39 protein-coding genes and 1 pseudogene (2 of these 40 only partly in view) are annotated in these 57671 nt (G+C 38.9%); 27 read left to right on the top strand and 13 right to left on the bottom strand.

Translation table 11 applies throughout. From position 1 onward, the window contains the following. The 6 genes and pseudogenes from ACIQXP_RS01705 to ACIQXP_RS01675 all read right to left on the bottom strand — a co-directional run. Nucleotides 1–454: the beginning of a TldD/PmbA family protein gene (locus ACIQXP_RS01705; RefSeq protein WP_293743347.1), read on the bottom strand. Its footprint begins 1181 nt before the window's first position; only the first 454 of its 1635 coding nucleotides appear in the window; the start codon lies at nucleotides 452–454; its stop codon lies beyond the left edge, outside the window. Nucleotides 455–630: 176 nt separating this feature from the next. Beyond that, nucleotides 631–2415, bottom strand: a complete 1785-nt coding sequence (locus ACIQXP_RS01700; RefSeq protein WP_293743348.1) for a hypothetical protein — start codon at nucleotides 2413–2415, stop codon at nucleotides 631–633. Nucleotides 2416–2417: 2 nt separating this feature from the next. Then, on the bottom strand, nucleotides 2418–4550 hold the full coding sequence (locus ACIQXP_RS01695; RefSeq protein WP_387504250.1) for a DUF4175 family protein: 2133 nt from the start codon (nucleotides 4548–4550) through the stop codon (nucleotides 2418–2420). Then, complete coding sequence (locus ACIQXP_RS01690) at nucleotides 4537–5907, bottom strand: BatA domain-containing protein (protein ID WP_387504251.1); 1371 nt, start codon at nucleotides 5905–5907, stop codon at nucleotides 4537–4539. Before ACIQXP_RS01690 ends, ACIQXP_RS01695 begins: the two co-directional genes overlap by 14 nt. 3 nt (nucleotides 5908–5910) lie before the next feature. After that, a pseudogene (locus tag ACIQXP_RS25175) lies at nucleotides 5911–6717 on the bottom strand (DUF58 domain-containing protein). Between the two features lie 80 nt (nucleotides 6718–6797). Further along, on the bottom strand, nucleotides 6798–7832 hold the full coding sequence (locus ACIQXP_RS01675; RefSeq protein ID WP_387504254.1) for an AAA family ATPase: 1035 nt from the start codon (nucleotides 7830–7832) through the stop codon (nucleotides 6798–6800). A gap of 114 nt (nucleotides 7833–7946) precedes the next feature. Here ACIQXP_RS01675 and ACIQXP_RS01670 point away from each other — a divergent pair, with 114 nt between their 5' ends. Beyond that, nucleotides 7947–8576 (top strand): DUF4159 domain-containing protein, encoded by a 630-nt coding sequence (locus ACIQXP_RS01670; RefSeq protein WP_293743358.1) that lies wholly within the window; start codon nucleotides 7947–7949, stop codon nucleotides 8574–8576. 317 nt (nucleotides 8577–8893) lie between these two features. On the opposite strand, the gene ACIQXP_RS01665 is transcribed toward ACIQXP_RS01670, so the two are convergent. Continuing rightward, nucleotides 8894–9361, bottom strand: a complete 468-nt coding sequence (locus ACIQXP_RS01665) for an Lrp/AsnC family transcriptional regulator (RefSeq protein ID WP_387504255.1) — start codon at nucleotides 9359–9361, stop codon at nucleotides 8894–8896. Between the two features lie 322 nt (nucleotides 9362–9683). On the opposite strand from ACIQXP_RS01665, the gene serC reads away from it, so the two are divergent. The 3 genes from serC (at nucleotide 9684) to ACIQXP_RS01650 (ending at nucleotide 13042) form a co-directional block, all read left to right on the top strand. Then, nucleotides 9684–10781 carry a 3-phosphoserine/phosphohydroxythreonine transaminase gene (serC, locus tag ACIQXP_RS01660; protein ID WP_387504256.1) on the top strand — a complete coding sequence of 366 codons (1098 nt, stop codon included), beginning with the start codon at nucleotides 9684–9686 and terminating at the stop codon, nucleotides 10779–10781. Nucleotides 10782–10791: 10 nt separating this feature from the next. Further along, complete coding sequence (locus ACIQXP_RS01655; protein WP_387504257.1) at nucleotides 10792–11931, top strand: DUF1015 family protein; 1140 nt, start codon at nucleotides 10792–10794, stop codon at nucleotides 11929–11931. A 319-nt stretch (nucleotides 11932–12250) separates the two neighbouring features. Next, a complete protein-coding gene (locus tag ACIQXP_RS01650; RefSeq protein ID WP_387504258.1) occupies nucleotides 12251–13042 on the top strand; it encodes a hypothetical protein in 792 nt (263 codons plus the stop codon). Here ACIQXP_RS01650 and ACIQXP_RS01645 read toward each other — a convergent pair whose 3' ends face one another. Further along, entirely contained in the window at nucleotides 13043–13606 is a 564-nt protein-coding gene (locus ACIQXP_RS01645; protein ID WP_387504259.1) for a DUF1543 domain-containing protein, read from the bottom strand. Between the two features lie 387 nt (nucleotides 13607–13993). Between ACIQXP_RS01645 and ACIQXP_RS01640 the strand changes: the two genes are divergently transcribed. Beyond that, the gene (locus ACIQXP_RS01640; RefSeq protein WP_387504260.1) at nucleotides 13994–15697 is read left to right on the top strand and encodes an FAD/NAD(P)-binding protein; all 1704 of its coding nucleotides are present in this window, start codon (nucleotides 13994–13996) and stop codon (nucleotides 15695–15697) included. 9 nt (nucleotides 15698–15706) lie between these two features. On the opposite strand, the gene ACIQXP_RS01635 is transcribed toward ACIQXP_RS01640, so the two are convergent. After that, complete coding sequence (locus ACIQXP_RS01635; RefSeq protein ID WP_387504261.1) at nucleotides 15707–16333, bottom strand: M23 family metallopeptidase; 627 nt, start codon at nucleotides 16331–16333, stop codon at nucleotides 15707–15709. Nucleotides 16334–16835: 502 nt separating this feature from the next. Continuing rightward, nucleotides 16836–18056, bottom strand: coding sequence for a metallophosphoesterase (locus ACIQXP_RS01630; protein ID WP_293743368.1), 1221 nt, complete (start codon nucleotides 18054–18056; stop codon nucleotides 16836–16838). A gap of 215 nt (nucleotides 18057–18271) precedes the next feature. Here ACIQXP_RS01630 and ACIQXP_RS01625 point away from each other — a divergent pair, with 215 nt between their 5' ends. The 14 genes from ACIQXP_RS01625 (at nucleotide 18272) to ACIQXP_RS01560 (ending at nucleotide 35169) form a co-directional block, all read left to right on the top strand. After that, nucleotides 18272–18718, top strand: a complete 447-nt coding sequence (locus ACIQXP_RS01625) for an RrF2 family transcriptional regulator (RefSeq protein ID WP_090499724.1) — start codon at nucleotides 18272–18274, stop codon at nucleotides 18716–18718. 1016 nt (nucleotides 18719–19734) lie between these two features. Continuing rightward, on the top strand, nucleotides 19735–21825 hold the full coding sequence (locus tag ACIQXP_RS01620; protein ID WP_387504263.1) for a HEPN domain-containing protein: 2091 nt from the start codon (nucleotides 19735–19737) through the stop codon (nucleotides 21823–21825). Nucleotides 21826–21927: 102 nt separating this feature from the next. Next, nucleotides 21928–22698, top strand: coding sequence for a uroporphyrinogen-III C-methyltransferase (cobA, locus tag ACIQXP_RS01615; protein ID WP_387504265.1), 771 nt, complete (start codon nucleotides 21928–21930; stop codon nucleotides 22696–22698). After that, nucleotides 22682–24193, top strand: a complete 1512-nt coding sequence (locus tag ACIQXP_RS01610) for a TSUP family transporter (protein WP_293743373.1) — start codon at nucleotides 22682–22684, stop codon at nucleotides 24191–24193. Before cobA (ACIQXP_RS01615) ends, ACIQXP_RS01610 begins: the two co-directional genes overlap by 17 nt. Before the next feature lie 2 nt (nucleotides 24194–24195). After that, on the top strand, nucleotides 24196–24897 hold the full coding sequence (locus tag ACIQXP_RS01605; protein ID WP_387504266.1) for a phosphoadenylyl-sulfate reductase: 702 nt from the start codon (nucleotides 24196–24198) through the stop codon (nucleotides 24895–24897). Between the two features lie 133 nt (nucleotides 24898–25030). Then, entirely contained in the window at nucleotides 25031–25936 is a 906-nt protein-coding gene (cysD, locus tag ACIQXP_RS01600; protein ID WP_387504514.1) for a sulfate adenylyltransferase subunit CysD, read from the top strand. A gap of 142 nt (nucleotides 25937–26078) precedes the next feature. Then, nucleotides 26079–27329 carry a sulfate adenylyltransferase subunit 1 gene (locus tag ACIQXP_RS01595; RefSeq protein WP_293743377.1) on the top strand — a complete coding sequence of 417 codons (1251 nt, stop codon included), beginning with the start codon at nucleotides 26079–26081 and terminating at the stop codon, nucleotides 27327–27329. A 415-nt stretch (nucleotides 27330–27744) separates the two neighbouring features. Then, the gene (locus ACIQXP_RS01590; protein ID WP_387504267.1) at nucleotides 27745–28209 is read left to right on the top strand and encodes a hypothetical protein; all 465 of its coding nucleotides are present in this window, start codon (nucleotides 27745–27747) and stop codon (nucleotides 28207–28209) included. 459 nt (nucleotides 28210–28668) lie between these two features. Next, nucleotides 28669–29463, top strand: a complete 795-nt coding sequence (gene cobA / locus ACIQXP_RS01585) for a uroporphyrinogen-III C-methyltransferase (protein WP_387504269.1) — start codon at nucleotides 28669–28671, stop codon at nucleotides 29461–29463. 244 nt (nucleotides 29464–29707) lie between these two features. Further along, nucleotides 29708–29881: a hypothetical protein gene (locus ACIQXP_RS01580; RefSeq protein ID WP_293743382.1), complete on the top strand. Its 174-nt coding sequence runs from the start codon at nucleotides 29708–29710 to the stop codon at nucleotides 29879–29881. Between the two features lie 227 nt (nucleotides 29882–30108). Next, nucleotides 30109–30282: a hypothetical protein gene (locus tag ACIQXP_RS01575; RefSeq protein ID WP_293743383.1), complete on the top strand. Its 174-nt coding sequence runs from the start codon at nucleotides 30109–30111 to the stop codon at nucleotides 30280–30282. A gap of 235 nt (nucleotides 30283–30517) precedes the next feature. Then, nucleotides 30518–31930 (top strand): glycogen synthase, encoded by a 1413-nt coding sequence (locus tag ACIQXP_RS01570; protein ID WP_293743385.1) that lies wholly within the window; start codon nucleotides 30518–30520, stop codon nucleotides 31928–31930. Nucleotides 31931–31938: 8 nt separating this feature from the next. Beyond that, nucleotides 31939–33207 (top strand): glucose-1-phosphate adenylyltransferase, encoded by a 1269-nt coding sequence (locus tag ACIQXP_RS01565; RefSeq protein WP_090982112.1) that lies wholly within the window; start codon nucleotides 31939–31941, stop codon nucleotides 33205–33207. 174 nt (nucleotides 33208–33381) lie between these two features. Next, nucleotides 33382–35169 (top strand): glycoside hydrolase family 15 protein, encoded by a 1788-nt coding sequence (locus ACIQXP_RS01560; RefSeq protein ID WP_293743388.1) that lies wholly within the window; start codon nucleotides 33382–33384, stop codon nucleotides 35167–35169. 341 nt (nucleotides 35170–35510) lie between these two features. On the opposite strand, the gene ACIQXP_RS01555 is transcribed toward ACIQXP_RS01560, so the two are convergent. From ACIQXP_RS01555 to ACIQXP_RS01545, 3 genes are all read right to left on the bottom strand, one after another. Continuing rightward, complete coding sequence (locus tag ACIQXP_RS01555) at nucleotides 35511–37700, bottom strand: bifunctional alpha,alpha-trehalose-phosphate synthase (UDP-forming)/trehalose-phosphatase (protein ID WP_387504270.1); 2190 nt, start codon at nucleotides 37698–37700, stop codon at nucleotides 35511–35513. An 84-nt stretch (nucleotides 37701–37784) separates the two neighbouring features. Next, the gene (locus ACIQXP_RS01550; RefSeq protein WP_293743392.1) at nucleotides 37785–39140 is read right to left on the bottom strand and encodes a sensor histidine kinase; all 1356 of its coding nucleotides are present in this window, start codon (nucleotides 39138–39140) and stop codon (nucleotides 37785–37787) included. A 90-nt stretch (nucleotides 39141–39230) separates the two neighbouring features. Then, nucleotides 39231–40601: a sigma-54-dependent transcriptional regulator gene (locus ACIQXP_RS01545; protein WP_293743393.1), complete on the bottom strand. Its 1371-nt coding sequence runs from the start codon at nucleotides 40599–40601 to the stop codon at nucleotides 39231–39233. 230 nt (nucleotides 40602–40831) lie between these two features. Here ACIQXP_RS01545 and ACIQXP_RS01540 point away from each other — a divergent pair, with 230 nt between their 5' ends. From ACIQXP_RS01540 to ACIQXP_RS01505, 8 genes are all read left to right on the top strand, one after another. Continuing rightward, complete coding sequence (locus ACIQXP_RS01540; protein WP_387504272.1) at nucleotides 40832–42076, top strand: efflux RND transporter periplasmic adaptor subunit; 1245 nt, start codon at nucleotides 40832–40834, stop codon at nucleotides 42074–42076. A gap of 142 nt (nucleotides 42077–42218) precedes the next feature. Next, a complete protein-coding gene (locus ACIQXP_RS01535; protein WP_293743395.1) occupies nucleotides 42219–42917 on the top strand; it encodes an ABC transporter ATP-binding protein in 699 nt (232 codons plus the stop codon). 234 nt (nucleotides 42918–43151) lie between these two features. Beyond that, a complete protein-coding gene (locus tag ACIQXP_RS01530; protein ID WP_293743396.1) occupies nucleotides 43152–45521 on the top strand; it encodes an ABC transporter permease in 2370 nt (789 codons plus the stop codon). A gap of 88 nt (nucleotides 45522–45609) precedes the next feature. Then, nucleotides 45610–47970: an ABC transporter permease gene (locus ACIQXP_RS01525; RefSeq protein ID WP_387504273.1), complete on the top strand. Its 2361-nt coding sequence runs from the start codon at nucleotides 45610–45612 to the stop codon at nucleotides 47968–47970. Nucleotides 47971–48059: 89 nt separating this feature from the next. Continuing rightward, nucleotides 48060–50447 carry an ABC transporter permease gene (locus ACIQXP_RS01520; protein WP_387504274.1) on the top strand — a complete coding sequence of 796 codons (2388 nt, stop codon included), beginning with the start codon at nucleotides 48060–48062 and terminating at the stop codon, nucleotides 50445–50447. A gap of 90 nt (nucleotides 50448–50537) precedes the next feature. Beyond that, nucleotides 50538–52916, top strand: a complete 2379-nt coding sequence (locus tag ACIQXP_RS01515) for an ABC transporter permease (RefSeq protein ID WP_387504275.1) — start codon at nucleotides 50538–50540, stop codon at nucleotides 52914–52916. A gap of 90 nt (nucleotides 52917–53006) precedes the next feature. Continuing rightward, nucleotides 53007–55388 (top strand): ABC transporter permease, encoded by a 2382-nt coding sequence (locus ACIQXP_RS01510; protein WP_387504276.1) that lies wholly within the window; start codon nucleotides 53007–53009, stop codon nucleotides 55386–55388. A gap of 77 nt (nucleotides 55389–55465) precedes the next feature. Beyond that, nucleotides 55466–57671, top strand: the 5' portion of a protein-coding gene (locus tag ACIQXP_RS01505) for an ABC transporter permease (protein WP_293743401.1). The gene runs 188 nt beyond the window's last position; only the first 2206 of its 2394 coding nucleotides appear in the window; it begins with the start codon at nucleotides 55466–55468; its stop codon lies off the right edge, out of view.

Below are 57671 nucleotides of genomic sequence, written 5' to 3'. Positions count from 1 at the left end.
TTTTCCAGCTTACCTCTCCATAACCTTTTTGGGGCGCTAACTGAACCGGTTCACCCTGTATTTTGGCATTGGCTTTTGCAACCGCAACTGCTTGTTCAGCTGCTTTGGCAATGGCATCTTTAGTTACATTGTTTGTAGCGGCAAAACCCCAGCAACCATTAACCAACACACGGATGCCCACGCCATACGATTCAGTATTGGCTACACCTTGAACCCGTTTTTCACGCGTGGCCACAAATTGGTTAAGATAACGCCCGATGCGGATATCAGCATAATTTGCACCCTTTGATTTTGCTGCATTTAGTGCAACATCTGCCAGCTCTTTTTTAATTTTTACATCTACTCCGTCTAAGGCCTGTAAAGGGTCTATCGGAGTTCCGAAAGCAGAAAGGTCGGGCAGAAGCAGCGCACCCATACCCATTCCGGATAAATAGAGGAAGTCTTTTCTTTTCAATTGGTCGAGTTTAGTTAGTTTACGATTTCAATATAGCCAATTGTGTGGCTAAAAATGGAAATTTGATTATAACATTTTAGTTTCAAAAGCATAATGCGGGGGAGATTGTATAGGGAAAGTGTTTTTAACCACAGATAGGACAGATCCTTCACTGCGTTTGGCGGCTGAACAAACTATTAACCAGCCAAAATTCTGGCCTCGTACCATAAAAAGGCAGCAGCCAGTAAAAAACCAATAAAAAACCACCAAATCGAAAGCTCTTCTTCTAAAACGACGTCTGCTACTTTGCTTTTAGTTTCTGTCATGTTCAGGTTTTTTATAAACAGATGTGTTTCATCCAGCTTTTGCTGGTTTTTGAGCGCTTGCCAATCGGTTTTTTTATAAATGTATATGGGCTCAACATTTCGATTTACTTCCAGATAAGTCCAGCCCGGTTTTTGAGGCCAGTAAAAAGCATCCCACTGGAAAGGAAGCACCATGTTTTGCCGTGGACTGAGTAAAATGCTATCGATTTTTAATGCTGGTACCTGGCCGGATGCTGCCAAATCTGCAATAATCTTCATCTTTTGATTAATTGCAGGGAATTGAGGAAAAATGTAGACGGTTAGCACATTATTTCTTTTTCTTGCCGCGCTGGCTAAAAGTGCTGACCAATAGGCGGCATAATCATTTTTCTTCCCTGAAAGTAACCAGTGGAAGGTAGACGAAAGTGTAGAGGCCAGTATTTTGCCATAACCGTCGATATTACTGTTTACCAGTGTTTTTCCACTGGCATCGACAATAAGAGGCTGATCTGTATATTCAGGCTTTAAAAATAATCCTTGTTCAATTGGTAATGCAGTAAGTTTAGAATAATCTTCAGTAAGTCTTAAATTGAGCATCTTCCCTTTCAGCGCGGGTGATTCAAATCTGCTAAACCTGCTGCCAAGTGTTGTTGACGCTTTTAAATTAGCCACCCTGATCAATAAACCCAGTCCGTTTTTAACCGCAAGCGCTATTGATGATCTTTCATCAGGGCTGATGGCTGCTAATTCTTCTTCATCAATAATCAGGATGTCGAATTTTTTTAAGGATGGGCTATTGACCCTTGTCAGGTTTAAACTATCAAGATTGAGAAAATTAAAGGCATATTTGTTTTTACTGATCTGACTTCTGAAAGCTACAGGATACTGATTTTGATAGAGCCAGTTTTTTAGAAATTTATACTCAAAATCTGGAAAAGAGGCCATGATCAATACTTTCATTGGTGTTTCATCACCAACTAGCATCGGAACCGGTTCTTTTGCCAGTGTATCGTTTTTCTGCAAACTAACCAGTTCATAAACAGCTTTTTCTGTGTGTTTTGGCGTAGTTTTAAAGGAAAAGGTTTTGCTCGATTTTGCACCGATTTCGATTGAATCTACTGTTTTGCCTAAGCCTTTGAGCAAAAGTTTAACTGGCTCCATTCCTGAGTTCTGGTAAGTACCCTGAACCTGCCATACTTCGGTTGTTTTCAATTTGCCAGGCCAGTTGGCAGCGATAATTCCGGTGGGCTTTGCAGCAGGATGGAAGCTGACCCGGTACCCTTTTAGCTGTGCTAATTCGGCTTTGTTTAACCCGTAGCCATAAAGTTTCAGTTTCCGGATATTTGGATTTGATTTTAGGAAATAAGGAAGATCTGGAATGGTTATAACATTTTTGTTTTTCAGGTTCGCGGCGGATAGTGCGTATATCTTCCCCTTTAAGTTGGTAGTCGAATCCGGATGAGTGCCTTTGGTGATTAAAATAACTTCGTCTGTATTTTGTGGCCTGCTCGTTTTGTACCTGATGGGTACAATTAAAAGCACAAAACAGCTTACCGCAAAAATATTAGCCAAAATCCGCCAGATCAATCTTGCTTTATTAAACCTATGGGCCTCTTTATAAAGTAAAAAAGCCAGTAAACACAGCCCAGCCAGTATGGCGATATATTTAAATTCCATAGCTATCTGTCTGTTTTATTGAGATTTTTAAAATAGCTCTGATACAGATCCGAGGCTGCACCGGCATTTTGTATCTGTGGTTTTGCACCTTCGGGACCGATCATTTTTTGTATGGCTCGTTGCACCAGGCCGATATCATTATTTATCAATTTATTGCCTGTGCTTAACTTTCTTAAACTGCTAAGTGCAGTTAAATAAGTAGCAGGATGATCTGCTGCGGCGCCAATCAGGTATTTTTCTGTTTGGTTAAGTAAGAACTGATCTTGTTCAGTAAATTTCCTGCCTGTTTTTCTGCTTTCCAACCTTGCAAGTGCTGTCTTGAGTGTGGCAATTCTCTTTTCCTTTTGCTCAAAGGTCATTTTTTGCACGGGCTGGGTAATTTTATCCAGTTCACCACTTAAACGTTTTTCGGGTTTCAACGCTGCCGTTTTTACGGTTGTTTTGGCCACATAAGCGCGTGATTTCTGTTGGAGATCTTTCAGTAACCTGAGCGCTTTATATTCATAAGGCAAAGCTTCTTGTGGCTTATAAGTTCTCAAACGCAGTTCAGCATTCCACATTTCAGTTAAAACAGCTTTTAATTGTGCTTTTATTCCAGGTTCAAAAAAGGTAGCGTCTTCTGCAATATCATGTTTATGGGCGTATTTGTCCATAATGCCGGTTACATCACCAAATTTTTCACCCTCAGCCTTGTGTTCCGTATGGCCATCGTGATCATCATGTTCTCCACCAATTTCAGTTTCGTTTTCTTCGCCCAAAAACTGCCCGTAACGCAGGCGCAAAAGCTTTTGGTCAATACCTATTTCATTACTTTTGTTTTTAAAAGTTTGTACAGGTATCGATGATTGTTCTTTCAATAATTTTTCGGTATCAATGATGATCTGCCTTTCGCTTCTGAAATATTCAGGAACCAGGTTGACACCATTTGTCATTCCAGCTAAACTCATTAATTCAGTAGTGTCTACAATGGAAACGAAATAAACATCCGAACGGCTCGATTGGCCATGGTTATCCATTGCTTTGATAAAAAAGTATAGTTCATCGCCTGGTTTCATGCCCAGGTTTTTCAAATCAATCAATTTTTCCAGTGCGATAGTCTTTCTATTGCCAAAATTGGTGTCAAATGATAGTTTTTTCTCAGTAAAACTCACACCCTCACCTTTGCCGCTGGCCATGGTAGCCGATATAAAAGCATCGTTAATGCCATAATCATCAGTAAGCAATAATTTTAGATTGATTTTTTGTGGCTGACCAATGTCGATTGTGGTGTGCTGTTTTGGTTGGGTAATTTTGATCGTAACAGCTAGGTCTGGAATCGCTTCAATCTGGTAGAGATCTGATTTTTTACCATCAAGATCCAGCTGGTAAAAACCAGAATTATTGATGGTTTTGCTGAAAGTCCATTGTGTATGTGCCGTGTTAAGAGATTTTAAAGGCACTATTTCATGATTGTTAAAAACAAGGCTCAACTTTTTGATGCCAATATTCGTTTCTATTTTCCAATCTATCCGGGCACCGGTCTCGGCAGTAATGGTAAACTGCTTTTGATTCCTTTTTCCTTTTCCGGTGTAAGGTGGCGGAATAACGGTTGCGCTGAAATCGGAGATTTCCGCGGGTATATTTTCTTCGATCGGCGGAATTTGATTCGCTTTTTCGCGATCTTTTAAAGAATCATTATGGCGTAATGGGATCTGAGTAATTGCAAAACTGATCAGTAAGCCTGCTAAAAGGATGAGCAAGCCAGCATATAATTTCTTTAAAGGTTCTTTTGGTTGCGCTAGTTTAGGAATGATGTTTTCGATTTTGCTGCGTTGCAATTGTTGCAGTAGGGATAATTCAGCCTCGTTTTGCAGCAGCAGATCAGCGCTTTCTTCCAGCTCCGGGTATCGGTTATTTAGAAAACGCGTGATATCCTGATCAGTTGTTCTCCAAATCGGTTTGATGTACAATAAAATGCCGAGTATAACAGGAAAAATAATCGCAAAAAGCCATGGAGAATAATGCAGCGGGTAAATGCAAATAAACGATAAAACCAAAGCAGTGGCCAGGGCAATGGAAACCATGCCAATCAGATAAAAGCTAATCCATTTTATCCTTAAATTAGTGATCCAATCTCTACCTTCAGTGTTTAACATCAGCTGGTTTTTTTCTGAATGATAAAATCCGTTCGGTAACAAAGATCAATAAGGCAACTGCCCAGAATAAAGGTTGAAGCAGCACATTCTGAGTATTTTTTGAAGTGGATCGGATGTCGCCGGGTTGAAAGGCAACGGTTCGTCTGGCAGATAGACGTCGCTGATCGGCAGCGTTGTTTTCAAAGCCAAAGTCTGCGGTGTTTTCTGTGCTGATTACCATTGGCATTAATGCTTTTACAAACAAACCATCCCAAACCAAACCATTCCACTGCGGATTAAACCGACTGTAAAAGTGGAAAATATGTAAAGTTTTGGTTTTTTCTTCTGTTAAAATAGCATTTCCAAAACCATCCGTCCATATTTTTTTAGCGCTACCCGGCGAAGCCATTCTTTTACTCAATTTAATATGGCTGCCATCCAGTTTGATAAAGGAAGGTTCTTCAATTATTTTTCCGTTTTCATATTGAAATAAGTTTCCATTTGTTGTAATGGAAGATTTAAAATTTGCAGCTACTGCATCACCTGATAGCCAAAAACCAATGTCAGCTTTTTCTGCGTCCGGATTGATGACGATTTTCCGGTTGGTAAAACTGCTAATTGCCTTTAAGGCTGCAATAACATATTTTCCATCTGGAGTTCCAGGAGCCTGATGTATGGCAATTTTTATAGGTGCTTCGCCTCCTGAATGTAAATCCTGGTAGGTGGTATTGGATGGATTCGATTTTGCTTCATATTTCTTCCCGGCATATCCGGCAATCCAGCTGCTTAGGGTATCGGTTTGATTTAAGGGGAGCCAGTTCAATTGGTAATGAAGGATTGGTAATTCATCCCCAAAACGGGTTAAGCGCCGATCGGCGAAGAGATAAACGCTTGCACCTGCTGGAATAAACTGATTAGCAGCATGAAGCAAAGCACTATAATCAATATTATCGAAATTTTCAGATTGATGTTCAGCAGTATCTTTTAAAGTTAATGCTTTAAAACCTACATTAAAATCATGGATTTCATAACCCTTGTTGAGCAGTGAATCAATTGTTTTTTTATTTGATTTGAAAATCTCTTTGAAAGTAGCGCTATCAAGCAAAATCCATCCGGTTTTCTTTTCAGTCGGGATTATTTTTTTTAAATATGGCTTTGCAAGCGAAAAAGCCAATATTCCCAAGAGCAAACAGCGAAGTAAGAATAATAACCAATCGTTAATTTTAAAACTTTTAGCGCTCGCCTTTGAACTTTCACCAAGCAGTGCAATGCTGCCAATTTTAAGCGTTTTGCCTTGTTTAACATTCCACAGGTGTATAATGAGCGGAACAATTAGTCCGGACAGTGCCAATAAACCTATGGGAGATAGAAAATACAATGTTTAAATTCTTATTTTACTTCTTTGTTTTAAAAAATCTCTTAAAGCCTCATCTAAAGGTTCGTGGGTAGAAATAGTGCGGTAAAAAATTCTTCTGTCGAGCATTTTAGCTCTGGTTTCGGCTAAATAAGTTGCAAGTTTGCTCTTATAGCGCTGTCTTGCTTTTTCCTGGTCAATCTGAATCGTTTCGCCCGTTTCCAGGTCTTCAAAAGTACTATAGCCTTCAAAATCAAGCTCAAGTTCATTCCTGGCTAACACATGAAAAACTACAATTTCGTGCCTAAGTGTACCTAAGGTATCCAGCAATTTAACAATCTCATCATTAGTTTGATAAAGATCGGTCACAAAAATGAGCAATTCGCGTTTTTGAGTGCTGGCAAATAATTCGCTGTAATGAATAGGTTTGGTAAAGTGGCCTTCAGCTTTAATCTGCTCCAGCTGATAAAACAACCTGGCCAAATGCTGGTAATCCTGCTTCGCCGCCATAGCATAGATGCCCTCACTTTTCAATACGTATAAGCCAACGGCGTCGCCCTGTAAACTGGCCAGGTAGGCTAAAGAAGCCGTGAGATAACGGGCTTAATCTATTTTACTAAAATCGCCATCACTATGGCTCATCGAGGCGCTTGCATCTATTAATATACGCAGGGCAATATTGGTTTCCACTTCCGATTCGCGAATATAATAGCGATCTGACCTGGCAAACAATTTCCAGTCGAGCGAGCGTAAATCATCGCCTGGCTGATAACTTCTATATTGGCTAAACTCCAACCCCGCACCTTTTACGGTACTTTTGTTAATGCCATTCATAAAACCATCAATCGTCATTTTTGCCGATAAGGAGAGGTCTTTAATGGCCATCAATATTTTAGGCTCGAGCAGTTTACTCATTAAATATTGGCTTTTGGTTTTGAAATGGCCTTAATCAGTTCATCGGTTACGTTGTCTGATGAAACATTTTCAGCTTCTGCTTTAAAGTTCATTAATACCCTATGGCGCAATACCGGATAAGCCATGGCCTGTAAATCTTCTAAAATTACAGCGTATCTGCCTTTAAATAAAGCTCGTGCTTTGGCTGTTAAAATCAGTGCCTGTCCTGCCCGCGGACCTGCTCCCCAGCGTACCCATTCCTTTACAAAATTTACCGTCGTGGTTTCTGGGCGGGTAGCACGGATCATTTCGCTAACATAAGTAATCAGGTCATCGCTAATGCTTACTTCACGGGTAATGGCCTGAAGTTCTTTGATTTCTTCTGCACCGATAACCGGATTGATTGTGGCCTTTTTGCTACCTGTGGTGCTGCTTAAAATCTGTGTTTCTTCTGCTGCGGTAGGGTAGCCAATCTTGATGTATAGCAGGAAACGGTCTAACTGTGCTTCAGGTAGTGGATAAGTACCGGCCTGTTCAATAGGGTTTTGGGTGGCGAGGATAAAAAATGGACGATCTAAAGGGTAAGTTTGGCCGCCATAGGTTACTTCAAATTCCTGCATGGCCTCTAATAAAGCCGACTGGGTTTTTGGCGGAGTCCTGTTCACCTCATCAGCCAGAATAATATTTGCAAATAATGGCCCTTTATTAAATTTGAAGAACCGCTTTCCGGTGATATGGTCTTCTTCCAGTATCTCGGTGCCTACAATATCAGTCGGCATTAAATCGGGCGTAAACTGTATTCTTCTAAACGAAAGAGCCAGCGCTTCTGATAGGGTTCTTACCATCAAAGTTTTCGCCAAACCCGGTACACCTTCAAGTAAACAGTGGCCGCCTGCCATCAAGGCAATCAGGATTTCTTCAATAATTACATCCTGACCAACAATTACTTTCTGTATTTCGCTTTTTAACAGGGAGATCTTATCGATCAATATTTTTAGGTTGTTTTCTGAACGCTCCAAAATGGTTAATTTTTTTAATGCAATGATATTGTGCATCAATATAGCTCATATTGACAGATAGTTTTAAACTTATGAAAAGAATATCAAAAAATTTACAAGATAATTTGGGCAGAAAGCGCAAATAATGAAAAATGAAGGTAATTTTAGGCTGTGCGAAGAGCTAAATTTACATTTGCGAGGTTAAAATATAATTCAGGCGACTGGGATACCGATCAGCGCATGCCAGCTAATCTATTAAATTCGCTGTTGGAGTATACTACCATTCCATTAGATGAGGAAGAGAAAATCGTTGAATTGAGCAGTCGCGATGTGTTTAAATATCCCTTTTGTTATTTAAGCGGACATAAGCTGGTTCAGTTTACACAGCAGGAAGCCTTAAATTTTAAAACCTATGTACACAACGGGGGCTTCGTTTTTGTTGACGATTGCAACCACGATATTGATGGCTTGTTTGCCCGCTCATTTGAAACGCAGATGGGTAACCTTTTTGGATCTCAGGCTTTAAAGAAAATCCCTAATAACCACGGTATTTACAATGCTTTCTTCAAGTTTGAAAAGGGACCGCCAACAACATCTTTTGAGCTGAATGGCTGGGGTGATGATCTGGTACATGATTACCTGAAGGCTATTACCATTAACAACAGGATAGGCGTATTGTACAGCAATAAAGATTATGGTTGCGAGTGGGATTATGATTTCAGGAACAAACGTTTTTTAGCTGAAGACAATACGAAGTTCGGGGTAAATATTATTCTGTACGCTATGGGGATTAATAGTTAGTGCTTGATAGTTTCCAAAGTTTGAATAGCCGGTAATATCCATGCGGATTTCCATAGAGAATATATAACTGTTGTCATTCTGAACGCAGTGAAGAATCTTTTAAAAGATAATAATTCAATAAAAGTTCCTTAGTTGCGCTTAGGATGATATTTCAGAAACAGTGTTGGATTACAGGTCTGCTGTTTTCTGTGTTGTCAAATGTTAACATCTGACAGGTTTAGATCATTCAGTAATTAAAGCTTGGAAGCAGCAGATGCTAACATCGGCAGCCATAAATATGCGCTTAACCAAAGGCCAATCAACCAATGTCTAATGAACTATAATGCATATGCGGTTTCAGCTTTTGATTGATTCAGTACTAAAAAACTCTGTATGTTACCCACATAAGCCAGAGAACCAATATTTTCTCTAAGGAAATGGTTATAAGAAACCATATCGGGCATAGCTACTTTAAGCATAAAATCAAAATGCCCGGTAAGATGATAACATTCCATCACCTCTGGATATTTATCCATCTCCATTTTAAATGCTTTCACAATATCTTCCGAATGCATGGTAAGTTGAATATGCGGAAAAGCGATAAAATGTGACCTCAGTTTATCAATGTCTACCAGGGCAACTGTTGATTTAATAAAGCCATTTGTTCGCAGTTTTTTAATTCGTTCTACAATATGGGTTATGCTTTTCCTGAGTTTTCCGGAAACTTCTTTATAGGTTAATAGTCCATCACGTTGTAAAAGGTTAAGGATTTCGATATCTGTCTGGTCAACTTTTGGAGGTTGCATGTTAATACTTAGTGTATATTTTTTTCTTTTTGTTTCCTTTTGTAAAGCTTAAAAATAGTTAAATTAAGTTGTATTTAATTGATTTTTAATATTTATTTAAAAAAATTACTTAGTGTATTTTTTACAATAATATTAAGGGTTTCGGAGGATCAGTAAAAATTATATTCTGTTCGTTTATCCGATGAACAGGTGAAACCAAATTTTAGCATGTCGAGGGTTGGGTAAAAAATAATTTTTACCAAAAAAACAGGTTATTGCGGTATAATGTGCTTAACTACTGATCTTTACAATGTAATTGATCTTAACCGAATATTCTTCTTTTATGCACAAAAAACACAACTTCGGTGCCGGCCCATGTATATTGCCGCCATCTGTAATGGAACAAGCTGCCAATGCCGTAATCAATTGGAGGGGGATAGGTTTATCTATCCTGGAAGTTTCCCATCGGTCGCCGGAATTTGAGGATGTAGTACTTAAAACCCAGCTTTTGGTTCGCGAGTTATTGGCTGTTCCCGATCATTATTCGATACTGTTTTTACAGGGCGGGGCCAGTACGCAATTTGCTATGGTTGCGATGAATTTTTTGGACACAGGAAAAAAAGCGGCTTATCTGGATACGGGGTATTTTGCACAAAAAGCCATTAAAGAAGCACGTTTGTTTGGTGAAGCAGAGGTGTTCGCATCTTCTGGAGATAAAGATTATACCTATATCCCGGTTGATTTTAATTGCGATAAGCAAGTGGCATACCTGCACTGCACGTCAAATAATACCATTGAGGGGACTGAAATGTTTGATTTCCCAAAAGGAGGTGCACCGCTCATATGCGATATGTCATCCGATATTTTTTCAAGAGAAATCAACATCACCGATTTTGATCTTATTTATGCGGGTGCCCAAAAAAATATGGGTCCTGCCGGCATGACACTGGTTATCGCTAAAAATGAGTTTATTAACCAGTCAAAAAAAGAAATTCCTTCCATGATGGATTACCGGATCTTCCGAGATAACATGAGCATGTACAATACCCCGCCGGTTTTTTCGATATATGTAGCCATGCTTAATTTATTGTGGCTTAAAGATCAGGGTGGTGTAAGTGGAATTGAACAAAAAAATATAGCAAAGGCAAAATTGTTGTATGCAGAAATAGACCGAAACCCACTGTTTCATGGAACCGCCGATGTTGAACATCGATCGCGGATGAACGTTACTTTTTTGGCGGTTAATAAAGAAGTGGAAGCCGGTTTTTTAAAATTTGCTGCAGACCAGGGAATTGTGGGCATAAAGGGTTATAGAACCGTTGGCGGATTTAGGGCATCGCTTTACAATGCACTTCCACTATCAAGTGTTGAAGTACTGGTGGACGCCATGGCCACTTTTGAAAAAGAATACAGCGGGAAGATAGCGCTTGAACTCGAATAATCTATTAAAGATGATAAAAATCGCTCCATTAAAAGCACTACAGCCTGGTAAAGACCTGTTTGAGCTATTGATTACCGATCAGGCAAACGATAAATTGCATAAAAATGAACAGCCGTCATTTGAAGACCTGCTCAATCTTTTCGGATGTGCTTTAAACGATCTACCTGCAATTTATATTTATGAGTTCCTTGGTGAAAACGGTGTGATGAGGGGAATTTGGGCGGCTATTGATCTTAGTCTGACACCAGAAAACGCCATTAAAAGGCATGAAGAAACCTTATCATCAAAAGTAGCGTCGATTATGGTCGATCGGAAAGGTAAGTCCATTCAGAAATCTCCGATTTTATTGGTACATAAAAAAGATAAAACCTTAGCTGCGCTGATCGATTTTGTGGTGCGTACAAGAAAACCTTTGGAAAATGAATGGTCGCAAATGGGCCATTTCCTTTATCAGGTACCGGAAGAAGAGCTGGTTAAACAATTTGTTGAGGAATTTAAAAATGTTAAATCGCTTTATCTGGCCGATGGGCATCATCGGTTGGAAGCTGCCTTTGCTTTGCAGCAAAGCCGGCCTCAGCAGATCAGTTCGCTATTGGTTTCTGCTGACATGATTTCCATTAGTGCCTTTCACAGAATGATTACAGTTACGGGCGCTTTTTGCCCTTCGTTTATGGAAAAACTGAAAGCACATTATTATATCTCCAAAATTCCAAATAATAGACCTTACAAACCCGATCGGAAAAATAGGATAGGTCTCTTTTTTAAAGGAGAGTGGTATCAACTGGATCTGAATGGCGACTCTGCCTTGTCTGCAATGCCCGATACGGCGATTTTACAGGATTACATTCTTGCTCCTGTGCTGGGTATTCATAAGCCCAAGGAAGACGAGAGGCTGATTTGTTTCCCGGATTGCAAATGGGCGCAATTTCTTGCTGAACTGGAAGGCGATGAAAACGCAATTGGTTTTTCACTTTTTCCAATGACCGCCGATGCATTTATAACGTTTGCAGAAAAGGGCGAATTTTTACCGCCCAAATCCACCTGGATAGCACCAAAGGTTCCGCAGGGCTTGATGGCCTGTAGTTCAGCAGCAATAGAGGCAAAAGGCGAACAAGTTAAAGATAAATTAATGGTTAAACTTATACGATAAACAATATGTCAGATCTCGACTTAGAAAATATAGCGCAGGTAGGAGCTACTTTTCTGATCATTACATTCTTTTTAGTGGCTTTTTTGAAAAAGCGTCTTAAAGTCAACAAGAGAAAAAATGATACAGAACAAGATTACATGCATTGGCTCTGATCTATTTTAGCAGTTCAACCGCGACGAGTATTTCTATTTTTTTACATCAGTTTAGTTTGATGGAGAATCGGTTTTACGATTAAAAGTATGTTTATGCGCTCATCATTGCAGTTTTGTTATCGTTAAATTTTATACTTTTGGTTGATTACAATTAACCTGATATATTTATGAAAATGCTTTTTAGGGCTTGCATACTTTCCATTTTAATTTTTTCTTCTATAAAGGCAAGTGCACAAACAGTTACTCTAGATTATTTTTTCAATCGTGAAACCCGTAAGGATAAGAACGGTAAAGAGGTTCGGTTTCATTATCTTTGGGGTGAGCGGGCAATGAGTGGTTTTTCTATTTTAGGAAGTGTATTTAAAAAAGAAGGATTTAAGTTAGATTCGCTTGAAACTGCACCAACTGCAGCCAGATTAAAAGGAAGCGAAGTATACTTGATTGTAGATCCCGACCGGACTAAGGAAAATCCGAAACCAAATTATATTCAGGCTTCAGATATTGCCGAAATTGCTGCCTGGGTAAAACAAGGAGGTGTATTGGTCATGTTTGCCAATGATAGTGCCAACGTAGAATTGCCGCATTTTAATAAATTGACAGAGGTATTTGGCATGCACTTTACCAATGACATGCAAAATCATGTTATTGATGACAATCATTTTGAGGATGGCGCTATTGTTATCAAAAATAACCCCGTGTTTAAAACGGCGCAAAAAATATTTATGAAAGATATTTGCGCTATTGAAACCAAAGGCGCTGCTAAGCCAGTATTAAAAAATAAAGCCGGTGCAACGGTTATTGCCCGTGCTAAATATGGTAAGGGTAATGTGGTGGCCATTGCCGATCCGTGGTTGTACGACGAATACGTTAATGGCCGTTTGCCAAAAGAGATGGGTTTTGAAAACGATAAGGCTGCTGTAGATCTGGTAAGGTGGTTAAAAATGCTTGCGCGGAAATAGTTACAGCTTATCCAGTTTAAAATAGCCTAAATGAATTTCATCTTCAGGTAAATGACCTGATGATGGTTTGATCTCGATATGGTATTTTTGTTTCGATTCATCGGTTAAAATGTCTTCAATTTTATAAATATCGTCTACATCAATGCCATATTTTTCGTCAATATGCGAATTGGCGCCTTTTATCGAATTGGTTTTAAAAAATACCGTTTTCTTTGCTTCCTGTATGGCTTTGGCCCTTTCATCATGTACCGATAGTACAATATGATGCTGCTCATATAACTGATTAGTTAGATAGCCGCCAAGGTTAATAAAGAACAATTTGTGGAGCGAGGGTAAGGTGTGCTCATCACGTAACCCGATGCTGATTTCATAATCATCAACCTTCTTCACTTCCCTCCAGCCATCAATATGCAGGCTGGTGCCCGTCCCCGGCCAAAATGCCTTAATCTCGGGCACCAGATCTTTTAGCGAATGGGCAATGCCGAAGAAATAATCGTGCTGTTCTACATTTCGTTTCGGGGCTTTTGAGCCCAGTAAAATCATATATAGTTTTAATTCGTTCATTGGTGTATTAGTTTATTAATGCCTTCCGGCAATCTATCATTCAAAATTCAATCTGTTAATAAAACTCACCTTTTTTAACAGAGTTAAGCTAAATAGGTTCTTAAATTTTAGGATTTTCTTCGTTTCTAACCAGAGAGCGCATCGAGCAGGCACGGAGGACAAGATTTGAAGAGAGACTTTAACTGTATTTTCGTGATCTTTACCGTAGCGCAGGCCCGAATGTTGAGGAGAGAGATCTATCGTAGCAGGTTAAAAGATTTTTCCATTGCTGTCTAAAGGACATGCTAATTTCGCAACCTAAATCTCCTGACCTCTGAATCCTGACTTGTTAACTTATTAACAAACAATCAAAACAATTTTCTTTTTTTTAGATTGTATCTGTTACAAATGGATACGAAAACTGCAAAAAAGAAAATTGCCATCATTGGTGGCGGCCCGAGCGGCTTGTTCATGTATAAAAGATTAATTGAATCTGAAGTTTCCAATTTCGAAATAGAAATATTCGAACGCAAAGGCTACTTGGGGGCGGGTATGCCTTATAGTGCTGAAGGGGCAAATGTAGAACACATTACCAACGTATCCGACAATGAAATTCCGATTATATTTAATTCTATTGAAGATTGGGTAAAAATTGCACCAAAAGAGATTTTAAAAAAGTTTGATATCAATGAGGACAAATTTAACGAATACAAGGTATTGCCAAGATTGTTTTTTGGTGAATATCTTTCTGCCCAGTTTAACTTATTAAAAGAAGTTGCAGAAAATAAAGGTATTAAAACTGATGTACACTTAAATTGTGTGATTGATGATATTGTTGATGTTTCTGAAGATCAGCAGGTTGTGGTGAGTATTAAAGGGCAAAATAAAGTCCGTTTCGATATTGTAATTATTTGTACTGGTCATAATTGGCCTCAAAAATATGAAGGAAAAATTCCTGATTATTTCGATTCGCCATATCCACCAAAAAAGATTGCATTAGAAGTGAACCACACCGTAGGCATTATGGGTTCATCATTAACTGCCATTGATGCCTTAAGAACCCTGGCGCGGCAAAACGGAAAGTTTATAACTAACGAAGATGGTACCTATTCTTACCAGTTAGCCAGCGAAGGTTTTAAAATCGTAATGCACTCACGCAGTGGGTTATTGCCAGCGGTGAGGTTCCATCTGGAAGATTCCCATTTGGGTAAAGAAGAGACGCTGAGTAAGGCCGAAATTCAGGAAAGCATTAAAGAAAACGGAGGCTTTTTGCCATTGGATTATGTATTTGAAAAGAATTTTAAACAAATGTTCGTTGAAAAAGATCCTGTTTTTTTTAAAAAGATCAAAGACATGAACCTTGAGGAGTTTGTAGGTGCCATGATGGATTATCGTGAAAAAATGGAACCATTCGATCTGTTTAAGAAAGAATATGAAGAAGCAGAAAAATCCATTGAGAAAAGGAAATCCATCTACTGGAAAGAAGCACTCGCCATTTTAAGCTTCGCCATGAACTACCCTGCAAAATATCTTTCGGCAGAAGATATGGAACGCCTGCAAAAAGTTTTGATGCCACTCATTTCTATTGTAATTGCATTTGTTCCCCAAAGTTCGTGCAGAGAGCTTTTGGCCCTTCATGATGCGGGCGTATTAAGCATTGTTGCAGTTGGCGATCAGGCAGAGGTAGAGCCTTTAACAACTGGCGGAGCAGATTATCATTACAAGGTTGATGGTGAAAAAGTGACCGTCCATTTCGATACCTTTATCGACTGTATTGGCCAGCCCCATCTTTCTTTTGAAGATTTTCCTTTTAAAAGCTTAATCAGCAACAAGACTATTAGTCCGGCGACACTAAAATTCAAAACTGCCGAAATAGGGGAGGAAGAAATGAAACACAATGATTTAGTAATCAAAAAGGGCGATGATTATCTTTTGACTGTTCCCGGTATTACCATCAACGATCATTTTCAGGTGGTTGATGAGGCTGGTAAGGCGAATGAAAGAATTTATATCATGGCCGTTCCATACATTGGTGGTTATAATCCTGATTATTCAGGAATCGATTTTTGTGAAGCCGCTTCTGAAGCGGTGTTGGAATGTATTTTGAGCTAAGCCTCCCATCTATTTGATGTGTTCTTTTATAAATACCTGGGGATTATAAAATCTTTCATTAAGTTGCTTATTATTAAAGGTTAACCAGCTGGCACAGCCATAATCATCAAATTTTTTTCTGATTTCCAAATGAAGGTGGTGATAATCGCCCCCATATTTTTTACTTTCCTGAGGTGTAAATAACCTGGCCAGTTTAGTGTTTTGATCCACCTGCTGACCAATGCTTACGTAAACCTCTTTTAAGTGTTTGTAGGAGGTGAACACAATTTGGCTGTTAGGCAGTTTGTGCTTTACAACGACCGTACGCTGATTTTCGCCTAAATGCACAGAACAAATTACTCCATTTGCCATGGCGTAAATACCAACCAGTTTAGCTTTAGGTTGAGCAGGATTGATATCAATGGCGGTATGGATATGCCCTTTAACATAACTGTTGCGATGGTCGCCAAAAATGCTGATGATTTTGATGTTGGTTGTCTTTTTACGGTTCAGCACGTCGAAAGGTAAAAACCATTGATCGGCTGTTTTTGCAGGAGCGGCGTCTGTATAATATGGTTTCCAGCGATCACGGTCTTTCTCAATGGTCGGCGTTTCAAATAACAGTATCGACAAAAAGATAAATAAAAATGTTTTCATGCCATCAGGTAATTTAAAGCAAGATAACGATTTTAGTAAATAAACTATCTTTGTAGTTAAAATAATATTATGGTTATTTCAACTAAAGCGCAGTAAAGCGAAGAAATCGGTCTGAACAGATTTAGCTTCAAGAATGTTTGGGCTCTTGACTGTTTTCCAATCCGCTCAAACTGGCGATCCATATTATTTTTATGGCCGATATTACCATCTGACAAAGGGAAGATTTATTTGATTTCATAAATCGCTCGATTCACCCAAAGTCAGATGGCAACGTCTGACTGTACCTTCAAATGAATTCCTTGGTTGGTGTCTCACCGAACAATCAAGAGGTTTATTCCGAGTGGTTTGTGGGGACACTGAACCACGGCGTTTGCGTTCGTCATTCCCAACTTGATTGGGAATCGTAATACTTTAGCTGGACTTGTTACTTGCATAAGATTCCCGCCTCCGCGGGAATGACGATTGCGTAGACAACAAATGCCCCAGCCCGGGGCATTTGTTGTTATTTCTTCTTCAACTCTATCACTGTAATCTCTGGCCAGATCCCGATGCGGCCTGAAAAACCCAGAAAACCAAAACCCCTGTTTACATTTAAAAACCTGCCATTTTCAGTCTTAATGCCTGCCCAGTGTTTGTAACGGTATTTTACCGGGCTCCATTTAATCCCAAAAGCTTCGATACCGAATTGCATGCCATGAGTATGCCCGGCTAGCGACAGTTGGATTTTAGAAGGATAATTTTTTACCTCTGCATCCCAGTGCGAAGGATCGTGCGAGAGCAAAATCTTGAAATCTGTAACACTGGTATTCTGTAAGGCCTTATTCAGATCACCACGTTCTCCAAAACCAATTCCCCAGTTTTCTATTCCAGCTAATATAATTTTTTCGCCGTTCTTATACAGTTCTACATGTTCATCCAGTAAAAGTTTAAACCCAAGTTCACTGTGGTACGCTTTTAATCGGTTCAGGTTCTGTATTTTATCTGCGGATGTAGGCCACTTGATATAATCGCCATAATCGTGGTTTCCTAAAACAGAAAACTGTCCGAATGGTGCTTTAATCTGCGAAAAATGGCCGATGTAAGGTGCAATTTCTGAAGCGGCATTATTGACCAGATCGCCGGTAAAAACAAAAAGATCACTTTTTTGCGCATTAATCATATCAATCCCTTTTTGAACGGCTTTTGGATTGGTAAAACTTCCCGCATGTATATCGGAAATTTGCGTTAGGGTAAAACCATCAAAACTTACAGGCAGGTCATCAAAGTATAAAGTATGTTTAATTACGCGGTAAGCATATTTTCCCTGGGTAATGCCATAAGCAAACAGGGCAATGGTTAAACAGAACATTATAAAGGCAAAATATACCCAGTAATTGTTTCGGGCAGCGATATGAAATCCACCTGATTCAAAACTAATAGCAACTGCCATCAATAATCGGAAAACATCGCCGAGCAGCAGAAAAAAGACGAATACAATTTCTGCGGCAAAAACAATCAGGAAAGTGTGGCTGACGATCTGGAAAAACTTATTGATGCCCTGAATCCGCATTTGCTGAATGGCAAAAAATAAGGCAAAAGTTAAACCGGTAATAAATACCCAGAAAATGGGACTTAGTAAGCTGGATTGACTGATTGCACCCAGGCCAGATAGAACATAAGTGTTAAGGACAAAAAATATGATTGCAACGGTGATGAGCGGCAATAGATTGAGTTTTCTTTTCATGATTAAATCTGCAATTCAGAATGGTGCGCAAAAGTAGATTTTAAACGCTGATAATTGACTTTCTGTTTAACGATGAAGTTATTTTTACGCCCGTTTGATTAAAGCAATGATCATTATTCTGCATTATATTTATCAATATGATAGCAGGAGGAATTAAAATCAACTTCCTGTTGCATATTTTATAATTTACTTTCTTTTATTAGCTTTGTACAAATATGCTATCCAAAAAAACAAAATATGCCATTAAAGCGCTTGTTGCGTTGGGCAAAAATTTAGATAAACCACCCATGCAGATTTCGAAAATTGCAGAGGAGGAGCATATTCCTAAAAAATTCCTGGAGCAAATTCTGCTCGATCTTCGTAATGCAGGTTTCCTGTACAGTAAAAAAGGTGCCGGAGGTGGTTATAGCCTCAACAAAAAACCAGAAGACATCCTATTGGTACATGTAATGCGTGTAACCGATGGTCCGATTGCCATGGTTCCATGTGCGAGTTTAAACTTTTACCACAAATGTGATGAGTGTGTAGATGAGAAAACGTGCGGAATCAGGAGTGCTTTTATTGATGTTAGAGATGCTACGCTCAAGGTTTTAACCGAAACCAGCATTGCAGATGTAATCGGCAGGGAGGATAACCTAAAAATCGGTATCGTTAATTTATAGTCTTTTACTTAGCCCAATCCGTCATCCTGAGGGCTATTTATTTTATAAAAATCAATATGATTGAAGGAGGTATTTATTAAATTACTACCTAAAAGAAAAGCCATACCTATAAAATAGGTAATTCACTGTCAGAACGTTGATTTTGTTGCCATTCAGATGCATCGCCAAAAGACGAAGATGTTGAAGCTTTAAAATTAAGAATACGGTTTTTAAGATTAACCTTGGCTGAATTATCAGAAACAATATTTTTCTTCTCAATAACCACATTAATTTGTTAGCTAACTCGATAATCTTCGCCAGGCTTTCTTCATTATTTGATTTTAAAATGAGCTCCATGCCTAAATATAAATATCATGATGAGATATAGACAAAAACACTGAAAATAAACTTTTCAAAAGATGATGAGGTATATGAATCAAAATTACTGAATAAATGGGAACATTGAGCCAAAGGTTCAGCTTCACTAACTGAAAAAACTGCAGTTTCATTTTTGTAGCGTTTAAATTCAATTACATTATCAGGTTGCCCACACAACATCTTTCCTAAGTTCAGGTTAGTATAGCATGGATTAATCAGAATTTGGATCATACGCGATAATCCGTTTTGGACTATAAGGGTTCATAACAATTCTTCTTCGGTACCGCAGAGAAGCGTAACCCTGTAGATCTTTCCCGCAGGGATCGTCCAAATCAGTTGTTAATTATCAGTTAGCAGTTTGCTGGTTAAAATAGCCTTTCAGAAAGATACTGAAACGAGTTCAGGAATACACTTTAAAGTAAAGTTGCTAAGAACTTAAAAAAGAGAATATAAATTTTTCATAATAAATTACTACTATTCCTATATACTTTATATATTTGGCATATAAATTTCAGTTTTATGCCTGAAAAGTTAACTGATGTACAGATGATGTGCCGTTGTAAAACGCAATAATTGGAACCTACAGATCACTTTTAGTATAAAACATGGAATGCTTCCCGGTGAAAGGGAGGCATTTTTAGAATTAGCTAACAACACATATGCAAAGTTTCAGAACAGAACTCGAAAATCCGATTGTCGAGCAGGACATTATCGATTTGGAGAATAAGATTAAAGCTTTCAGAGATGGAACCATTCAGGACGAAAAGTTTAGAAGCCTGCGTTTGGCCCGCGGTGTTTACGGACAGCGGCAGCCAGGTGTGCAGATGGTGCGTATTAAACTGCCATTTGGAAAGGTAACTTTTAAACAGTTATTGCGCATTGCCGATATTGCCGATGAATACGGAAGCGGGAACCTGCACTTAACTACCCGTCAGGATATCCAGATCCACTATGTGAGTTTAGACCGCACACCAGAGCTTTGGGCCAAACTGGAGCAGGATGATATTACCCTTCGCGAGGCCTGTGGAAATACGGTACGTAATGTAACCGCTTCTCCAAATTCGGGTATTGATGCGGAAGAGCCTTTTGATGTTTCGCCTTATGCACAAGCGGTATTTGCCTACTTTTTACGTAATCCCATCTGTCAGGAAATGGGCCGTAAGATTAAAATTTCTTTTTCATCCAGCGATAGGGACACCGCATTCAGCTACATTCATGATCTAGGTTTTATTCCTAAAATAAATGAAAAAGGCGAACGTGGCTTTAAGGTTTTATTTGCCGGTGGTTTAGGAGCACAACCTTTTCTGGCCAATGCCGTTAACGAATTTTTACCTGAAGATCAGTTAATCCCTTTTACTGAGTCTGTTCTTCGCGTTTTTGACCGTTATGGCGAGCGTAACAATCGCAATAAAGCACGCTTAAAATATCTGGTTCAAAAACTGGGTCTAGAAGAGGTTTTGCGTTTGGTTGCTGAAGAACGCACCGCCAACAAAGTAAAAACCTTTAAAATTGATGTCAACGCCGTTCAGGAGCCACTCTTACCTTTAGAACAAGAATACTCTTCGGTGGAGATACTGAATGAGGCCCATTATAAACACTGGTTAGCTACCAATGTAATTGAACAAAAGCAAGCAGGGTTTTATGGCGTTTATGTAAAAGTTCAGGTAGGAGATATCAAAACCGATAAGGCAAGGGCGTTTGTTGATGCCATCAGGTTATATGTGGCTGATGAAATCAGGATTACCCAAAACCAGGGCTTGTTGTTGAAATTTGTACGGAAGGAAGCATTGCCTTCTCTATACACCGCTTTAAATAAAATTGGTTTTACGACAGCCGGTTTTGATAGTTTGGCCGATATTACGACTTGTCCAGGTACTGATACCTGCAACCTGGGTATTTCCAACTCGATGACACTTGCTGAAGTTTTGGAAGAGGTTATTTATACCGATTTCCCCGAGTTTATTTACGAAAAAAACATCAAGATCAAAATCAGCGGCTGTATGAACTCTTGCGGTCAGCACGGCTTGGCCGAAATCGGTTTCCATGGAAGCTCGGTAAAAGCCGAAGGAAAAGTGGTTCCTGCCGTTCAGGTGATGCTTGGTGGTGGTACTGTAGGTAACGGCGTAGGCCGCGTGGCAGAACGTGTAATTAAAGTGCCATCAAAAAGGGCAACAAGTGTTTTACACTATATTTTAAATGATTTTAAGGCCAATAACCTGGCCGATGAAAACTTCCACCAATATTATGATCGTAAAGGTAAAGACCATTTTTATCAATTGTTGAAGCCATTGGCCGATTTAACCAACCTTAAAACAGAGGAGTTTGTAGACTGGGGGCATGTAGAAGAATTTGTAACAGCCATTGGTGTAGGCGAGTGTGCTGGTGTAGTAATTGATCTCGTAGCTACCTTATTATTAGAGGCTGATGAAAAATTTGAATGGGCAAATCAAAACTTAAATAAAGGTGCTTATGCAGATGCCATTTACCATACCTACAGCACTTTTGTAAGTGCTGCAAAATCGCTGTTGTTGGATAAAGGAGTAAATAGTAGCACACAGGTTGGGGTAATTCGCGAATTTGATAGCCACTATGTAGAAACCGGCGAATTTAATTTGCCTACCAATTTCTCAGACCTGGTTTTACAGATCAATAAAAATGAACCAACAGCCGAGTTTGCAAAGAAATATTTTGAAGAAGCCAATCAGTTTTTAAATCAGATAAAAGAGAAAAGAGCGGTATTGGCTAAATGAGATTTGAGATAATAGATATGAGATTTGAGAACTGCAGTCGCTGAAAGCTATGCGCATGACAACTCTTCATCCAGTCATTCAAATCAATAATTAAAAAGAAACATGGTTAATCAAAATATAGAATCAAAAATTACCCTTTTGGGGGCAGGTCCGGGCGATCCGGATTTATTAACCTTAAAAGGTGTAAAAGCATTGCAAACTGCTGATGTGGTATTGTATGATGCTTTAACCAACGAGGCCTTATTGGAGCATGCTCCGGCAGCAGCCATTAAGGTATATGTAGGGAAACGTTCTGGAGAGCATTCCTACCCGCAGGACACCATCAATAAATTAATGATCGATTATGCTCTAAACTACGGTCATGTAGTGCGTTTGAAAGGTGGCGATCCATTTGTTTTTGGCAGGGGATATGAGGAATTGGACTATGCTGCATCGTATAGCATTCCGGTCAGTGTTATTCCGGGGATTTCAAGCTCGATCGGCGTACCTGGCTTACAACAGATCCCGGTTACGCACCGCGGTATGAGCGAAAGTTTTTGGGTAATCACCGGAACTACGACTTCCGGAGAAGTATCTGCTGATATTTACCAGGCAGCACAGTCAAAAGCTACCGTACTGGTACTGATGGGACTCAAAAAACTAGCTAAAATTGTAGAGATCTTTAAAGCTGCAGGCAAGCACAATTTACCAACTGCAGTAGTGCAGAATGGATCTGCAGAAGATGAAAAATTGGTTATCGGTGTGGTTGAAACGATAGAAAGTTTGGTGCTACAAGAAAATATTAAAGCACCTGCATTATTAATTTTTGGAGAAGTTGTATCATTACATCCGTCGTTTAAAAAATTAATTAAACAATATGCAAGTATTGCCTAACCAATCTGATAGTGCAGCGTCTTTTTCTGAAGAAGAAAAAGGTAACCAGCTTTTTCCGGTTTTTGTAAAGCTGAATAAGCTGCGTACATTATTAATTGGTGCGGGCAATATCGGATTGGAGAAGTTAACGGCAATTGTAAATAATAGCCACAGCGCTACCATTACCATCGTAGCAGAGCAGGTATCGCCAGAGGTTTATGCACTTGTTGCAAATTATCCGCTGATAAAAATTAAACAAAAAACTTTTGATGTAAATGATTTAAATGATATTGATATCGTTTTTGCTGCGACCAATAATTATATTTTAAATGACGAAATCAGAAAGGTAACCCATGAGCGTGGCTTGCTGATCAATGTGGCCGATAAGCCAGAATTATGTGATTTTTACCTGGGGTCAATCGTTCAAAAAGGTGATTTGAAGATTGCCATTTCTACAAATGGAAAATCGCCAACCATTGCCAAACGTTTAAAACAGATTTTAAATGAAGGTTTACCTGCAGAGCTGGATGAAACGCTGCAGAATATGAGTGCTTTGCGCAAAACATTAAATGGCGATTTTTCAGCAAAGGTTAAAAAACTGAATAAGGTTACCCAAAGTTTAATTAATCCGAAAAAAAGCTTTGCCGAGCAGAATATCAAATGGTTAATCTGGGTAGCATCGGTTTTACTCATTGTCGCTATCGGATTTTCTCTGTGGAATACTGAGCCGGAATTCCAGCATTTTTTAATCAATATCGACCCGTTGTTTTATTGGTTTTTAGGTGCCGGATTTGTATTCGCATTGATAGATGGTGCCATTGGGATGTCGTATGGTGTGACCACCGCATCATTCTCGCTTGCCATGGGTTTGCCTCCTGCATCCGCAAGTATGGCCATCCATATTTCTGAGGTAATGAGTAACGGAATTGCAGGATGGATGCATTACCGGATGGGGAATGTAAACTGGAAATTATTTAAAATTTTAATCCTTCCTGCCATCATCGGAGCCGTTTTAGGTGCTTACATCCTCTCTTCATTAGAACACTACAGCAGTTATGTTAAACCGGTTGTTGCGGTTTATACACTTTTTCTGGGGGCTGTTATTCTAATGAAAGCGTTTAACATCAAAAGGAAAAAAGCGGATCAGAAAATCAAAAAAATTGGTTTATTAGGTTTTGTAGGAGGTTTTATAGATGCAGCCTTTGGTGGCGGATGGGGATCGATTGTATTATCCAGTTTAATTGCAGGCGGCAGGCATCCCTTGTTTTCTTTGGGCACGGTAAAAATCAGCCGCTTTTTTATCGCCACGTTGAGTTCGCTTACCTTTTTTACCATGTTAGGTGGCAAACACTGGGAGGCCGTTGTGGGTTTAATTATCGGTAGCGCAATCGCATCGCCAATAGCCGCAAAAGTATCCAACAAAATCTCGGCAAAAACCATTATGGTTGCCGTGGGGATTATTGTAATGATCGTAAGCTTAAGAAGCGTAATCATGTTTATTTTAAAATTAATATAGTGATGGGGAACTTAGAGGAGATAAAAGCAGCCCTGGACGGCTTAAGTACAGTAGATAAACTAAAATTTTTGGCAACTGAATACGCCGGGCGTATTATATTTTCAACCAGTTTTGGCTGGGAAGACCAGGCAATTACCCATTTAATTTTTGCCAATAATATTCCGATCAAGGTTTTTACTTTAGAAACCGGACGTTTGTTTCCGGAAACCTATTATGTTTGGAACCGTACCTTAGAAATTTACAATAAACCCATTCATGCCTATTATCCGCAGAACGGACTCTTAGAGGATATGGTCAATACAAAAGGCCCTAACAGTTTTTACGAATCGGTAGAGAATAGAAAAGAGTGCTGTTACATCCGTAAAATCGAACCCTTAAAAAGAGCATTAAATGGTAATGATATCTGGATAACGGGAATCAGGGCCGATCAAAGTGCCAACCGCGAGGATATGCATGATTTGGAATGGGACGAAGGAAACCAATTGATCAAATTTCACCCTATTTTCGATTGGACTTTGGATGATGTAAAAACATATATTAAAGAGAATAACATTGTATACAATACTTTGCATGATAAGGGTTTTCCCAGTATAGGATGCGCACCCTGTACACGAGCAGTACAGCCAGGTGAAGATTTCAGGGCCGGTAGATGGTGGTGGGAAGACCAGAGCAAAAAAGAATGCGGTTTACATGCCGCTGGCTGATGGAAGAAGTAAAATGGTAGATATGGAATGGAATTTAAACCTTCCAGCTTTTCAAACCTTCCAACAATTGACAACAACAAATATAACTTTGAGTGTTTGGAACATTCAATATTTAAACATTCCAACAATTGAAATGAGTACATATAATTTTGATTATTTAGATGAGCTGGAGGCCGAAGCCATTCACATCTTACGTGAAGTTGCAGGTCAGTTTGAGAAACCAGCCCTTTTGTTTTCAGGGGGGAAAGATTCGATTACTTTGGTTCGTTTGGCAGAAAAAGCTTTCCGTCCGGGTAAATTTCCTTTTCCGCTGGTACACATAGACACCGGTCATAATTTCGAAGAAACCATCACCTACCGTGATCAAATGATAGAAAGGATTGGTGAGAAACTTATTATTGGCTCTGTTCAGGAATCTATCGACCAGGGCAAAGTAGTAGAACAGACCGGTAAAAATGCCAGTAGAAATGCATTGCAAACCGTAACCTTGCTCGATACCATTGCCAAATACGAGTTCGATGCCTGTATTGGCGGTGCCCGTAGAGATGAAGAAAAAGCCAGGGCAAAGGAGCGTATTTTCTCTGTCCGCGATGAGTTCGGACAGTGGGATCCCAAACGCCAGCGTCCCGAACTCTGGAACATTTACAACGGTAAAATCCATAAAGGAGAAAACATCCGTGTATTCCCGATCAGTAACTGGACAGAATTAGATGTCTGGAATTATATCCGCAGGGAGAAAATAGAACTTCCGAGCATTTACTTTTCGCACGAACGAGAGGTAATTACCAGGAATGGCCAGCTGATGGCCGCCTCGCCTTTTTTAAATATGGATGAGGAAGATGTGGTAGAACGTAAACAGGTTCGTTTCCGTACGGTTGGCGATATGTCTTGCACCGCTGCAGTAGAATCAGATGCATTTTTGATCGACGATATTATTTCAGAAATCAGTGCCTCAAAAATTTCAGAGCGTGGTGCCCGTTTAGACGACAAGGTTTCTGAAGCCGCAATGGAAGACAGAAAAAAGGGAGGGTATTTTTAAATGAGACGTGAGATTTTAGATGTGAGATTTGAGAATCTTGCATCTGTCTAATCTCATATTTATTATTTTTAAGGATGGCGTGAGATCTGACAATCTAGCATCCGTCTCATATCTATTATCTCATATCTCAAATCTCAAAAAAATGAACATATTAAAATTTTTCACAGCAGGCAGCGTAGATGATGGTAAAAGTACCTTAATTGGCCGTTTGTTATACGATACAGATTCTATTTTGGCTGATCAGTTAGAAGCTTTGCAGCGCTCCAACCGCAAAAATGACGATGGGACAATAGACTTAGCTATTTTAACTGATGGTTTGAGGGCAGAACGTGAACAGGGTATTACCATTGATGTAGCCTATAAATATTTTCAGACAGAAAAGCGTAAGTTTATCATTGCAGATACGCCGGGCCACATTCAGTATACCAGAAATATGGTTACCGGAGCTTCTACTGCTAATTTAGCCATCATCTTAATTGATGCCCGTAACGGTGTGGTAGAGCAGACTATCCGTCATTCGTATATTGTTTCTTTACTGGGCATTAAGCATGTGGTGGTTTGCATCAACAAGATGGATATGGTGGATTATAGTGAAACCGTGTATAGTGCCATTGTTGAAAAATACAAAGTTTTGGCGCAGCAATTAAAGTTGGCTGATGTAACCTATATCCCCGTGAGCGCATTAAAAGGCGATAATGTGGTACAAACATCAGAAAATATGCAATGGTATGAAGGTGAAAGTTTGTTGCATTTTCTGGAAAAGGTAGATACCGACCACTTAGATCAATCTCAACTGGCGCGGATGCCCGTACAATGGGTAGTTCGTCCGCAAACCGCCGAACTGCATGATTACCGGGGTTATGCTGGACGTGTGTTAAGCGGAACTTTCAAATTAAATGATAAAGTTACGGTCCTTCCTTCAGGAGCAAGTTCTGTTGTAGAGAAGATTGAGTTTTTTGATGAAGAACTTGATGCTGCACATGCTGGTCAATCGGTTATTATTCACTTAAAAGATGATGTCGACATTAGTCGTGGTGATACCATTGTAAATGCATCGGCTTTGCCACAGGAAACAAAACTGATTGAAGCAGATCTTTGCTGGATGGATACGCGTGCCCTTGATACTTCCATCATGTATAATATTCAACATAATAGCAAAGTTACCAAATGTAAAATCAGCGAAATTCTACATAAAGTAGATATCAATACTTTAGAAAAGCATGCTGCAGAAGAATTTAAATTGAATGATATTGGCCGTGTAATTGTGAAAACCGCTGATGCGTTGGCTTTTGATTTATATGATGATAACCGGGCAAATGGTTCTGCTATTTTAGTTGATACCCGGAGCAATTTAACCGTTGGCGCGCTCATGTTTAGGGCGGCAGTGGAGTAGGCGATAGGGTGAAGATGTTGGATGGAAGATGGAAAATTTGAAATAGCCAATAAGCAATTTTCAATGATCAATAATGGGTAGTGTTGGAGGATACGGCTAAAATCTTGATATTCTTAACTCGTTAATGATGGAAGAATGGGCGATATGAAATGTAAGATGGAAAATAAAAATTAATAAATCGCTAATTCACTAACTGATCCTAAAATATTGTAATCCAGAAATCCTTAGCTTGGAGAACCACAACCAAATATAATAATGAAAGCTTTAGATTATTCTAATGCGAAAGCAATTTCAGCGGGGCACCAAATGGTTGCCCCGTTTTTCTTTACAGGTTTTTTGTATATTTAACTTATGGAAACGATTCAGATTTTTCATCTCGTTATTACAATATAAACGGAAACCCAAATTCCAAAACATGAAAAAAAATCTCTTGTATTTCGCTTTAGCGGCTATGCCCTTCGTTTTTGCCTGTAACCAATCACAGAAAAAGACTGATACAGCAAAAAAAGATTCATTAGTCAATCAAACCTGTTATGCCGCTTTCTTCGAAAAAGACAGTGCTGCTATGATTGTAAAAACAATGGCATCTGGCAAAATAACCGGTTCACTTTTGGTAAAATATGCTGACAAACCTGAAAATAACGGCAAAATAAGTGGAAAATTTAACGGCGATACTTTACTGGTTGATTATCGGTTTAATACAGGTAAAGATACCACAAAGGCATTTACCAACCCACTGGCTTTTTTAAAGAAAAATGGTAAACTCATTATGGGAGTTGCACAGATTGAAACTACTTTGGGAAGATCTTATTTTGTAAAAGGAAAGCCCATTAATTACGAAGCCGGGAAATTTACTTTTTCAGAAGTGGATTGTAAATAAACGCTTGGTCTTACACTCTGAGGAATAATTTAGTTTGTCATTGCTAAAAGGCTTTTTAGCCAACGACCTGCCCCGATTTTCGGGGAAGTAACCTTACAACGATCGCTATTAGCGGGTGATTTAAGATTAGCTTCGCTGGCACTTCGTGGCTCCCGCATGCGCGAGATCTGATTGCTCACTACTGGTCCTAGCGTCTCGCTAGGGCCTAATGTATAGATTATAGTTTATTGTTGCCACGGATGCACAGAAAGCTCGGAGATTTTTTTGCTTGTTAAGCTCCGTTTGCGGTACTATCATTTCGAGCGATAGTTATAAGATTGGGAGACAACTATACAGAGAGCCTTCAATTTGTTCTGAACAATAGTTATAAAATTATTTTAAAATAAATTACTACAATTTCTATAGACTTTATATATTTGTATTGTAGAACGAATGGATAACGGACATAAACTTTCAGTTATGATTTTGAATAAAGTAGAAAAAGCGAACATTGAACCAAAAATTACATTAATAGGTGCTGGTCCTGGTGACCCGGATTTATTTAGTTTAAAAGGGGTTAAGGCATTAAAAACAGCTGATGTTGTTTTGTATGATGCAAATGTAAACGAAGCTTTATTGTGTCATGCACCAAATGGTATTCCTAAAGTTTATGTGGGCAAACGTTCTGATGATGAATCATTTTCTCAGGATGCAGTAAACAGGCTCATCATTGACTATGCTTTAAATTATGGTCATGTTGTACGTTTAAAAAGCGGCGACCCGTTTTTCTTTGCAAAAGGATATGAAGAAATAGATGCAGCAGAATCTTATAGTATCCCTACTGAAATCATTCCTGGGATTTCGAGTGCTACAGGTGCGCCAAGTTTGCAAAAGATTCCTATGATTTATAAGGATATGAGCGAAAGCTTTTGGGCAGTAACCGGAACCAATTCTAAAGGTGAAATTTCGGAAGATTTGTACATAGCTGCAAAAACGAAAGCTACGATAGTTGTTTTAAACGGGATTGAAAAAGTAAAAGAGATTGCAGCTATTTTTCAGTCAGAAAGTAAAAATCTGTTGCCAGTTGCCGTCATCCAAAATGGTTCCACCCCTGACGAAAAAATTGTGGTAGGTATAGTTGACACCATTGCTGAGATTGTGGAAGATAAAAGAATAACGGCCCCGGCGCTATTGGTTTTTGGCGATGTGGTTTCATTACACCCTCAATTTCAACCCATCCGCGATTTCTACGAAATTATTGCTGAAGAGTACTAGCTATTTTTAACCAGAAATATATTTGTTTTGTTGTTAAAAACCGCTTATGGATTTAAGCGGTTTTTTTATGTATTGCATTTTCATATTATAGGTGGCTTCACGCTCAAATTATTTCAGGATCTTTTGCGAAAATAGCTGCTTGGAAAAATCTCTGCGTTTATCTGCGAGATCAGCGGAAAATGATTAGCGGTTTGTTCCCGCAGAATTAAAAAAAGATCACCGCTGAAAAGTCTAAATTAAAACTATGCGAACAGAGGGTAAGATCTCGTCGTTCCGCATTCCAAAAGATGACAAGTTCCTCTCGACAACTCAGCAGAAAATTTTGGCCAATACCACATTTCCAGCGTTTGGCGGGAAACCAACTTTGTTTATAAGCCTGATTGTAGCGGTAAGCCCGGAACGTAGTGAGGACTTATAGCGGAAAGCAGGGCTGCAGGCCGCCACAGAAAACTAAACATTCACTTTCTAATAAAACCTGAATTAATTTTCTGAACAGCTGTTACCCTAAACATGTTTCAAGGTCTTTGAGGTAAATAGCTGCTTGGAAAAATCTCTGCGTTTATCTGAGAGATCAGCGGAAAATGATTAGCGGTTTGTTCCCGCAGAATTAAAAAAGATCAACGCTGAAAAGTCTAAACTAAAACGATGCGAACAGAGGGTAAGATCTCGTCGTTCCGCATTCCAGGAGATGACAAGTTCCTCTCGACAACTCAGCAGAAAATTGTGCCCAATACCACATTTCCAGCGTTTGGCGGGAAACCAACTTTGTTTATAAGCCTGATTGTAGCGGTAAGCCCGGAACGTAGTGAGGACTTATAGCGGAAAGCAGGGCTGCAGGTCGCCACAGAAAACTAAACATTCACTTTCTAATAAAACCTGAATTAATCTCAGAAGAACCATCACCCGGGACTCATTTCAGGGGCTTTCCAGGTAAGTAAATGCTAAAATAAATTCAGCTTGACGAAGGTAATAATCAACTAAAAATATAATTTTCATTATTTGCAAAACTCAAAACAATTAGTAACTTACTTCAGTTATCTACTGCAAATATTTGATGGAAATTATACATATAAGTGCCGAGTGTTACCCAGTTGCAAAGGTTGGTGGTTTAGCCGATGTAGTAGGGGCCTTACCGAAATACCAGAATAAACTGGGCCACATTGCCAAAGTGGTTGTGCCTGCTTACGATACCAAATTTATCCGCGAAAGTGAATTTGAAGTTACTTATGATGCCTGGGCAAATTATGGGAATAACCACTTTCAGTACCGTATTTTAAAAGAAAAAACCAATAAACTGGGTTTCGACTTATATATTATTCATATACAGGGCTTAACAGACCGCCCAAATGTATATGGTTACGGCGACGATACGGAAAGATTTATGGCTTTTCAGATTGCTACCCTCGATTGGATGGTGCAATGGGAGCATCGCCCGGACGTAATACATTGTCATGATCACCATACAGGATTGATTCCTTTTATGGTTTCAAATTGCATAAAATATAAGCCGATAAGCATTGTGCCTACGGTTTTAACCATTCATAACGCTCAATATCAGGGCCAGTTTGGCTGGGATAAATTGTACTATTTACCGGCCTTCGATTTATGGAAGGGTGGTTTACTGGGTTGGGATGATGCCATAAATCCCCTTGCTTCTGCTATTAAATGTGCCTGGAAGGTAACTACTGTGTCGCCAACTTACCTGGAAGAAATGATGGGCAATGCGCGCGGACTAGAAAGTTTGTTAAGACAGGAACGTTGGAAATCAGTTGGGATATTAAATGGAATTGATAACGAAGTATGGAATCCTGAAACAGACCCAATGCTGAATAAGGGTTACACCATAAAAACTGTCGAAGCTGGGAAATTGGCAAACAAAAAAGCACTTTGCGATGTTTTTCAATTAGATTCATCTAAGCCCCTGTTTACTTTTATAGGAAGATTGGTTGACGAAAAAGGTGCCGATATTTTGCCGGACATTTTTTATACCGCTTTGCAACAGCATGGCGACAACATCAATATTTTGGTTTTAGGCTCGGGAGATAGTTGGGTGGAAGGAAGGTTAAACCAGTTGAAGGATTTCTTTGGAGGCAGATACAATGCTTATATCGGTTATAATGAACAGGTTTCGCATCAAATATATGCAGGTGCGGATTTTCTGATCATGCCGTCAAGAGTGGAGCCTTGTGGATTGAACCAGCTTTATGCTTTACGCTACGGAACGGTTCCGATTGTGCGTAGGGTTGGAGGGCTGAGAGATACCGTGATCGATATCGGCGACAATGGTTTCGGGATCTGCCATGACCAAACGAGTATTTGGGATGTTACACATTCTATTAACCGTGCAGTTGGATTTTACAATGATAAAAAAGCCTTTAAAGCTGTAAGAAAAACTATGATGAAAATTGATCATTCATGGGATAGGGCAGCCTTGAATTATATAGAATTATACCAAAATTTAAAATAAGCTTAAGCATGACTGACAAAGTTTTAGGCGTTATCCTTGGCGGTGGCCAGGGCTCTAGATTATCGCCACTAACACAAACACGTTCTAAACCGGCAGTTCCGATAGCTGGTAAATACCGTTTGGTAGACATTCCAATCTCGAACTGCCTCAATTCGGGTATCCACCGTATGTTTGTGTTAACCCAGTTTAATTCGGCATCCCTAAACAAACACATTAAAAATACCTATCACTTTAGTCACTTCAGTACGGCTTTTGTTGATATTTTAGCTGCCGAGCAAACGGTGCAAAACTCTGGCTGGTTCCAGGGTACCGCAGATGCTGTCCGTCAGTGTATGCATCACATCGTTTCTCATGAATTTGATTATATTTTAATCCTTTCCGGTGATCAGCTTTACCAGATGGATTTTAAAGATATGATTGAGAAACATATCGAAGCTGCTGCAGAAATTACCATTGCTACCATTCCGGTGACTGCAAAAGACGCAACTGATTTTGGTATTTTAAAGGCTGATGAGGAAAACATGATTACTTCTTTCATCGAGAAACCTAAAACCGGATTAGAGGATTGGGTTTCTGATACGGGTGAAGAAATGCAATCAGAAGGGCGCAACTTTCTGGCATCGATGGGGATCTACGTTTTCAACCGCGATTACCTGATCAATATCTTAAACGAAAACGAAGAGGAAAAGGATTTTGGTAAAGAAATTTTGCCGAGAGCTATTAGGGAAAGCAGGGTTTTAAGCTTCCAATATGAGGGTTATTGGACCGATATCGGTAACATTTCATCTTTCTTTGAAGCCAATTTAGGCCTGACAGATGAAATACCGAAGTTTAATATGTTCGATAGCAACCATGCTATTTTTACCAGGGCAAGGATGTTGCCACCCTCGAAAATTTCGGGTACCACTTTAGATAAGACCATTATTGCTGAAGGCTGTATTATTCAGGCCAGCAAGGTAGAACATGCTGTTTTAGGGATCAGGTCGAGGATAGGAAAGGATACGGTAATTACCAATGCCTATATTATGGGTAGCGACAGGTACCAGACTTTAGAAGAGATACAGGAAGAAAACAGTAAGGGAAATTCTTTGATCGGAATAGGCGATCGTTGCTTCATCAATAACGCCATCATTGATAAAAATTGTCGTATTGGTAACGATGTTAAAATTAATGGCGGCGATCATTTGGAAGATGGCGATTTTGAGCTTTATGCTGTAAAAGATGGTATAGTGGTTATTAAAAAAGGCGCTGTTGTACCAAGTGGTACAGTAATTTAAGATATATTGTCATTCTGAGCGAACCGAAGAATCTTTCAAGACCTTACAGATTTCAAAAATCTGTGAGGTCTTTTCCGTTTATTCCAGCGAAAACCCTGGGTAAATAATGTCTTTTTATCTTTCTATCCAACATTTTCCCGGTAAACTTGTTAGTAAATAAACAAAAAATAGTTTATGACCGATCATCAACACCTTTATCAAACAGGAATTATAGGGAATTGCGCTTTTATTGCTCACGTAAATAAAAATACTGATATATCCTGGCTTTGCTGGCCACGTTTTGATAGCCCTTTTGTATTTGGCAGTTTATTGGATGAAAAAAAAGGAGGTGAATTTTCGATTTTGCCTCAGGGCGAATTTACTTCTCATCAATATTACATCGAGAATACCAATGTTCTAAGAACGGAGATTACCGCCGAAGACGGAAAATACCGGATTACCGATTTTGCACCCCGTTTTCATTTATACGATCGCTATTTTAAACCACTGATGTTTATCAGAAAAATTGAGCCTTTGGAAGGTAACCCGCGCATTACCATTAAGTGTGAGCCGGTTTGCGATTATGGAAAAGGTAAAATGAGATCAAGCAGGGGAAGCAATCACATCGACTATTTGGGCTGTGATGAAAATATCCGCTTAAGTACGAATGTATCACTTACCTATATCTTCGACGAGAAAGCATTTGTTCTGAACGAGCCAAAGTATTTGGTGATGACTTATGGACAAAATTTAGAAGCACCGATAGTCAGTACAGCAGAGAATTTTTTAAGGGAAACCATTTCTTATTGGCGTTTATGGATTAAACATTCATCAATAGCAGGTTTTTACCAGCCATTTGTAATCCGTTCGGCCCTCGTTTTGAAAATCCACCAATATGAAGACACAGGTGCCATTATAGCCGCAAGTACCACCAGTTTGCCCGAATCACCAGGTAGCACAAGAAACTGGGATTATCGCTATTGCTGGCTGCGCGATTCGCACTATGTGCTCACATCCTTAAACCATATCGGACATTTTGAAGAAATGGAACGGTATTTTAATTACCTGTCCGATATTTCGCGTGCTGAAGATGTGCGTTACCAGCCTTTATATGGTATTGCGGGCGAAAGACAAATTACCGAACGCACTCTTGATCATCTTGATGGTTATAAAGGAGAACAGCCCATTAGGATTGGAAATCAGGCATACGAACACATTCAGAATGATATTTATGGACAGGTTTTGATTTCTATGCTGCCACTTTACACCGACCACCGTTTTGTTTTTTCGGAACGTGGTGATTCAGTAAAGTGGATTGAAAGTGTACTTTCTAAAATTGAACGTACCATTGATGAAAAGGATGCCGGAATATGGGAATTCAGAAACATTGCCAATGTGCATTGTTATAGTAACCTTTTCCAATGGGCAGGCGCACAGGCTGCTTTAAAAATGGCTAAAACCATTGGTAATGAAGATTTCGAAAGACGTGCAAATCTGCTGATTGAGAAAGCTTCAACACATATTGAAGCCTGCTACGATCCGGAAAGAAAAGTGTATACCAATGCTGTAGGAAGTCCACATTTGGATGCCAGCACACTACAGCTGATTATGATGAATTATCTTGATCCCGCTTCTGACAGGGCAAAGGACCATTTAATTGCTTTAGAAAAGGAACTCAAAACTGAAGATGGACTTTTTTACCGATACCTGCATGCTGATGATTTCGGTAAACCCAAAACCACATTTTTAATCTGCGCATTTTGGTATGTAGAAGCTTTGGCCTGTGTGGGCCGTACTGACGAAGCGATTAAGGAGTTTGAAAATATCATTAAATACTGTAACCACCTGCTATTGTTTAGCGAAGATGTTGACGCCAAAACAGGTAGTCAATGGGGTAACTTCCCGCAGGCTTATAGTCATGTAGGTTTGATGAACGCTGCTTACCGCATTGCGATTAAGCTGGACAGGCCGATATTTTTGTAAGATTATAGATTAAGCTTTGACAACTATGATAGGTAAAACGCATGTTTGACGTTGTCAAAGCTATTAAAAAAGGGTCTGTGGGGACACAGACACTGGCTTAGGGGAGGGATAGATCTCTCCGGTAAAAAAGAACCTGAAACAAGTTCAGTGTGACGTTGCGGAGTGATTTAATGGATATGGAAAACCTCAATAAAAATATCGTTATCTAAAGCTGATAGCGGTCTAACTCATAGGTTTTCGAATACTTTGCACTCCGCTTGAGAAGACGATTGATCCCATAAGAAAAAAGGTCTGCATGGACACAGACCTTGGCATTATGGTATTAATTAACTATATATTTATTAACCCCGTTCTATAAACTCTTCTTTAACTAAACTCCAAAGTAACTTTCTTACTTCTTTAAAATCATTTAAGTAATACTTTGCTTCTGAAATATTATTGCCAACTTTTATGGTAAAAGCATCGTCTGGCAGTACTTTGAAAATGTCTTCATCGGTATGGTCATCGCCTAATGCCAGAATGAAATCGGGGTTTTTATCATATAACCAGTTTAAAGCAGCTTTTCCTTTATTAACTTCTATATTTTTAAACTCGATTACTTTGTTCCCTGGCATCAACTGCAGTCCTTTATCAGCAGCCAGAATTTTCATGTGGCTAACGATTTCATTGGCCCGTAAATCACCTAATCCATCTTCTGCTTTTCGATAGTGCCATACCATTGAATAGCTTTTTTCTTCAATGAACGATCCGGGAGTACGGTCGGTATAGGTTTCTAATAAAGTCTTTATTTCCTGTTTCCATTGGTCGGTAAGCAGGGGCAGACTATTCCACTTATCTCCATACGATTTTTGCCATGCACCATGTTCAGCAATCAGGTCTACCTTTAAATGCCCAAACCACTGCTCCAGTGTCTCATGTCGCCTTCCGCTGATAATCACCACTTTATTGGCGTGATCAAGGGTCAGGTTTTCAATTAAATCATAAAGTTCGTCGTCAGGAGAGGCATCATCAATGTTCCCGGTAAAATCTACCAGTGTGCCATCATAATCCAAAAATAGAACCCTGTCGGTTGTTGTTGCATATTTAGCAGCAATTACCTCATTGATCGAATTGACTGCGTGTTTAGTTAATAATGATTTTTGAGAATCTTTCACTTCGTTTAATCTTAAAATAAAATTGTTAACCCAATGTTTAACGTTAAATTTTTCTACTATTGCCCGCATGGCTGTCATGCGTTGCTGTTGTTCTTCCAAAGGCATTTTTAGTGCAGCTACAATGGCTTCCATAATGTCGCCCATATTATTCGGGTTAACAATTACAGCATCAGTTAATTCTTTGGAAGCACCTGCCATTTCGCTTAAAATCAATACACCATCATTATGGTTCCGGCTGGCCACATATTCTTTACTGACCAGATTCATCCCATCGCGCATCGGCGTTACCAGGCAGATATCGGCCGTAGCGTAAAGTGCAGAAAGTACTTCAATGGGGAATGAGCGGTAAAAATAATTTACCGGGATCCAGTTCATTGAACGGTATCTTGCATTTAAGTTTCCTACAAACTGATCAATCTGGTCTCTCAGCTCACTATATTGTGGCACGGTATCCCTGGAGGGAACCACAATCATGAAAAGCTCGATTTTGCCAATATACTCGGGATGGTGCTGCAATAGTAATTCCATTGCTTTTAACCTTTCGAGTATGCCTTTACTATAGTCTAGCCGGTCGATAGAGAGGATTACTTTCATTTCTTCTTTCCCAGTCCTGAAATAATCAATTTCTTTTTTGACTTCTTCCGTTTCGGTTAGATTTGAAAATTTATCATAATCTATTCCCATAGGGAAAGCTTCAACTACGATTTGCCTTTCATGGCTGTTGAGTACGTTTGATGAGGAATTTACAGGCAGCAAACGTGTGGCTGTGCTGATAAAATGGCGGACATCGTCGTAGGTGTGGAAACCAATCAGATCAGCGCCTATTAAACCATTTAACAATTCCTCCCGCCAGGGAATTAGCCTGAAAATTTCATATGATGGAAAAGGGATATGCTGGAAAAAACCAATAGTCGCATTTGGAAGTTTTTCTCTTAAAATACCTGGTAAAAGGAGCAGTTGATAGTCTTGAATCCAGATTTTATCTCTTATGCCCAGTACCTGCATGGCACTTTTTGCAAATTTCTCATTCACCGATCGGTAGCAATCCCAATAACTTTGTTCGTAATGTGCATAGGTAACCAGATAATGAAATACAGGCCATAATACCTCATTTGAGAAGCCTTCGTAATATAAGTTAATTTCATTTTGGGTGAGGAAAACCGGATAGAGGTTTAATTCGGCAAGTTTGTGTGTAACTTCTTCCTGACGTTCTGCCGGAACCTCAATTCCCGGCCATCCGATCCAGATGGAATTGCCAGATTTATACACATCGCCAAGGCCGGTGGCAAGGCCGCCCTCGCTGGGAATAAACGTGTATTCATCATTTTCTTCAATGATTTTAACGGGGAGTCTGTTCGATATTATAACTGTCTTCATGCTCGTATTTGATGTATCTACATCTTTAAAAGCATATCAAACTGGTTTTGTTTGAATTTTTAGGTCAAAAAAACATTCAGATGATTAAACATAATTAAATACCAGCGAAAAAGTTGTACCACTTTCGGGAGTAGATATAACTTCGATACTGCCTCTGTGCATTTTCATGATGTTACGGCTGATGGTTAATCCTATACCCGATCCATTTTTCCTGGTGGTATAAAATGGAACGAATATTTTTTCAAGATCATCAGCGTCTATACCTTTTCCATTATCACTAACATCTATATATAGCTTGGTGTTTTCTAAACGGTAATTTACATTGATATTAGGCATATCCTTATTTTCGACCGCATAAATACTGTTGGTAATCAGGTTAATTAATACCTGTTCTATTAATTTCAGATCCAGCTGAATGGTGATTTTTGATGAAGTCTGTTCTACATCCAGCACCACATTTTTAACTTTAGCAAATGGCTGCATCAGTACCTTAATGTGTTTTAATATTTCTCCAATGGTATGCGGCTCAAGGTTTGGTGTAGGCAGTTCGGCAATTAAACGGTAATCTTTTACGAAATCCAGTAAACCGGATGAGCGCCTTTGGATCGTATGCAGGGCTGTTTTAAGGTCTTCCATTTCATCTTCAGTTAAGTCCTTTTTATCGGTTACCATTTTGTTGATTGTATCTGATAAGGAACTGATAGGCGTGATGGAATTTAAAATTTCATGCGAAATAACACCGACTAACCTGTTCCAGGCTTCAGTTTCTTTTTGCTCAATTTCATCTTTAATGTTCTGAAAGCTGATGATGATGTAGTTCTTCCCGTAAAGGTTTAAAGGAATCACTTCAGTAGATAACTGGGTTAGTTTATCCTGAATCTTAAGTTCCAGAAACCGTTTTCCACCTGTTGAAATCTGCTCTATTTCTGCTCCGAACTCTGGCAGATGCTCTTTTAACCGATGCCAGTATTTATAGGCAGGTACACCTAAAAGGTTAGAAGCGGCCTGATTGAAAAAGGCAATCTCGTTATCTTTTTCTGCTGTTGTATTGCTCACCACGATTACCCCAACCGGAACCTGCTCTAAAATGGTTTTGATCAGCTGAAACATGGCTTCCTGTTCCAGTTTAATTTGTTTGTGAACCTGTAAAATATCAGTAAACGATTCGTATAGCTCCGGGAAACTGCCTCTGGTTGTTTTGTTTCTGAAGTTTAAGGTATGATCTCTCGTTTTTACAGCCAAAATGAAACGGTTAATATCCGACCGAATCTGATTGATATAGTAATAAAGGGAAATGATAGTACCCAATAAAATCAGTGCAACGCCTGTAATGGTAAACCAGAGCTCGGTGTTTTTAATGAGGTAAAATAAAAGATAGCCAAGCAGATTGATGGTCAGCAGGCGGAATATTAAACGGAAGGTAAAGCGTTGGTAGAACATTGTAAAGGTTTAGGGTTTGAGGTGTATGGGTATAGGGTTGAAGAACGGTATTATAACCTTACGCCTTAAACCTTATACCTCAAACCTCTCTTAGATTCCAAATTTCTCAATTCTTCTGTAAAGTGCTGCGCGGGTTAAGCCTAATTCTGCCGCTGCTTTTGATATGTTTCCTTTGTGTTTATCAATGGCCTTCTGCACCATCATTTTCTCCATATCTTCCAGAGCCATTTCATCTGGCAGTGTGTTGTTCTGTGCGTAACGTTGCGGACTTAGCTGCAGATCATCTTCAGTAATATCAGCTCCATCGCTCATAATAACGGCTCTTTCCAACACGTGCTGTAATTCGCGTACATTGCCTGGCCATTGATACTTTAATAATGCTTCCTGGGCCTTATTGCTTATTTTTTGAACATTTTTATGGTATTTGGCACTAAAAACCTGCAAAAAGTGATTGGCCAAAAGTAAAATATCCTCGCCACGTTTACGTAATGCCGGCAATAAAAGTTCTACTGTATTAATGCGGAACAATAAATCCTGCCTGAATGTATTTTTTGCGACCATTTCGTTCAATGGCATATTGGTTGCCGTGATGAGGCGTACATTTACTTTACGCTCTTTGCTTTCGCCCAAACGGGTAACCGTTCGGTTTTGCAAAACACTTAATAACTTGGCCTGAAGTGGTAGGGTTAAATTTCCAATCTCATCTAAAAAAATCGTCCCCCCATCAGCTAGCTCAAAGCGGCCGGGTTTATCTTCTTTGGCGTCGGTAAAAGCGCCTTTAGCATAACCGAATAATTCACTTTCAAATAGATTTTCGTTTAAGGCACCTAAATCTACATGCATAAATACCTGGTTTTTCCGTTGTGAATTTCCGTGGATCTCATAGGCGAACACCTGTTTTCCGGTTCCGTTTTCACCCAGGATCAGCACATTTGCATCGGTAGGGGCAACTTTTAATAGCGTGTGCTGTAATTGCCTTATTTCGGTAGCCTGACCAACAATATTCTCAAATCCTCTTGTAAGATCTTTTTGAAGAGATGTGTGTATTTTTTCAAGCTTTTTAACCTTTTTGGTCGATTCGCGAAGTTTTGATGCAGATGAAATGGTGGCAAACAGCTTTTCATTTTCCCAAGGCTTAAGGATGAAATCGGTAGCACCTTTTTTTATTGCTTTTACTGCAAGTTCAACATTACCAAAGGCAGTCATTAGTATCACCACATAATCTTTATCAATAGATAAAATATGTTCTAACCAATAAAGGCCTTCTCTGCCATCGCTGGCACCTTTTTGATAATTCATATCCAGCAAAATGATATCAATTTCATTTTTGCTCAACAAAACGTTAATTTCTTTGGGCGATTTACATGTAATTACCTGCTTTACCTGTTGCTTTAAAAACAAACGGGCACTTAGCAGGATATCGTCATCATCGTCAATAATTAAAACAGTGGCGTCTAACATAACCTTGCCTCTAAGTTAGTATCTCTTATTTTGCTAATGCTACCCCTTCAATAAGGTGCTGAAAGGATGGGCAAATTTAATAAAACTGTCCGCTCCCGCACATTAACTGTCCGATAACGAACATGTCAAAAATAAAATAATTAATTAATGCCTGTTAATCAGTGATTTAAGTGTGACCTGGTGTTTTGGCACAAGCTTGGTTACTAGCAGACCAAACAGTAAACCAAACAATGGATAAAAAAATAGAGAAGAAAAGATTTAGCACTAAAACCCTGTTAATGATAGGTGGCACAGTTGCTTTTGTAGCAATTGTAATTTATGGCTATACTTTGTCACTCAAAAAAGTTTATAGTGCCGATGCAGATAAGTTGACCATCAGTAAAGTAGAATACGGTGATTTTGAAGATGTAGTGCTGTTAAATGCCAGTGTAGTTCCCTTAACTTCGGTAATTGTAAGTTCATCAGAAGGAGGAACAGTTGCGGAAATTTTTACTGAAAATGGCGCATCCGTAGTGAAAGGTACACCACTGTTACGTATTGCAAATTCGAATGCCATGTTGGGGTATACTTCGCAACAGACAGCTGCTACTGAACAAATTAATCAACTACGTAAATCGAGGTTGGATTTAGAACAAAATCAAAGAATCCTGAATCAGGATGTATTGGATGTGGAGAATAATTTACGTACCGCAACCCGCCAGTATCGATTGGACAGTGCACTTTTTGCCAAAAAGGTAATTACACTCCAGGAATTTAATAAATCTAACCAGGATTACGAATATTACCAGGGTAAATTGAAAATCGTTCGCCAGGCGATTAAACAGGAAAATCAGAGTCGTAAAATGCAACTGACCCAGATCGACCAATCGATGGGGCAAATGAACGAAAGCTTGGAGATGATCCGCAAGAACATTGAAAATATGACCATTAAAGCGCCGGTTTCCGGTAAACTTTCTTCATACGATCCGGTAATTGGTAAATCTTATAATGCCAACGAAATGATCGGAAAGATTGATGTGTTACAAGGTTACAAACTGCAGGCAGGGGTTGATGAGTATTACATCAACCGTGTAAAAGAAGGACAAACCGCCAACTGTGAATTTAATGGTAAAACTTATAATTTAACCGTAAGCAAGGTCATTCCTGAGGTTACAGCTGGCCAGTTCCAGGTAGAAATGGTTTTTAAAGGTCCGGCACCTGAAGGTTTGCGACGTGGATTATCTTTACAAACAAAGTTAACTTTGTCTGATAATAGTAAATCATTGCTCCTTGCCCAGGGACAGTTTTTCCAGAGCACAGGTGGCTCGTGGGTTTTTTTAGTAAAGAATGGAAAAGCAACTAAGAAAAACGTTAAAATCGGGCGAAAAAACTATCTGTATTATGAAATATTGGATGGTTTGCATAAAGGCGACGAAGTAATTACCTCATCTTATGATCAGTTTAATCAATACGACCAGGTGGAGATTAATAAGTAGTGCGTTTGGAGTTTGGAGTTTGGAGGTTGGTGTTCTTTAAGAAATGGGTTTAAAGTTAAACAAAAAATATAATCAGGTCTTGATACTTGCTACTAAATACTTGCTACTCAATACCTGATACTAAATACTTGATACTAGAATTATGATTAAAATAGAAAATCTGGAAAAAGTTTACAAAACGGAAGAGGTAGAAACGACCGCGCTTAACGGAATCAATCTTCACGTTGCAGCGGGAGAGTTTGTTTCCATCATGGGGCCATCGGGCTGTGGGAAATCTACCTTGTTAAATGTAATGGGTTTATTGGATAAGCCCGAAAGCGGAAGCTACAAATTTATCGATACAGAGCTTTTAACCCTCAACGACAGGGAGCGCTCAAATTTCCGAAAGAGAAACATGGGTTTCGTTTTCCAGAATTTCAATTTGATCGATGAATTAACCGTTTTTGAGAACATTGAATTGCCCTTAATTTATAACAAGGTTCCTGCCGGAGAGCGTAAGAAACTGGTAAACGAAATCATCGAGCGAATGAATATTGTAAACCGTACCGGGCATTTTCCACAACAGTTATCCGGCGGACAACAGCAAAGGGTAGCGGTAGCAAGAGCCTTGGTTACCAAGCCGAAATTGGTTTTGGCCGATGAGCCTACCGGAAACCTGGATAGCTCACATGGTAACGAAGTAATGGAGTTGCTTTGCGAATTGAACGAAACCGGAACCACCATCGTAATGGTAACCCACTCCAGCCACGATGCCAGTTTCTCTAACCGGATCATTAACCTGAAAGATGGTCATGTGATTTCGGAAAAGATAAATAAAAGTAGAAACGAAGAACTGATATAGAGGTTTAAGGTAAAAGGTTTAGGGTGTAAGGTTAATCTTCCTTAAACCTTCAGTCCTAAACCTTACACCTAAAAAAAGATTTTAGTTTAGTTAATGATAGCCGCCCAATAATCTTCCCGGATGGGAAGATCTGGGATTGGCAAATAAGGGTAAAAGGTTCATAGGTAGAAGGCGTATGGTTTACGCGCGAAAACCTTCCAACCTTTTAACCTTCCACCTTTCAACCTTAGCAATATGTTCAAATTAAACCTGAAAATAGCCTTACGGAACCTTTGGAAAAACAAGGGTTTCTCTCTGATTAATATCGGTGGCTTAGCCATTGGCTTGGCCAGTTGCATGGTTTTGTTACTTTATGTGGCTTACGAGTGGAGTTACGATAAGCAATTCTCCAATCATGATAAAACTTATGTAGTTTATCAAAACATGAAGGCAAGCGGTAAAACTTTTAGCTGGGCCTGGACACCCAATGTGATGGCTAAAGAAGTGCAGGAAAAAATCCCTGGTGTTAAATATGCCGCTCACACTACTTATCCGAGAAAACAACTCGTTACCGTTGGCGATAATAAAATAAATAGTAGTGCCATCTTTGCTGACCAAAATTTCATTAAAATACTCGACTACAAATTTCTTGAGGGAAGCCCCGTTCAGGTTTTGAAAAATGTAAACACCATTATCCTCACCAAATCTTTTGCAAAAAAGTTATTTGGAAATGAGGATCCTATTAATAAAATGGTGAAGCTTGAAAATCAGGATGTATTAGAGGTAGAAGCCGTAATAGAAGATGTGCCTGCCAACAGTAGCCTGGCTTTTGAGTGCATTATGCCCTGGGCACTGTTCGAAAAACGAGAACCCTGGATGAAGAAAGGCAATTGGGGAAATAATATGTGTTTAACGCTTGTTCAGTTAAAGGATAATAATTTTTTCAATACTGCAAATGATTTGATGCATGGTATTTACAAACGCAATCAAAAAGATAATACATCGGTAGCTTTGCTGCATCCTTTAAACAAATGGCATTTGTATGATGATTTTGTTAACGGTAAATCAGTAGGTGGAAAAATAGATCAGCTTAAAATATTTTTATTGCTTGCCTTTTGCATCTTGCTAATTGCCTGTGTGAATTTTATGAATTTATCTACAGCACGCTCAGAGCGCAGGGCAAAAGAAGTTGGCGTTCGTAAAGCAATAGGGTCAACGCGTAAAGCGCTGGTAAATCAGTTTTTTTTAGAATCCTTACTCCTCACTTTTATCGCAACCGTCTTAGCTTTTATCCTAATTGAGGTTAGTTTGCCATATTTTAATAGCTTGTTAGATATTAAACTAACAATAGACTACCATAATGGCTTGTTTTGGTTAACCTTGTTGGGATTAATGATTTTGACCGGATTGGTTGCCGGCAGTTATCCGGCGCTTTATCTATCTTCTTTCGAGCCTATAAAAGTTTTAAAAGGTTTCACCCTTAAAACAGATTCATCCGCTGCGGTAAGGAAAGTATTAGTGGTGGGCCAATTCGTTTTTGCTGCAGCTTTAATTGTTTGCACAGCCGTCATTTATCAGCAGCTCAATTATGTTAAGAACAAGCCCATTGGTTACGACAAATCCAATTTGATTCAAATTGCTGTAGTAGGAAAAATAACTGATCCCGTTAAATTGGACTTGCTTAAAACCCAACTGTTAGCATCGGGCGCTGTAAGCAATGTTACCTCTTTCAGTACAGATTTTACTGAGGGAGGAGACAATACTACGGCGGTATACTGGGAAGGTAAAAACCCGGATGAGGCTATTTCTTTCAACCATAGGGCAATAGGATATGATTTTGTTGAAACGATTGGCACTAAAATGATCAGCGGCAGGGAGTTCTCTGCGAAATTTCCTAATGATACCAATAGCGTATTGTTAAATGAAGCAGCCGTAAAAATGATGGGATTGAAGAATCCGGTAGGCAAGGTAATCACTTTCTGGGGTAAAAAACTAACTACTGTTGGTGTTGTAAAAGATTTTGTGGTAGAAAGTGCTTATCAAAGAGTGGCCCCGATGATTTTTAGGGCCAATACAAATGGCGACGCTAGGGTACTTATAGCAAGGTTAAGTCCAAATCAGAACATCAGTTCATCACTGGCTAAAATTGATGAGCTGGTAAAGCAGATGGAACCAAATTATCCCGTAAACCGAAAATTTGTAAACGAATCTTTTGAAGAGAAATTTAAAAATGAAAAATTATTGGGTTCACTTTCAAACTGGTTTGGTGGTTTTGCCATTTTCATTTCTTGTTTAGGCTTATTGGGTCTGGCGCTTTTTATGGCCGAACAACGCAAAAAGGAAATCAGTATCCGGAAGGTTTTAGGTGCGAGTACCGGCAATATCCTGGTGTTGCTGAATAAAGACTTTATAAAACTGGTAGCCATTGCCAATATGATTGCCTTTCCTTTAGCTTATATCATCATCAATAAATGGCTGTCTGCTTTTGATTATCGTGTGGCTATTTCCTTTCTACCCTTTCTGCTCGCCATCGTCATCTCTGTTTTAATTGCAGTGTTAACGGTCAGTTTGCAATCGGTAAAAGTGGCAAAGGCCAATCCTATTGATGCACTTAAATATGAATAATGGAGAGAAGGTAAAAGGTTTTAAGGTAGAAGGCTAAAGCGCCCAAAACCTTACAACCTGCAACCTGTCAACTTTCAAACTTAAAAAGATGTTTAGACTCAACCTAAAAATAGCCTTACGCAACCTTTGGCGCAACAAAGGCTTCACCCTGATCAATCTGGGCGGGTTGGCCATTGGTTTGGCCAGCTGCATGATTTTATTATTGTATGTAGCCTACGAATATGGTTATGACAAGCAGTTTACCGATTATGATAAAACTTATGTGCTTTACAATAACCAAAAAACCGCTTCAGAAACCTTTAGTTTTATGGCCTTCCCGGGGCAATTGAGAGCTGAAATCAAAGAAAAAGTTCCTGGTGTGGCCAAGGTAAGCCGTTTATCTTATCCTGAGCCAATGCTTTTATCCTATAATCAGAATAACTTTAAAATGAATGCCGTTTTCGGTGATCCGGATTTTCTTAAGATGTTCGATTATAAGGTATTGAGAGGTAATCCGAATACTTTTTTGAACAGTTTAGATGGGATAATTCTAACAGAGACATTAGCTAACAACCTTTTTGGTAATGAAGATCCGCTTAACAAGGTAGTTAAACTGGATAACAAGGAGAGTTTGAAAGTTGAAGGTGTTATTGCTGATCGGCCTAAAAATTCGACATTGGTAATAGATTATATTATGTCCTGGAAATTGTATGAAAAATTAAATCCATGGACCAAAGACAGTGGCTGGGGAAACAATTATTGTATGTTGTTTGCTCAACTTCAGGATAATTCCTTTTTTGCTCGTGCCAATAACCAGATGAAAGGTATGATCAAGGCCCACGATAAAGCAATTAATGGCGAACCTATTATGCATCCTTTATCTAAATGGCATTTATACGATAAATTTGAAAATGGCAAAAATGTAGGCGGAAGGATAGATCAGCTCAGAATATTCTTTCTTTTGGCTTTTTGTATCCTGCTAATTGCCTGCGTTAATTTCATGAACCTTTCTACCGCCAAATCAGAGAAACGGGCACGCGAAGTTGGCGTGCGTAAGGCTATCGGCTCTTCCAGAAATAACCTGGTAGGCCAGTTCATGTTCGAATCCGTTTTATTAACTACACTGAGCATGCTTGTGGCTTTTGTTTTAATTGAAGTAAGCCTGCCGTATTTTAACAATTTATTGGGCATTAACCTTGGGATAGATTATAAAGATTATAAATTTTGGACTGTGTTTTTGGGCTTAACCCTGTTTACTGCGGTAATTGCCGGAAGTTATCCTGCTTTTTATCTTTCTTCTTTTGATCCGGTTAAAGTTTTAAAAGGGTTCAAACTTGCCGGAGGCTCTTCATTGTCAATTCGTAAATTCCTGGTTATTTTTCAATTTGTATTCGCAGCCTGTTTAATCGTTTGTACTGCAGTAATTTATCAGCAGTTAAACTATATTAAAAATAAACCTATCGGTTACAACAAAGCAAATCTGGTACAGATTTCTACCGAAGGTGAATTTTCTAAAAAGGAAAAACGCGAAATCCTCAAAGATGAATTGCTTAAATCGGGTGCCATAACTGCCTATACCGAGTATAGCTTGTCGTTAACTAGTGGTGGTAACAATACTTATGGAATCAATTGGCCGGGTAAAAACCCAAAAGATCAAATCCTAATCAACTTTAGGTTTACCAGCCTCGATCTCACTAAAACTACTGGTATGGAAATTTTAAAGGGAAGAGACTTTTCTAAAGATTTTGTAGATACCGCTAATGTATTGGTTAATGAGGCATTGGTTAAGGTGATGGGAATTAAAGATCCTGTCGGTAAAATGATTAAATGGGGGCAGCCGGTAAGGATCATTGGAGTGATTAAAGATTACGTAATGGAATCTCCGTATCAGAAAGCAACTCCTTTACTTATTGCGCAAAACCCTGATAATGTTACTACCATTATTATGAGATTAAATGATAAAAACAACATCACCTCATCTGTTAACCAGATTAGCGAAACAGCGAAGAGACTAAATCCAGCTTATCCGGCCACGATAGGGTTTGTTGATGACAACTTTAAATTAAAATTCAAAAATGAAAAACTGTTGGGAACACTTTCTAACTGGTTTGGAGGTTTTGCTATTTTTATTTCTTGCCTGGGTTTATTGGGTCTGGCTTTATTTATGGCCGAGCAGCGCAAAAAGGAAATTAGCATCCGTAAAGTATTGGGCGCCAGTACAGCAAATATCCTCACTTTATTGAATAAAGACTTTGTCAGACTGGTTGCCATCGCCAACCTGATTGCATTTCCGTTAGCTTATATCGTTATCAATAAATGGCTTTCAGCTTATGAATATCGTGTATCAATTTCCCCTTTGCCGTTTATCATCGCCATCGGATTATCGGTATTGATAGCTATTTTGACGGTTAGCGTACAATCGTTAAAAGTGGCCAAGGCAAATCCTGTTGATGCTTTGAAATATGAATAGAGGTCGGAAGGAAGAGGGTAAGAAGGTAGAAGGCTAAAACGTCCTAAACCTTCCAGCCTTTAACCTTTTAGCCTTTCAACCTAAAAAATATGTTCAAATTAAATCTAAAGATCGCGTTGCGGAACCTATGGAGAAATAAAGGGATTGCGGCCATTAATATTGGCGGACTGGCCATTGCTTTGGCTGCGTTTATTCTGGTAACGCTCTATTTTACCTATGAAACCAGTTTTGATCAGGAAAATCCGAATTACGAAAATATTTATGTTGTTGGAATAAGATACCCGGAATTTAAAACCAATTATGTTGCGGCCCCTTTTGCTAAAGCAATCAGGCAAAATTTTCCAGAAGTTGTGTCGGCAGGTGTAATAAAAGATAGTGCTTTTGAACTGACAATTAAAAAAGGAAAAAATACGCTGTTTACTAAAAAAATTCTACAGGTAAGTTATGATGCCGCCAGAATTATAAATATCCAGCCCGCTAATGGTCTCATAAAGCCGGCAGGAGAGAGCGAACGACTTACTTATCTGAGCACTGAAAGCATGAAAACGCTTTTTCCGAATAAACAGGATGATAAACCAGAAATGGTTGGTTTTGGAGCAAGCACTTCTGGAATAACCGGAGTGATTAATGGATCTGTAAAAAATAACCTGCATTCCAACTTCACTTTTGATGGTGTTAGTATTGGTAATGAACTTGGCAAGAATGATCATTATAATACGAACGATTACACCATCTATTTACAGGTAAAACCTGCAACAGATGTTGAAAATCTTGAACAAAAAATTACCGGTTTATACCGTGCTGAATTATTGAAGGACAAAAGCGAGAAAAAGTCAATAAAAGAAATAAAGGGTATCTCTACCTTTTTAGACCCATTGGCTAACCAGCATTTAAAGCCACAAGCGGGTAACGATGCTCCTTATAAAATATTAATAGCAATTTCTGTTTTGGGTGTTTTGATTTTGGTGATTGCCTGTATCAACTTCACTAATTTGAGTATAGCGCAAGCAGGTAAGCGCGCTAAAGAGGTCGGTATAAAAAAAGTTATGGGTGCTTATCGTTTCCAGTTAACCAAACAGTTTTTGGTGGAAATCTTGATGCAATGCTTCTTCGCGATTATTTTAGCCTTGATTATGGCAGAATTAGCTTTGCCAAGATTCAACAGCCTGTTTCAGATTCATTTGTCCATATGGCATACTGCGAATGGTTTATTCTGGAAAATACCTGTTATTTTAGGGTTAATTACCTTTTGCGCGGGCATTTATCCGGCAATTATTTTGTCAGGTTTTAAGCCATCGCTCGTACTTAAGGGCAATTTTACTACCAGTAAACAAAGTTATTGGCTTCGTAATGCTTTGCTGGTTTTCCAATTTAGTATGGCGGTTATTTTCATTATTGGCTTATTCATCATCAATTCGCAATTAAAATACATGCGGAGCGAAGATTTAGGCTTTAATGCAAATCAGGTTGTTTATGTGAAAAATTTAACAATGTTTAATAATCCGGCCAAATTTGGCTCAATTAATTTCGAACCTGTCAGGCAAAAAATACTAAAAGTTCCAGGTATCAAATCAGCAACGGTAAGTACATTTATTCCTGGCGGCTCAAATGGAATAAACAGCTATACCGCAAACGGTATAAAAGCTAATATTGATTTTGTTAATGTAGAGTTTGATTATTTTGAAACTTTGGATATTAAGTTAAAAGAAGGGCGTTTTTTCTCAAGCAAATTTAAAACTGACACTATAAATTCGGCAATTGTAAATGAAAGTGCAGTTGCCAGGTACGGTATTAAAAATCCTGTTGGACAAATAATCAGGGGTTGCGATATCGATTATAAAATAGTTGGTGTAATAAAGGATTTTAAAACGCAAGGTTTTGAAAACATAATTCAACCCACAATCTATACGATTAAAGATCCTTGCGGCAGCTTTAAAACAGAAATATTGCTCAAGATCGAACAAAATAAAATGGCCGATGCACTAGCTATATTAAAAGCGCAATGGCCTGAAATTAATAAACTTGATGGAGAAGATTTTCGCTATGCCTTTCTCGACGAACTTTACGGCAAGCTTTTTAAAAAGCAGGAACAATTGCAGTCGGTATTTTTCACTGCTGCAGTACTCACTATTTTTATTGCATTACTGGGTTTATATGCATTTGCCAAATACATTACCAATGGACGCTTAAAAGAAATTGCCGTTCGTAAAATTTTGGGTGCAACTGATGTGCAGTTACTTAAATTGATCAATAGTTCATTTTTTTATCTGGTCGTTGTTGCGAACATCGTTTCCTGGCCAATTGCCTATGTGGTTACCAATATGTGGCTCAAGACTTTTGCTTACCGGATCGATTTTCCTGTTTTGCCATTTGTAACTACCACATTGATAACGATTTTATTAACCATTATAACTGTAAGTATACAGGCCAAAAAAGCAGTAAATGCCAATCCTGTTGATGCTTTGAAATATGAATAATACAAGGTGGAAAGGCAGAAGGTAATGAGGTGGAAGGTTTAAACGCCCAATCCCTCAACCCTCAACCTTTTTACCCTCAACCTCAAAAATATGTTCAAATTAAACTTAAAAATCGCCTTACGCAACCTCTGGAAAAATAAAACCTCTTCCTTTATCAACGTAGTTGGTTTAGCTATTGGCCTTGCTGCCTGTTTAATGTTGCTCCTGTATGTTACTTACGAATGGAACTTTGATAAGCAGGCTAAAAACTGGCGGAATGTATATGTTGCCATGACTAATGTTCCTGGGGAGAGTAATAAAATCGCCGCAACTTTTAATGGTACTACAACTGCTCTCGGTCCATTATTAAAATCGCATTTGCCAGAGGTGAAATATGTTGCCCGCATGGATTACGGCAAAAAAAGTTTAATTGCTAACGGACAAAACAGCTATAAAAAGGATTCAAAATTTGCTGAACCTGACCTGCTTAAAATGTATGATTATCAGTTTATTTCAGGTGATCCGAAAACCGCGTTAAAGAATCCGCTTTCTGCGATTTTAACGGAAAGTACAGCAAAAACTTTGTTTGGAACAACCGATGTTTTAAACAAAGTTGTCCGTTATCAGGATAGGGAAAATTTGACCATTACAGGTGTTATCAAAGATCTGCCAGAAAACAGTTCTAATCGTTTTGATTTCTTAATGCCCTGGTCGTTCTATGAAATTCTTGATCGAGATGTTAAAGATTTAAACTGGAATAATTACAGTTTCGTAACGATGGTATTGTTAGATCAGAATGCAGATATTGATTTGGTAAATCGTAAAATTGATGCTTTGGTGAAAGCAAATGCGCCACAAAATGCACAATCACAACCACATTTTCTGTATCAAGCCAGCAAACTGCATTTGTTCGGGAAGTTTGAAAATGGCAAACCCATAGGTGGCGATATTGAGCAAATTTACCTTTTTGTTGGTTTAGCATTTGGGATTTTACTGATTGCCTGTATCAATTTTATGAACATGGCTACGGCAAAATCGGAGAAAAGAGCAAAGGAAGTCGGTATTAAGAAAACCATTGGGGCAAACCGCTCGTCGCTAATTCTTCAGTTTTTAACCGAATCGATGGTTCTTACATCGATTGCGGTTGTACTTGCCATTGCTTTACTTGAACTTTCGCTTCCGGCATTTAATCGATTGCTAAACTTCAATATTGGTATTTCTTATTTTAGAGCGACGAGTTGGCTTGGGATATTGGGAATTGTATCAGCCACGGGGCTAATAGCAGGTAGTTATCCGGCTTTTTATCTCTCATCCTTTAATCCAATCCAAACCTTAAAAAGAAAAATAAATGCCAAAGGATTTCTAAATATCAGTTTAAGGCAGGTTTTGGTGATCGGGCAATTCTGTTTCGCTATTATACTCATTATTGCAACGTTAGTTATCTATCGCCAGATTCAATACATTAAAAATAAGCCCGTGGGCTTTGATGTTAATGCGCTGGTCGAAATGCCTCAGGAGGGAGAATTGAAAACCAAATTCGATTTATTTAAAACCCAATTGCTAAAAGCAGGAGCTGTTACGTCGATGTATCAATCATCTGTTAGTCTTTCTCATCATGGCCGAAATTTTATGGATATAAAATGGGATGGAATGACTAAGCCTGAAAATACAGTTATGTTCAACCAAGTGGCTACCTCATACGACTTTATTAAGACTAATGGCATTAAATTACTGGCGGGAAGAGATTTTTCAGAACGTTTTGCCTCAGATACCAGCGCAATTATGGTTAGTGCATCGGCTGTGAAAGTATTTGGCTACAAAAATCCGATTGGTAAAAAAGTAACGCTTTTCGGTACAAACGCACACATTATTGGTGTGTTTGATGATTACGTATGGGATTCTCCATACAAATCGAACAATCCACAAGTTGTTTTCATCAATTTAAAGCAAACCGGTACCATCACCATGCGTCTAAATAATGCAAATAGTTTGCAGCGTAATATCGAAACCATTAATAGAATTACAAAAGCATTTAACCCAGCTTACCCAACTGAGATCTCATTTGTAAACTCACTGTATCAGGAAAAATATAAATCAGAGCAAATATTGGGAATATTATCTAACCTCTTTGGTGGATTGGCCATTTTTGTTTCCTGCCTGGGTTTGTTTGGCCTTGTTGCCTATAGTTCCGAACAACGTACCAAGGAATTTGGTGTAAGGAAGGTTTTAGGCGCATCTGTAGCCAATTTAATGCAGTTGCTATCCCTGTCTTTCCTAAAAATGATCGCTGTAGCCGTCGTAATTGCCATACCAATCGGTTATTTGTCAATGGTAAAATGGTTAAATAATTTTGAATATCATACAGAATTTAGCTGGTGGATTATGCCGCTAGCTGCTATTGGAACTTTGATGATGGCATTAATTACGGTGAGCTTTCAGGCTTATAAAACGGCGAAAGCTAACCCTGTTGATGCTTTAAAATACGAATAATACAAGGTGAAAAGGTAGAAGGTAATGAGGCGGAAGGTTTCAACGCCCAATCCCTCAACCCTCAACCTTTTTACCCTCAACCTCAAAAATATGTTCAAATTAAATCTAAAAATCGCCTTACGCAACCTTTGGAAAAATAAGGGCTTTACATTAATCAATGTTGGTGGTCTGGCCATTGGCATGGCTTGCTGTTTAATGTTGCTGCTGTATGTTAATTACGAATGGAGTTTCGATAAACATTATGAAAAAGCAGATAAGGTTTATTTCGCAGCCTTAAACCTCAAATTTAATGGCAAACTGTCCACAACCATGGCGGTTCCAAATAAACTAGCTAAAGCCGGTGTTTCAGAACTGCCAGGCATTAAAAGTGCAGCCCGCATATCGATGAATAACGGAGAGAAGTTGTTCAGCCATAATCAGCATCATTTTAAACTTTCAGGGATGAGTGTTGATCCGGATTTTTTAAGGATCCTTGATCACAAATTTATCTATGGAGATCCAAATACGGCTTTAAGCGAGCCGCATAACATATTGATTAGCAAATCTACTGCCAATAAGCTATTTGGGGATGAAAACCCGATCGGACAAAGTATTAAATATGACAACAGAATCAGTTTAAAAGTGACTGCCGTTATCGAAGACCTTCCCAAAAATCAGAGTATGCAATACGATATATTGCAGCCATGGGCTTTTTTTGAACAGGAAAATCCGGCAGAAAAAGAAAATAGTTGGGGTGCTATTACCTGTTTAACATTATTCCAGCTAAAAGATAATGCCGATTTAGCAGCTACCAACACAGCTATTAAAAACTTCATCGTAAATAAAGAGCCTGATCTAAAAGAAATGACTTATCAGCTATTTCTTTTTCCTTTGACTAAATTTCATTTGTACGATCATTTTGAGAATGGAAAATCGGCTGGAGGTAAAATAGATCAATTGCAGTTATTTGTTTTTCTGGCTATCTGTGTATTGCTTATTGCCTGCATCAATTACATGAACCTTTCTACGGCCAAATCAGAAAAGCGGGCCAGGGAGGTTGGTGTGCGCAAAGCTTTGGGCTCTACGCGTAATACCATTATGGGCCAGTTTATGATCGAATCGCTGTTCTTGTCAGCTGTAGCTATGGCTATTGCCTTTATTACTGTTGAGCTTTCCTTGCCATATTTAAATAACCTGCTCAATATTTCCATTAAGATTGATTACAGTTCTTATCCTTTTTGGGTGCTGTTAATCTCGATGATATTGATTACAGGATTACTTGCGGGAAGTTACCCCGCATTTTATCTTTCTTCATTTATTCCGGTAAAGGTGCTTAAGGGTTTTAAGGGTTCAACGGGTTCATTATCTATCCGCAAAACATTGGTGGTATTCCAATTTAGCCTTTCCATTTGCATGATTATATCTGCTATTGTAATTTACAGACAGATACAATACATGCGTGATAAACCACTTGGGTTTGATGTAGCGGCACTTGCTCAGATCGATTTGGAAGGTGTGTTGAAAAATCCAGGTAAACTGGAGGTATTCAAGAATGAACTTAAACGTGCTGGCGCAATCGAATCAGCAACAGAATATGCCAGCTCTTTTACAAACAGCGGAAACATTACAAGTGATATTTCTTGGCCAGATAAACCTAAAAACGATGTTTCGATCGTTAGTTATAGAAGTACAGGTTTTAATTTTGCCAATACAGCAGGTATTAAAATCGTTGCAGGAAGAGATTTTTCATCAAAATTTCCTGCCGATACGGCGACCTCTTTATTGCTAAATCAGGAAGCAGTTAAGTTAATGAAATTGAAAAATCCCGTTGGAACGGTTATTACCTGGGGTGAAAATCCACCGCTAAAAGTAGTAGGAGTTGTACAGGATTTCTTTAATGAATCTTTAGGAGCCAGAGTTTCACCAACTGTTTACTATTATAATGCGAAAAAAAGTGAGACACTGTTGCTTAGGCTGAATACCAAGCAGTCCTTAACAACGTCGTTGGAAACTATTAAGCAGGTCAGTCAACGTTTAAATCCCGCATATCCGGCAGAAATAAAACTGGTAAGCGATGGTATGGCTGAAAAAATTAAAAGTGAAAAGCTTTTAAGTGTCCTCTCTAATATCTTCGGAGGTTTTGCCATTTTTATTTCATGCCTCGGTTTGTTAGGGCTGGCGCTTTATATGGCCGAACAGCGCAGTAAGGAAATTAGCATCCGTAAAGTGTTGGGCGCCAATCTTTCTGATATTTTAATTCTGCTGAACAAAGATTTTATGAAACTGGTGGTTATTGCGAACCTGATTGCCATTCCGGTGGCATACATACTCGTAGCTAAATGGCTTGAAAAATATGATTACAAAATTTCGATAAATCCCTGGCCTTTTTTGCTGGCACTTTTAACATCGATAGTGATTGCTTTGATTACAGTAAGCCTGCAAACGTTTAAAGTCGCCAAAGCCAATGCCGTTGATGCACTTAAATACGAATGAGGCAGAAGGTTTGGAGGTTGAGGGCGTAAGGTGAAAGCGCCCAGACCTTAAACCCTACACCCTAAACCTTAAACCATATGTTCAAACTTAATCTTAAAATCGCCTGGCGAAACCTTTGGAAAAACAAGGGTTATACATTGATTAATATCCTTGGCCTGTCTATAGGGATGGCAAGCTGTATCCTGATTTTCATTTTTATCCGTTTTCAGCTCAGTTTCGATGAAGGTTATAAAAATGAGGATCGGATTTATCGGGTAGTTACCAACTGGAAATACAGCGCCTACGAAGATTTTTCTTCAGGAGTACCCGTGCCTTTTGCTGCGGCTGCCCGAAATGAAATTGCTGGATTTGAAAAAGTGGGTTCAATTGTAAAAAGAAACGCCTTTCTACAGATAAACGATGCCAACGGAAAAGAGAAAATGAAAAGTCAGGAGGCTGTATATTATGCGCAACCCGATTTTTTTAATGTCTTAAGTGATATTAAGTGGATCTACAGTGTGCCGGAACTTGCCCTGGCAGAACCCAATACTGTTGTGCTGTCAGCACAATATGCTGAAAAGTTTTTTGGTAGCGTAAAAGATGCGATTGGAAAAAACATCAGGCTTGGCGAAAAAATTAACCTGAAAGTAGCTGGCATTATTCAGGATATGCCACAAAACAGCAGTTTCCCTCTAGAAATTGTAATTAGTTACGAAACCTACAAAGGTCGGTTCAATAGTAACTGGGATTCAGTCAACTCCGCCTTTTGTAGTTATGTCCTGCTAAAAGAAGGTCTTAAACCCGAAGATTTGCAGCAATCAATAGCCAATTTTAATAGAAAATATTATCCGGTTGATAAAATAGCGGGTAATCAGGAAAACAAATTACAGGCATTAAGAGCTATTCATTTCAGCGATAAATACGATAATTTCGCAAATGCATCTATCAACCGTAGTCAGATTTACGGGCTGGCTATAATTGGTCTGTTCCTGATCATTACTGCTTGTATTAATTTCATTAATTTAAGTACTGCACAGTCGGTAACCCGATCAAAAGAGGTAGGCGTCCGTAAAGTAATGGGCAGCAAACGCAGCCAACTGATCTATCAGTTCTTAACCGAAACTTTTGTAGTCAGTTTAGCCGCTTTACTTATTGCGTGTGTAATTACTGAACTGGCCATACCGCACATGCAGCATCTTTTCAAGGGCAGGATCGAATTCAGCCTTTTTGGTCATCCATCAATCTTTGCATTCATGGCATTACTGGTTCTATTCATTGCTTTTCTTGCAGGATTTTATCCGGCACTTATTATTTCCGGTTTTAAACCTGCCCTGGCTATAAAAAATAAAATAGCATTGAATAAAGGAGGGTTGAGCCTTCGGAAAATTTTAGTTGTAGTTCAGTTTGCAATTACCGTAGTTCTTATTGTCGGAACTTTGGTAGTGATAAGGCAGATGCAGTTTGTGCAGCAAAAATCACTGGGATTTAATCCGGATGCCGTTGCTATGGTTGGTATCCCTAATGACAGTTTAAGTAAAATCAAATATAACACGTTTAAAGAGCGGATAAGCAAACTTCCGGGTGTTGAAGATATTAGTTTTTGCCAGTCGCCGCCATTATCGGGTAACATCAACTCCAGCGATTTTACCTACAATGGCGTCAAAAACAAGGATTTCGAATTAAGGAATATTCGGGCAGATGAAAATTTCTTTAAGGTTTTTGATTTGAAATTAATTGCCGGAAAATTATATCATAAGAGTGATACCGCAAATGCCTGTGTGGTTAATGAAACTTTCCTGAAGAAAATGTCGATTACAAACCCTCAGGAGGCAATAGGAAAAGTAATTTATGCGAGTGGGAATACCGTGCCTATTGCAGGTGTGGTAAAGGATTTTAACGACCAGTCATTAAGAGAGCAGATTTCGGCACTTGCGATTTTTCCCGGAAAAAACGATTATTGGAATGTGGCGGTGAAAATAGATAGCAAACAAATTGCTGCTACAATGAAAGAGATTGATAAAATATGGAACAGTACTTTTCCTAACGGGGTTTTTGATTCAGCTTTTGTAAATGAAACCATCAACAGTTACTATGAAAGTGAACAGATTATGGGGGTGTTGTTTAAAATATTTGCCGGTGTGATTATTTTCATTTCATTTATCGGTTTATTCGGATTAATCTCATTTGTGGCCACGCAAAGAACTAAAGAAGTTGCCATCCGGAAGGTTCTGGGAGCCTCAACGCTTGAGCTCGTAAAAATGCTGAATGGTTCTTTTCTCGTTATGGTCTTCGTTGCCAATATCG

The organism is Pedobacter suwonensis (genome assembly GCF_044762335.1).
Taxonomy (GTDB): Bacteria; Bacteroidota; Bacteroidia; order Sphingobacteriales; family Sphingobacteriaceae; genus Pedobacter.
Note: the sequence above shows the minus strand (reverse complement) of the source record. Positions and strands in the feature narration are given on the sequence as shown.

Coding starts and splice junctions, on each gene's coding strand:
- ACIQXP_RS01525 (WP_387504273.1), top strand. CDS start 45,610: ATGTTTAGACTCAACCTAAAAATAGCCTTACGCAACCTTTGGCGCAAC.
- cysD (WP_387504514.1), top strand. CDS start 25,031: ATGAGTACATATAATTTTGATTATTTAGATGAGCTGGAGGCCGAAGCC.
- ACIQXP_RS01530 (WP_293743396.1), top strand. CDS start 43,152: ATGTTCAAATTAAACCTGAAAATAGCCTTACGGAACCTTTGGAAAAAC.
- ACIQXP_RS01520 (WP_387504274.1), top strand. CDS start 48,060: ATGTTCAAATTAAATCTAAAGATCGCGTTGCGGAACCTATGGAGAAAT.
- ACIQXP_RS01610 (WP_293743373.1), top strand. CDS start 22,682: ATGCAAGTATTGCCTAACCAATCTGATAGTGCAGCGTCTTTTTCTGAA.
- ACIQXP_RS01550 (WP_293743392.1), bottom strand. CDS start 39,140: ATGTTCTACCAACGCTTTACCTTCCGTTTAATATTCCGCCTGCTGACC.
- ACIQXP_RS01545 (WP_293743393.1), bottom strand. CDS start 40,601: ATGTTAGACGCCACTGTTTTAATTATTGACGATGATGACGATATCCTG.
- ACIQXP_RS01535 (WP_293743395.1), top strand. CDS start 42,219: ATGATTAAAATAGAAAATCTGGAAAAAGTTTACAAAACGGAAGAGGTA.
- ACIQXP_RS01590 (WP_387504267.1), top strand. CDS start 27,745: ATGAAAAAAAATCTCTTGTATTTCGCTTTAGCGGCTATGCCCTTCGTT.
- ACIQXP_RS01640 (WP_387504260.1), top strand. CDS start 13,994: ATGGATACGAAAACTGCAAAAAAGAAAATTGCCATCATTGGTGGCGGC.
- ACIQXP_RS01695 (WP_387504250.1), bottom strand. CDS start 4,550: ATGTTAAACACTGAAGGTAGAGATTGGATCACTAATTTAAGGATAAAA.
- ACIQXP_RS01635 (WP_387504261.1), bottom strand. CDS start 16,333: ATGAAAACATTTTTATTTATCTTTTTGTCGATACTGTTATTTGAAACG.
- ACIQXP_RS01555 (WP_387504270.1), bottom strand. CDS start 37,700: ATGAAGACAGTTATAATATCGAACAGACTCCCCGTTAAAATCATTGAA.
- ACIQXP_RS01605 (WP_387504266.1), top strand. CDS start 24,196: ATGGGGAACTTAGAGGAGATAAAAGCAGCCCTGGACGGCTTAAGTACA.
- ACIQXP_RS01655 (WP_387504257.1), top strand. CDS start 10,792: ATGATAAAAATCGCTCCATTAAAAGCACTACAGCCTGGTAAAGACCTG.
- ACIQXP_RS01625 (WP_090499724.1), top strand. CDS start 18,272: ATGCTATCCAAAAAAACAAAATATGCCATTAAAGCGCTTGTTGCGTTG.
- ACIQXP_RS01665 (WP_387504255.1), bottom strand. CDS start 9,361: ATGCAACCTCCAAAAGTTGACCAGACAGATATCGAAATCCTTAACCTT.
- ACIQXP_RS01595 (WP_293743377.1), top strand. CDS start 26,079: ATGAACATATTAAAATTTTTCACAGCAGGCAGCGTAGATGATGGTAAA.
- ACIQXP_RS01560 (WP_293743388.1), top strand. CDS start 33,382: ATGACCGATCATCAACACCTTTATCAAACAGGAATTATAGGGAATTGC.
- ACIQXP_RS01515 (WP_387504275.1), top strand. CDS start 50,538: ATGTTCAAATTAAACTTAAAAATCGCCTTACGCAACCTCTGGAAAAAT.
- ACIQXP_RS01620 (WP_387504263.1), top strand. CDS start 19,735: ATGCAAAGTTTCAGAACAGAACTCGAAAATCCGATTGTCGAGCAGGAC.
- ACIQXP_RS01580 (WP_293743382.1), top strand. CDS start 29,708: ATGCGAACAGAGGGTAAGATCTCGTCGTTCCGCATTCCAAAAGATGAC.
- ACIQXP_RS01675 (WP_387504254.1), bottom strand. CDS start 7,832: ATGCACAATATCATTGCATTAAAAAAATTAACCATTTTGGAGCGTTCA.
- ACIQXP_RS01565 (WP_090982112.1), top strand. CDS start 31,939: ATGACTGACAAAGTTTTAGGCGTTATCCTTGGCGGTGGCCAGGGCTCT.
- ACIQXP_RS01645 (WP_387504259.1), bottom strand. CDS start 13,606: ATGAACGAATTAAAACTATATATGATTTTACTGGGCTCAAAAGCCCCG.
- cobA (WP_387504265.1), top strand. CDS start 21,928: ATGGTTAATCAAAATATAGAATCAAAAATTACCCTTTTGGGGGCAGGT.
- ACIQXP_RS01510 (WP_387504276.1), top strand. CDS start 53,007: ATGTTCAAATTAAATCTAAAAATCGCCTTACGCAACCTTTGGAAAAAT.
- ACIQXP_RS01570 (WP_293743385.1), top strand. CDS start 30,518: ATGGAAATTATACATATAAGTGCCGAGTGTTACCCAGTTGCAAAGGTT.
- ACIQXP_RS01630 (WP_293743368.1), bottom strand. CDS start 18,056: ATGAAAAGAAAACTCAATCTATTGCCGCTCATCACCGTTGCAATCATA.
- serC (WP_387504256.1), top strand. CDS start 9,684: ATGCACAAAAAACACAACTTCGGTGCCGGCCCATGTATATTGCCGCCA.
- ACIQXP_RS01700 (WP_293743348.1), bottom strand. CDS start 2,415: ATGGAATTTAAATATATCGCCATACTGGCTGGGCTGTGTTTACTGGCT.
- cobA (WP_387504269.1), top strand. CDS start 28,669: ATGATTTTGAATAAAGTAGAAAAAGCGAACATTGAACCAAAAATTACA.
- ACIQXP_RS01650 (WP_387504258.1), top strand. CDS start 12,251: ATGAAAATGCTTTTTAGGGCTTGCATACTTTCCATTTTAATTTTTTCT.
- ACIQXP_RS01540 (WP_387504272.1), top strand. CDS start 40,832: ATGGATAAAAAAATAGAGAAGAAAAGATTTAGCACTAAAACCCTGTTA.
- ACIQXP_RS01575 (WP_293743383.1), top strand. CDS start 30,109: ATGCGAACAGAGGGTAAGATCTCGTCGTTCCGCATTCCAGGAGATGAC.